The following is a 56492-nucleotide window of genomic DNA, read 5'->3' on the forward strand; positions in this document are numbered from 1 at the left end:
GCTCAATGTATGCGCTTACATCGCGCGGTGCAACACCGCGGTTGTTTCGCGGACCGGCACGGATCTACCGCTCGAACGACGGCGGGCAGCTCTCGCGCAGCAGCACCTCGACCGGCAGCCGGACGGCGCGCGGCGGCCCGTCCGGGCGCTCCAACCGATCCACGATCGCGAGCACCGCGGCACGACCGAGCGCCCCCATCGGCTGGTGCACGGTGGTGAGCCGCGGTACCGCGAACCGCCCCGCGTCGATGCCGTCGAACCCCGTCACGACGACGTCCTCGGGGACCCGGATGCCCCGCGCGGCGGCGGCCTCGAGCACCCCGAGCGCCGACTGGTCGTTCGAGCACAGGATCGCCCGCGGCACGTCGTCCGCCAGCAGCGAGGCCGCGAGCTCCCGCGCCCGCGCCCGTCCGAAGTCACCGTGCACGATCCGCACCGACGACACCGGCACACCGTGGTCGTCGAGCGCCGCCCGGAACCCCGCCGAGCGCTCCATGTCGTCGGGCGAGTCGATCGGGCCGGCGAGGTACGCCAGCGACCGGATGCCGAGCCGCCCGATCACGTGCGACGCCAGCGTGCGCATCCCGGCGGCGTTGTCGACGCTCACCGAGTCGAACCCGTGTGACCGACGGTCGTCGGCGAGCACCACCACGGGGATGCGGCGCGCGACGTGTTCGAGCAGGTCGTCCGGCACGGTCTGCGCCAGCACCGCGAGGCCGTCCACCCGACCGGCGACGTCGTTGACGATGACGTCGCGCGACGAACCGCGCCCCGCGGCGACCATCAGGGCGAGGCCGCGCTGCCACGCCTCGGTCTCGGCGCCGCGCAGGACCTCGTCGAAGTACAGGTTCGACGAGAACGGCTGCGTCATGTGCCGCCGGTCGTCGACCACGCGGACGCCCCCGTCGGTGACGAGGTCGGGGCGCTCGTCCGGCACCACGTCGAACCCCGGCAGCAGCAGGCCGACCACACCGGTGCGCTTGCCGGCGAGGCCCCGGGCGTTGCCGGAGGGCACGTAGCCGAGACTCCGGATCGCCGCCTGCACGCGGTCGCGGGTGCCCTCGCGGACGGCGTCCGGCGTGCGGAGCACGCGCGACACGGTGGCGATGGAGACGCCCGCCGCAGAGGCGACGTCGTAGACCGTGGGAGGTGCGGTGCGCTGGTCGGCCAAGCCGTGCCTCCCGTCCGACGTCCGCTGGAACCGCGCCTCGACCGCGCGGCCGGACCATCCTAGTTCTCCACAGGTCGGCGGAGACGCTTGCGGCAGGGCAGCGGTGGCGTGACACTGGTGCGACCTCAGTACGTCCCGTGAGGAAGCGCACCAGCGGGCCGTGTGCCCGCACCGACCAGGTTGCCCACACACAGGGGAAGGACACCGACATGTCACAGTCGACACGATCCGGGAGCAAGCTCGCCAACCGCGCGAGCCACGACGAGGCCGAGGTGCGCGACGCGCTGCTCGACCACACGGAGGGCGCTACCTTCGACGACCTCGACGGCGCAGGGGAACCCGCCGAGCGGCCGTAACCGGCGGTCGCGCGGGCCTCCGGCGGTCTGCCGGGAGGCCCGTGCCCCGCACCGCGCCCGGGTCCCCACCGCAGGTGGTCGCGTCGGCTCTGCGCGGGTCGCGTCGCTGCCGTCGGGCGGGTGGCGTCCGTGTGTCGGGGCGCCGTGGGCGGTGCCGCGTGCGCGTCCGCGGCGGTGGCCGCGTCAGCGCTCGGTGGCACCGACGATCGTCATGCCCGCTCCCCGCAGGCGGCGTCGCTCCTGGGCGATCCAGCCGAGCAGCCGGTCGTTCGTGCCGGCGACGTGGGCCGCCACGAGGTCCGCTGCCCGGTCGGCGTCGCCGTCGCGCACGGCGTCGATGATGGCACTGTGCTCCTGCCAGGCGGCGTCGCGCGCCTCGGGGGTGCGCACCTCGATCCACCGGGTGCGTTCCAGGCGCGTCAGCGCGTCGGCGATGGCGTCGGTGACGAACCGGTTGCCGCCGAGGGCCGCGAGGTCGAGGTGGAACGTCGAGCCCATCCGGATGCCGGCCTGCTGGTCCGGGGTCGGACGGAGGGCGTCGAGGTGTCCGCGGACCTCGGCGAGCTGCTCGGCGCTGGCCCGCTCGACGGCGAGCCGGACGGCCGCCGGCTCGAGGATCCCGCGGAGCTCGGCGAGCGAGGCGATCTCGTCGAGGTCGATCGGCGTGACCGTCCACGAGCGCCCCTCGTGCAGGATGAGCCCCTCGCGCTCGAGCCGGGACAGCGCGGCGCGGACCGGGGTGCGAGAGGCGTGGAACCGTGCCTCGAGACCGCGCTCCGAGATCCGCTCACCCGGCGCGATGTCGAGCGTGAGGATGGCCGCGCGGAGGTTGTCGTAGAGCTGGGCCGTCTGCGACACGGGGGCGGCGTCGGTCGTGTCGGTCACGGCGGACAAGCCTAGCGGCGTCGTGCCCACAATGGTATACCGTTGTGGTATACCAACTGGTTCCACGACGGGACGACAGCATGCCCACGACAGAGGCCCGGCGACGGACCACCGCCGCGACGACGCCCGTACCGGCCCGCGCCTGGACGATGCTGGCCCTCGGGGTCGCGGCGCAGGCAGCCGGGACGCTCGTCGTGTCCGCCCCGGCCCTGCTCATCCCGTACCTACACGCGCACGGCACGTCGCTCCCGGTGGCGGGGTTGCTCGCGTCCGCGCCGACCTTCGGCATGGTGCTGACGCTCATCGCCTGGGGAGCGGTCACGGACCGCTTCGGCGAGCGCATCGTCATCGCGGGCGGCCTCGTGCTCACGACGGCGGCGGTCGTCGGCGCGTGGCTCGCGGCGGGCGATCCGGTGTTGCTCGGCCTGGCGTTCCTGGCCGGCGGCATGACGAGCGCGTCGACGAACGCCGCGAGCGGACGCGTCGTCGTCGGGTGGTTCCCGAAGGAGCGACGCGGACTGGCGATGGGGATCCGGCAGATGTCACAGCCGCTCGGGGTGACGCTGGCGGCCGTCACGGTCCCGCAGCTCGCCGAGGGCTCGGGGATCCGCGCCGCCCTGGTGCTGCCGATCGTGCTCTGCGCGGTGCTGGCGGCCGGCTGCGCGATCGGCATCAAGGACCCGCCGAGGCCCACCCGGTCCGCGGTCGCCGCGGCGGTCACGGCGAACCCCTACCGGTCGAGCGGGTTCCTGTGGCGGGTGCACGCGGTGTCGGTCCTGCTCGTGGTGCCGCAGTTCACGCTGTCGACCTACGGACTGGTGTGGCTCGTCGGCCTCGGCTGGTCCACGCCGGCCGCCGGGCTCCTGGTCGGCGCGTCGCAGTTCGTCGGTGCCGTCGGGCGGATCCTGGTCGGCGGCTGGAGCGACCGTGCGGGCTCCCGGGTCGGGCCGCTGCGGATCGTCGCGGTGGGCGCCGCCGTCGTGATGGCGGTGCTGGCGGTCGTCGACGCGACGCACCTGGCCGGCGCGGCGGTCTTCCTGGTGCTCGCGACGAGCGTCACCGTCGCCGACAACGGGTTGGCGTACACGTCGGTGGCCGAGGCAGCCGGGCCGTTCTGGTCCGGCCGGGCGCTCGGCGCGCAGAACACCGGGCAGTTCGTCGCGGCGAGCGCCGTCGGCCCCGGGGTCGGCGCGCTCGTCACGGCGTTCGGGTTCGCGGCGTCGTTCGGCCTGGTCGCCGTGCTGCCGCTGCTGGCGCTGCCGCTGGTGCCGCGCGCCGACCGCTCGCACGACTGAGGCGGCCAGGCCGTCGGGGAGTCCCCCGTCGGAACGTCCCATCGCGCGTGCAGTGGGAAGCTGTTCCGCGCGTAGGAGGCAGGAACTTCGGGCCTCCTACGCGCAGTTCACCTCACCACGCGCGATTCAGCTCACCACGCGCGGAACAGCACCCCAGCACCCAGCACCCCGGCCCACCCGGCACGGGTCAGGCGGGGACGGCGGGGCCGACGGGCCAGCGGAGGAGTGCGGCGGCCGGTGCGCCACCAGGCAGGGACGCGGCGTTCACGAGCACGAGCTCGGCGTCGGTCAGGACCGCGGCACGGACGAGCGCGCACACCGCCGGGACCGCCCCGATCACCGCGGTGCCCGCGGCCTGCTCCGGCGCCGTCGCGACCCAGGGGGCACCGGCCAGGGCCAGGAGCGTCCGGTCCCCGATCGCGACCGCGTCGAGCGCGACCGTCGACCCCTGCGCCTGCTGCAGCGCCTCGACGACGGAGCCGATGCCGGTGACGACCTGGTTGTCCCCGCGCCCGGCGTGCGTGCGGAGGCGGTCCTCGAGGTCGTGCCGGTGCGTCGCCACGGCCCGGGCCAGCGCGGTCTCGACGTGCTCGACGAAGGCCTGCTCCGCACCGGCGTCGGCGCGCGGGTCGCCGGGGAACACCGAGGTCAGGGCGCGCGTCTCGGCGGACAGGGCCTTCACGAGCAGCTCCCGTGCGGTGACGTCCCCGGCCACCACCACGAGTCCGGGCCGGAGGGTGCGGACGGTCTCGTCGACGGCCGCGGCGGTCTCGGCGGAGTTCTGCCGCCAGATCTCCTCGGTGTGCTGCTGCCAGTGCGGCTGCTTCCACCCGGTCCCGGCCTTGGCGTAGTGCAGGGTGTCGTTCCGCCCCTGCACCTGCTGCTCCGACTCGGCAGCCGCGACCGGTGCGTGGCCGAGCCGGTAGGTGCGGAAGGCGCCGCCCTCCTTGCTCGCGTGCACGACGAGGAACGGCAGGTCGACCGGTCGGTGCGCGACGAGCGGGACCAGGTCCGGTACGGCTCCCACGCCGACGGACCCCGCGCCGTGCAGACGCCCGGGCAGGACGTCGCTGACCACCACCGACCCGTCGTGGACGAGCACGTACCGGCTGACGGGCGACGGGACGCCGGCCTCCTGCTCGAACTCGGCGGCCACGGTGTCGACGACGTCGTCGGTCGCGCCCTGGGCACGGAGGGCCTCCTCGACGGCGCGGAGCCGCAGCGCCGCCTGCCGTCGGGGGTCCTCCACGTTGCCGGAGGCGTCCGCGTAGGCCCAGGCCCACGTCCCTCCGTGTTCCAGTCGCTCCCCCAGGATCCGGTGCAGTTCGCTCGTCGCGTTCGTCGACGTCATGGCAGCTCCTCTCGGACGGTTGCCGGAGCCGATGAGCCCCGGCGCTCTCACGTGCCGCCACACTCCCCCCTCGCGGTGACGCCCGCCCGGAGTGGACGGCGAACACCCAGGCGCGAAAGCACACTGACGCTCGGTTTTGTGGTTTGCTGAGGCGCAACCCCGATCCGACGACGAACCGGAGTGCACCGCGATGACGCAGCGCCCACCATCCCTCTCCAGACGACAACTGTTGGGCTTCGGCCTCGGTACCGCGGCGGCCGGACTGCTCGCCGGGTGCGCGGTCCCCGGCTCGACCAACGTGAACCGGGCGGCGCTCGTCCCCACCGCCGCGTCCGGCGAGACCGTCCAGCTCACCTACTGGGCGTGGCTCAAGGACCTGCAGAAGGTCTGCGACGTCTGGAACGCGCAGAACCCGCGCATCCAGGTCACCGCGAACTGGATCCCCGGCGGCAACACCGGCGGCTACCAGAAGATGTACTCCGCGCTCGCGGCCGGCGGCGGCCCGGACATCGGGCAGGTCGAGCTCCGGCAGATCCCCGAGTTCATGCTCGCGAACGGCCTGGTCGACCTCGCCCGCTACGGCGCGAAGGACCACCAGGCGAAGTACGACGACGCCGCCTGGGCGCAGGTCTCGTTCCTCGACGGCGTGTACGGCATCCCGCAGGACACCGGCCCGATGGGCTTCTACTACCAGACCGCCCTGCTCGAGCAGGCCGGCGGCGAGCCCCCGGCGACCTGGGACGCGTGGCGCGACCTCGCCGACAAGGTCCGCTCGACGGGCAGGCGGAACTACCTCGAGGTGTTCCCGGTCGCGGACGCGTCGCCCTTCGCGGCGTACGTGCAGCAGGCCGGTGCGCGGTGGTTCCGGACCGACGGCGACGAGTGGGTCGTCGACATGACGGACGACACGACGATGATGGTCGCCGAGTTCTTCGACGGCGTCATCGACGACGACCTCGTCGACACGAGCGCCGGCGCGTTCACCCCCGGCTGGTACGCGTCCGCCGCGAGCGGCGGGGTCGCCGCCGTGACGAGCGCGAGCTGGGCCGACGCCCTGATCCAGTCCGTGCAGGGCGGCGAGGGCAAGTGGCAGGTCGCCCCGATGCAGACCTGGGGCGACACCGGCTCCGGCTCGAGTGCGATCGGCGGTTCGACGGCCGCGGTCCTCGCCAACGCGCAGCACCCGGCGGAGGCACTCGAGTTCATCACCTGGATGACCACGTCGAAGGAGGGCATCGACGCGATGATCGAGTACTGCGGCATCGGCTGGTCGCCCGCGAAGGACTACATCGGCCAGGCCCGTGAGGAGCCGTCCGAGTGGTTCTCGGGCCAGCGGTACAACGAGGAGGTCTTCGTCCCCGCGGCGCAGGAACAGAACATCGACTGGTCATGGTCACCGGTGACGCAGTCGGCGTTCACGAGCCTGCAGAACCAGTTCCGGCGCAAGCTCACCGGCGGGCTGAAGCTCCCCGACGCGGTGGAGCTCGCCCAGCGGGAGATCGTCCAGTCCTTCCGGGACAAGGGCCTCGGCGTCAGGACGGCACGATGAGCGCGACGCAGCCGAGGAACGGCTTCCGCACGAGCACGAAGGCCACGAGCGCGCAGAAGCGCGCGCCGTGGATCCTGCTCGGCCCCTTCCTCGCCCTGTTCCTGCTGACGTTCGTCATCCCGATCATCAGCGCGGTCTTCCAGTCGTTCACGACCGTCGACCGCGAGGGCCTCTTCGGCGAGGACGGCGTCTCCGGACGCTTCGCCGGGTTGGACAACTACGTGATCGCCCTGCAGGACAGCGGGTTCGTCGCCTCGATCGGCCGGATGCTGCTGTTCGGCATCGTGCAGGTCCCGGTGATGATCATCGCCTGCACGGTCCTCGCGCTGCTGCTCGAGTCGGCGAGCGCCCGGTGGCCCGCCTTCTTCCGTGCGATCTACTTCATGCCGTACGGCGTCCCCGGGGTCATCGCGACGATCCTGTGGTCGTTCCTGTACGTGCCCGGCCTGTCGCCGATCGTGTCCCTGCTGCAGTCCGTGGGCCTGCAGCCGGACTTCCTCGGTGCGGACAGCGTGCTCTGGTCGATCGCGAACATCGTCACGTGGACGTACACCGGCTACAACATGCTCATCATCGTGGCGCAGCTGAAGTCCATCCCCGGCGAGGTCTACGAGGCCGCGAAGATGGACGGCGCCGGCCCGTTCCAGGTCGCGTTCCGGATCCAGATCCCGCTCATCGCGCCGGCCCTGGTGCTCACCACGGTGTTCTCGATCATCGGGACGCTGCAGCTCTTCGCGGAGCCGCAGATCCTGTCGACCGTCGCACCCGCCATCGACACCGAGTACACGCCGAACTACGCCGCCTACACGAACGCGTTCGCGTTCAACGAGTACGGCGTCGCGAGCGCGCAGGCGGTCATCATCGCGCTGGCTGCCTTCGTGCTGTCGTTCACGTTCCTCGCGCTGACGAACCGCGCGCCGAAGGACGAGCGCGACCGCCGCAAGCGTGCGAAGCGGGACGGCCAGGAGGCCCGGCGCGCGCTCCAGACGCGCGCTGCGGACGACCGCAGGGTCACCACCCAGGCCGAACCGGGCCTCCAGAACGGAACGAACGTCACGAAGGGGGCGGACGCATGACCAGCGAAGCCATCGAAGCGCCGGCCACCGCCAGGACGGCGGTGCCCGTCGACACCACGGCCATCTCGGCGCACCAGCGCCGCAAGCTCGACCGCTCCCCCGGATCGCAGATCGTCGTGACGGGCATCCTCGTCGTCGTCGCGCTGTACTTCCTGGTGCCCCTGTACTGGGTCGTCATCGCCGCGACGAAGACGACCGGCGCGCTCTTCTCGACGAACGGGTTCTGGTTCGGCGGCGAGTTCGCGCTCTGGAGCAACCTGCAGCAGGTGTTCTCGTACGACGGCGGCATCTTCGTCCGCTGGATCGCGAACAGCATCCTGTACTCCGGCGTCGGCGCCGTGCTGGCGACCTACTTCGCCGCAGCCGGCGGCTACGCCCTGGCGAAGTACGAGTTCCGCGGTCGGCAGCTCGTGTTCGGCACGATCCTCGGCGGGGTGCTCGTGCCGGGGACCGCGACCGCGCTGCCCCTGTTCCTGCTGTTCTCGACGCTCGGGCTGACGGACACGTACTGGAGCGTGCTCATCCCGAGCCTCGTCTCGCCGTTCGGGCTGTTCCTGTGCCGCGTGTACGCCCAGGCCTCGGTGGACACCGCGCTGCTCGAGCAGGCCCGGATCGACGGCGCCGGCGAGCTCCGGATCTTCCACACCGTGGTGCTCCGGCAGATGACGCCGGCGCTCGTCACGGTGTTCCTGTTCCAGGTCGTCGGCATCTGGAACAACTTCTTCCTGCCGCTCATCATGCTGGCGGACCAGAAGCTGTACCCGATCACGCTGGGGCTCAACAACTGGCGGGCCCAGGTCGATCGTCTGCCAGAGTTCTACCAGCTCACCACCGGCGGCGTGCTCGTCTCGGTCATCCCGCTCGTGGTCGCCATCATCGTCCTGCAGCGCTTCTGGCGCGGGGGCCTCACGGAAGGATCGGTCAAGGGTTGACCTCCACCGCACTCGCATCCACCGCACCCGGGTCCGACACCCGGGCGGCACCGCGCGCCTGGCTGCACACCGACGCCCCCACCCTGTCGCTGAACGGGGAGTGGGACTTCCGCTGGTCGCCGGTCGCCGACGTCCCGCTGCCGGGCCCCGACGACACCTGGGGCACGATCCCCGTGCCGGCGCACTGGGTGCTGCACGGCCACGGCGCCCCGAGCTACACGAACCTGGAGTACCCGTTCCCGATCGACCCGCCGCACCCGCCCGAGGAGAACCCGACGGGCGACCACCGCCGCACGTTCTCGTTGCCGGGCACCTTCGACGGCGCGGCCCGCGTGCTGCTCCGCTTCGACGGTGTGGAGTCGCACTTCCGGGTGTGGGTGAACGACGCGCTCGTGGGGTGGAGCACGGGTTCGCGGCTCGCGACGGAGTTCGACGTCACGTCCGTGCTGCGGCCCGGCACGAACGAGGTCCGGGTGCGGGTGCACCAGTGGTCGGCGGCCTCGTACCTGGAGGACCAGGACCAGTGGTGGCTGCCGGGCATCTTCCGCGACGTCACGCTGCTCGCCCGACCGGCCGCGCCGATCGACGACGTGTTCGTCCGCGCCGGCTGGACCGCTGCGCTCGGGAGCGCGGCGAGCGCGGGGACGGCGGCGTCCGGCCGCCCCTCGACCGGGACCGGCACGATCACGTTCCCGACGCTCGACGCGGCGTTCCCGGTGCGGTTCGCCGTGCCCGACCTGGGCGTCGACGTGACCTGGGCGACAGCCGACGACGTCGCACCGATCGAGGTCGAGGGCGTCGAGCCGTGGAGCGCCGAGCTGCCGCGGCTGTACGACGCCAGCCTGTCGTCCGAGGGCGAGACCGTCTCGCTCCGGCTCGGCTTCCGCACGGTGGCGATCGTCGGCGACCGGTTCCTGGTGAACGGCGAGCGCGTGGTGTTCCACGGCGTGAACCGGCACGAGACGCACCCGGAGCGCGGTCGGGTGTTCGACGAGGAGCACGCCCGGGCCGACATGGCCCTGATGAAGCGCAACAACGTCAACGCGATCCGCACCTCGCACTACCCGCCGCACCCCCGCGTCCTCGACCTCGCCGACGAGCTCGGCTTCTGGGTGGTGCTGGAGTGCGACCTCGAGACGCACGGGTTCCTGTTCACGGACTGGGTCGGCAACCCCTCGGACGACCCGGCGTGGCGCGAGGCCTACCTCGACCGCATCGCCCGAACCGTCGAACGCGACAAGAACCACGCGTCGATCGTCATGTGGTCGCTCGGCAACGAGTCCGGCACCGGCCGCAACCTCGCCGCGATGGCGCAGTGGGTGCACGACCGCGACGACGAGCGCCCCGTCCACTACGAGGGCGACTACACGGGCGAGTACACCGACGTCTACTCGCGGATGTACCCGACGCTGCAGGAGACCGAGTCGATCGGCGGCGGCCCGGCGACACCGCTGCTCGGGTGCGGCCCGGCCGAGGCGGCACGGCAGCGCTCGAAGCCGTTCATCCACTGCGAGTACGTGCACGCCATGGGAAACGGCCCCGGCCAGATCGCCGAGTACGAGGCGCTGGTCGACACCTACCCGCGCCTGCACGGCGGGTTCGTCTGGGAGTGGCGGGACCACGGGCTGCGGGCTCGCACCGCCGACGGGCAGGACTACTACGCCTACGGCGGGGACTTCGGCGAGGTCGTGCACGACGGCAACTTCGTGATGGACGGCCTGGTGCTGCCCGACGACACCCCGACCCCCGGTCTGGCGGAGTTCGCGGCCGTGGTCGCGCCGGTCCGCCTGTCGTCGTCCGACACGACGCTGCTGATCGAGAACCGGTACCACTCGGCCTCCACCGCAGGGCTGCGGTTCTGCTGGACGCTGTCGCGGAACGGCGTCGTCGAGGCCTCCGGGCGACTCGCGCCCGGCGTCGTCGCGGCGCGGGAGTCGGCCACGGTGCCGGTGCCCGACGAGGTCCGCGCAGCGGCGGCCGGGGACCTCGCTCCCGGTGACGAGCTGTGGTTCGACGTCACGGTCGAACTGGCGGGGCCGACCGCGTGGGCGGACACCGGCCACGTCGTCGCTCGCACCCAGCGGCTCGTCGCGAGCCGTGTGGCGGACGCACCACGGGCCTCCCGGCAGACCTGGGACGGCGACCGCCTCGGCGAGGGGACCTTCAGCGCCCGGGGCGACCTGGTGTCCTGGAAGGGCCACGAGGTCGCCGGCCCCCGGCTCGAGCTCTGGCGCGCACCGACCGACAACGACAGCCTGGCGTCGCAGGGCGGCTACGAGACCGCCGACCCGGTGCTCACCCACGGCGTCGGCGACCCGGAGGCGCCGGCGTCGGCGGTCCGCTGGCGCGCCCGCGGGCTGGACCGGCTCACCCACCGACTCGTGTCGGTGGCCCGGACCGGTTCCGGTCTCGAGCAGCACGTGCGCGTGGCGGCGGCGAACAGCGGCTGGGGACTCGACGTCACCCACCGCTGGACCCTGACGGTCGACGGCCTCGTGCTGCAGACCGACGCCGTGCCGTTCGGCGCCTGGGACGTCACCTGGCCGCGGATCGGCGTGCGCTTCGACCTGCCCGCCTCGCTGGCGGACGAGGACGCGACGTGGTTCGGCACCGGACCGCTCGAGTCGTACGCCGACTCGTCGCACGCGGCGCGCGTCGGCCGGTTCACCGCCCCGGTGCGGTCGCTCGGCGTGGAGTACTCGCGGCCGCAGGAGACCGGGCACCGGCCGTCGTTGCGGTCGCTCTCGGTCGGGCCGTTCACGGTGTCGACGGTGGGCTCGCACCGTGCCGGCTTCACCCTGTCGCCGTGGACCGCGCAGCAGGTCGACCGTGCGGAGCACCCGTACGAGCTGCCGACGTCCGACCACCTGTACCTGTACCTCGACGCCGCGCAGCACGGGCTCGGCAGCCGTGCGTGCGGCCTCGACGTGCTGCCCGAGCACCAGCTCTGGCCGCAGGCGTTCAGCTGGAGCGTGTTGCTGGCATAGCGGCGGCGGTCGGGTTCTCCGGAACCAGGTTCCGGACACAGCACCGCGCATCGGCGTGGTTCCGTGTCCGGAACCTGGTTTCGTCGTTTCGCGGCGGCTTCGGCACGGGCGGAGGGCGGCGCGGCACGGGCGCGCCCCGCTGTCGTCGTTGCGCCCCGTCTCCCCGGGGCGCGCCACGCGCGGGTCTGCGCGCCGCGCACAACCAAAGTGCTCCCAAACCACGTATCGCCGTGGTTCGGGAGCACTTCGGTTGTGCGGAGCGCACTCGCGGCGCCCGCGCTGCGCGGCTACGCGTCGGCGTCGAGGGCGCGCAGCGCCTCGGGGTCGCTCGCGTTGAGGAAGTCGGTGAGGCGCTCGGGCTCGCCGGGCTCCTCGATCGCCAGGGCCGCACGGCGCAGGGCGAACAGGGCGCGGAGCACGCCGCGGTTCGGCTCGTGCGACCACGGCACGGGGCCGGCGCCGCGCCACCCGGCCTTCCGCAGGGCGTCGAGCCCGCGGTGGTACCCGACGCGGGCGTACGCGTAGGACTCGAGGGTGGCGCCGCGGGCCCAGGCCTCGTCGGCGAGCAGGGCCCACGCCAGGCTCGACGACGGGTACGACACGACGACGCTGGCGACGGGGGCGTCGGCCTCGAGCGCCGCGGTCACCTCGGGTTCGGCGGGCAGCAGGGTCGACGGGTTCGTCGAGGGGTTCGGCAACAGGTTCTCCGGCATGCCCCCAGCCTGTCATCCCTTGCGGGTGCCCGCGTCACGGGATTACCGTGGAGGCCACCTCGTCGTCATCGCGGGGCCGCCGGGGCGGGAGACCGACCGGCGGGACGGATGGCGGACACGGGGGTCCCCCGACGGAAGCAGACGATTGCTGTCGATCACCGGTACCGCTCAGCCAACGCGCTGACACCGTGATCGCGCGCCCCGTCGGGCGCTCCACCGCACCGCGGTGGCCTCGGTGTCGTGCGCCCAGCACCGACACCGGGAGACACCCCCATGCCCACCAGTCCGTCTGTCGTCCTGCACGACGTCACCTTCGCCTGGCCCGACGGCACCGTCGCGCTCGACCACCTGTCCGCCGCCTTCGGTCGTGGACGCACCGGCCTGGTCGGGAGGAACGGGGCCGGCAAGTCCACGCTCGTCCGGCTCGCGACCGGCCGGCTCCACCCCACGTCGGGCAGCATCACGACGTCGGGTCCCGTCGACCACCTGCCGCAACGCCTCGCGACGGGGAACGACGACACCGTCGCCGACCTGCTCGGCATCCGGTCCACACTCACCGCGCTCCGGACCGTCCTGGCCGGCGACGCCACGGCAGCACAGCTCGAGGCAGTCGGCGACGACTGGGACCTCGAGGAACGGGCCGCCGCCGTGCTCGACCGGGTCGGGCTCGACGGCACCGACCTCGAGCGGCCGGTGTCGACGCTGTCCGGCGGGCAGTCCGTGCTCGTCGCCGTCGCGGGCGTCCGGCTGCGCGGCCGACCGATCGCGTTCCTCGACGAGCCGACGAACAACCTGGACCGCCGGGCCCGCGGGGTGCTGCTCGACCTGGTCGACGACTGGCGTGGCACCCTGGTGCTCGTCAGCCACGACCGGGAACTCCTGGAGCACGTCGACGAGACCGTCGAGCTCCGCGCCGGGTCGGTGACCGTGTTCGGTGGGACGTTCAGCGCGTTCGAGGAGCACCTGGCCGTGCAGCAGGCGGCCGTCGAGCGCGAGGTCCGCGTCGCCGAGCAGCGGCACCGCACCGAGAAGCGGCAGCGCATCGAGGCCGATACGAAGATCGCGCGTCGTGCCAGGGCCGGTGAGAAGGCGGGCCGCTCGATGCCGAAGATCCTGGCGAACGAGCAGCGGAAGAAGGCGCAGGAGACCGCCGGCCGACTGCGCGTCGGGTACGCGGACGACGAAGCCGCCGCACTCGCCACCAAGCGCGAGGCCGAGCTCCGCCTGCGCGACGACGAGTCGATCCACGTCACCCTGCCCGACCCAGGCGTCCCGGCGTCGCGTCGGATCGCCACCGTGACCGTGCGCGGGCGGGACGTGATCGTGCAGGGGCCGGAGCGGATCGCGGTCACCGGGGACAACGGCGTCGGGAAGTCCACCCTGCTCGAACAGCTCGTCGGCGCCCCCGCAGCCCGGGAGCACCCGCTGCCCGAGACCGGGGCCGTCGCCCACGTCGACCGGATCGCGTACCTGCCGCAACGGAAGGACGGCCTCGACGACACCGCCACGGTGCTCGAGAACGTCCGCCGGGACGCCCCGCACGTCCCCGTCGCCGAGGTGCGGAACCGGCTCGCGGGGTTCCTGGTGCGTGGCGACACCGTCGACCGCCCGGCAGGCGCCCTGTCGGGCGGGGAGCGGTTCCGGGTGGCGTTGGCGGCCCTGGTGCTCGCCGACCCGCCACCGCAGCTGCTCGTGCTCGACGAGCCGACGAACGACCTCGACCTGACGAGCGTCGATCAGCTCGTCGACGCGCTGCGGGCCCACCACGGAGCCCTCGTCGTGGTGAGCCACGACGAGACGTTCCTGGAGCGGCTGGAGCTCGACGCGCGCATCGAGCTGTCGTAGCCCGCGGTCAGCGCCGTCGGGTCGGTCGGATCGCGAGCGACTCGACGGTGCCGCGCTCCGGCAGGTCGACGACGGTGCGGACCGCGGCGGCCACGTCCTCCGGCGCCAGGTAGTACGCGGTGTCGTAGTCCTCGCCGAGCTTCTCGGTCAGTGCCCGTTGCATGTCCGAGTCGGTCCGGCCCGGGTGCACGCTCGACACCCGCACGCCGTTCGCACGCTCCTCTTCACGCAGGGCGTCGGCGAAGGCCCGCAGCGCGAACTTCGACGCCGCGTAGACGCCACCGCCGGGACCGGCGAGGAACCCGGAACCGCTGTTGATCGGCACGACGATGCCCCGCGCCGCCCGGAGCGCCGGGAGCGCCGCCCGGGTGAGCTCGGCGACCGCGAACACGTTCGTGGCGAAGACCTGCTCCCACACGGCACGCGGGGTCTCGGCGACGGTGGTGCCCTGCTCGACGCCGGCGGAGTGCACGAGCACGTCGAGCCGCTCGGGCAGCGCCGGCAGGTCGCCCGCGCCGAGGTCGCCGACGAACGGCGCAGCACTCGGCAGTTCGGCGACGAACGCGTCGACGGCGTCGGCCGACCGGCCGCCGACGAGCACGTGGTGGGTGCGGCCGAGGTCGGCGGCGATCGCGCGGCCGATGCCACGGGTGGCTCCGGTCACCAGGGCGACCGGACGGTTCTGGAGCGGTTCTGTCGTCACGTGGGCCAGCCTACGGAAGCCGGGCCGGGCCTCCTGTGCGGTGGCGACGTCTGTGGAGGACCGTCAGCGCGACGGCGGCGGCGACCACCAGTCCCCCGATCGCCGCGATGCCCCACGGCGAGCCGGCGAGCGCCGCCACCACGGCCCAGAACACCGCGAACCCGACGGTCGCGTACAGCAGCGCCCACGCGACGCAGCCCGGCACCATCGCGACCGTGTACCGCCACCAGGCGACCCGGGCGAGTCCCGCGGCCGCGTTCATCACCGTCTGCAGCCCGACCACGACGAAGCTCGCCGTGACGACCGGCAGCCCCCAGCGTTCGAGCAGGGCCGACCCGCGGCGGACGGCGGGCGACCGCAGCCACCCGCCCCACCGCGACCGAGACGCCCCCGTCACCGCAAGCCGCGCGACCCAGTACGTGGCCTGCGCACGGCAGAACACGACCAGGAAGAGCGCGAGGAGGAGCCACCGGAACGGCAGGCCCTCGAGGAAGGACGGCACGCTCGCACGGTAGCGCCCCGACCCGGGGAGCGACCGTCAGTCGTTGTCGACGCCCTGGCGGATGCGGATGCCCTCGAGGACGTCCTGCGCGCGCTTCTCGTCCTGCTTCTCGATCTGGCGGGTGTCGCGCTCGGGGAGCTGGATGTCCTCCTCCGCGCGGATGCCGGCCTGCAGCTCGCGGCCTCGCTCGATCTCGGCGTCGAACTCGGCGCCGAACAGCAGCGCGTTGTTCGTGATCCAGATCCACAGCAGGAAGACGATGACACCACCGAGCGAGCCGTACGTGGCGTTGTAGTTCGAGAAGTTCCCGACGTAGAAGCCGAAGCCGACGCTCGCGACGATCCAGATGAGGATCGCGAGGATCGACCCGCCGCTCACCCACCGGAACTTCGGCTGCTTGACGTTCGGCGACCAGTAGTACAGCACCGCCACGACGAGGATCGCGATGACGAGCATGATCGGCCACTGCACGACGAGCAGCACCGTGGCGGCGACGTCACCGAGGCCGATGAGGTCGCCGAAGCTGCGGGCGAGGGGTCCGCTCACGAGTGCGAGCAGACCGAGCACGAGCAGGACGACGGTGGTCACGGTGACGCCGAGCATGGTCGGGCGGAGCTTCCAGATCGGCCGGCCCTCGCGGACGTTGTAGATCCGGTTCATCGAACGGCCGAAGGCGCCGACGTAGCCGGAGGCCGACCAGAGCGCGCCGAGCAGACCGACGATGAACGTGACGGGTGCGGCGGGCGAGCGGACGAGGCCCTCCACCGGCTCCCGCAGCAGCTCGGCGACGTCCTTCGAGCCGACGTTGCCGATGATCGTCAACAGGGAGTCGACCGTGTCCTTCGGGTTCGACACCAGGCCGAGGATCGACACGACGGCCAGCAACCCGGGGAACAGCGCGAGCACCGAGTAGTACGTCAGGCTCGCGGCGAGGTCGGTGCACTGGTCGCTCGAGAACTCGCGGAGCGTCTTCTTCAACGTGTAGACGAGCGTCGGCTTCTTGAGGTCGGTGGGGCTGTCGGCCTTGCGGGGGTCGTCGGCTGGGGGCTTCTGCTGGTCGTCGCTCATCGTCTCAACCCTTCCGTGCGGCGAGGCGCTTCGCAGCCTGCTTCGACCGCTTCACCGCCGCCTTGCGGTTCTTGTCGGCCCGCCGCTGCACGGCGCTGATGCCGACCTGCTGCTTCACCCGTGCCTTGTGCGCCGGGTCCTGCTCGAGGGCTTCCTCGGCGGCCTTCCGCCGCGCCTTGCGGCCCTTCCGGCCGCCCTGCGCCTGCTCCTTCGCCGACGGGGCGTCGCCACGCGTGCCGAACGGCAGCAGCGCGGTGAACGCGGAGCTCGCGGGCGGGGTCGCCAGGTGCCCGGCGGGGCTGTTGCGCATCGAGATGCCGACGATGATCGCCGCGACCCCGGTGAGACCGGTGATGCCCATCGCCACGAGGGGCGTCGGGTCGCGGTGCCACCGCTGCTTGGTCTTCGCGACCGCGAGCCGGGTCCGGGCGGGCAGGTTCGCACGCCGCTTGAGTTCCGTCACGGTGTCCGTGATGCCCTCACGGGTGCGGACGTTGGCGAGTTCGAGCTCGGGCAGACTGTCCTTGGCCATTCACCATTTCCTACACGTCCGCAGCCGGGATCGTGCACAGCAGCACCTGGTTACCGTGCCGGTCATGCTCATCCGGGACGCCGCCGAGGGGATCCACCGCCTCGAGGTCGCACACACCAACACGTACCTCGTCGAGACCGGCGACCGACTGCTCGTCGTCGACGCCGGGCTGCCCGCCGCGTGGCCGCACCTGCAGCTCGCGGTGCACGACCTCGGGTACACGCCCGACCGCGTCGAGGGGCTCCTGCTCACGCACGGCCACTTCGACCACGTCGGCACCGCGGCGCGGATGCACCGGGACTGGGGCACGCCCGTCCACGTGCACCCGGGCGACCGGGAGCTCGCCGCCCACCCGTACTCCTACCGCCCGCAGACGAACCGCCTCGGCTTCGTCGCACGGCACCCGGGCGGGTTGCGGCCGCTCGGGCGGATGCTGCTCGCCGGCGCCGCCACCGTGTCCGGCATCGACGACACCCTGCCCCTGGAGTCCCGCGCCGACGTCCCCGGCACCCCGTGGATCATCGAGACGCCGGGGCACACCGACGGGCACGTCGCGCTGCACTTCGCCGACCGCGACGCGGTGATCGCGGGCGACGCGCTCGTCACCCTCGACCCCTACACCGGCAGCATCGGGCCGCGCATCGTGGCGCCGGCGGCGACCTCGGACGTCGACACCGCCATCGCCTCGCTCGACCGGCTCGCGGACACCGAGGCGAAGCACGTGCTCCCCGGCCACGGCCCCGGCTGGTCGCTCGGCGCGCGTCGCGCCGTGGCGCAGGCCCGGCGAGCGGCCGGCGTGGCCTGACGCGTCCGCGGGGTGGACGGCCCCGCGACGCGGCGGACGGGAGGCACGGGCCGGGCCGGCACCGTGCCTCCCGTCCGGCACGTGGGAGCGACCGGACGCTGCCGGCGATCAGCAGGGGCCGGCTGCGGCTGCGCTCAGCTCGGGACGACGACGTCCTCGGGTCGGCCCGAGGCGGCGGAGCGGCCCGCCGCCTCCATGAGCGCGAGGCTCCGCAGGTTGTCGCGGCCGCTCGTCTCCGGCGCGGGACCGCCCTGCACCGAGCGCGCGAACGCCTGCAACCCGCCCTGGCGGTCGGTGTGCGCGAGGGTGGGCAGCTCGACCGGCTCGGCGTCGTCGTCCTGCGTGCGGCGGACCGTCACGCGGTCGCCCGCCACGGCGTTCGGGGCTCCGGAGCGGCTGGTGAACCAGAGTTCGCCGTCCTCGCCCTGGATGCTCCACTCCCCCGCCCAGGCGGTGCGCGGCGCGCGGCTCAGCCAGCTGCCGCGGTAGCTCACGACCAGTCCGTCGTCGAGCTCGATGACCATCGACGCGACGGCCTCGTCCTGGTACTTGCTGTACGACGGGTACGAAGACTTCGCGTAGACCCGTACCGCCTCGCGCCCGGTGACCATCCGGAGCAGGTCGAAGTGGTGGATCGCCATGTCGTTGATCATCGCGTGCGGGAACCGGTAGTGCGGGTGCTCCTCGAACGCCAGGTCGTTGTCCCACTGGCGGAAGTCGATCGTGATCGCGGAGAGCTCGCCGACGGCGTCCGCCTCGAGCATCTCCTGCACGACGCGGGGCGCCGGGTACCAGCGGTAGTTCTGGCTCACCTGGAGCACGAGGCCGAGCTCCTCGGCACGCCGGACCGCGGTGACGGCCTCGTCCGTGGTGTTCGCGAACGGCTTCTCGACCAGGACGTGCTTGCCGGCCTCGAGGGCCTCGAGCGCGAGCGGCACGTGCGTGACGGCCGGCGCGGTGATGACGACGGCATCGGCCTCGACCGCGGCGAGGGCCTCGGTGAGCGAGGCGAACGCGACCGACGCGGGCAGCCCGAGGTCCTGGCGGACGGCCTCGAGCGTCGGCGCCGTCGGGTCGACGATCCCGACCACCTCCACTTCGGAGACCTCTGGGATGGCGGTGCGGGCCCAGTTGCCGCCCCACCCTCCGAGACCGACGTGGATGATCCGGACCGTCATGCGCGCACTCCTTCGTGACTGCCGTCGTGGCTGGTGTCGCACCACGGACGCCGCGGTGCGTGCGACCAGTCTGTCAGGCGCCGGTGACGGGCGGGCGAGCGGCGGGGCGCGGGTGGGCGGGTCCGGGTGGGGCGGGCGTCGGGTGGGCGGGCCCGGGTCGCCGCGGTCCACCGGGACCGCGCCCCCGGACACGCGTCGCGCCCCGGTGAGCCGGGGCGCGACGACCGCTGCGGGGCGCGGACGGCGGCCGTCGCGCAACGGTCAGCCCGAACCTCGGGCGGGGCGCACGCCGCGGGGCCCGTCGCGCGACGGCCCGCCCGGCCGCCGCCGGCCTCAGTGCGTGAACGCGTACGCGATGAGCGCCATCGTGACGATGAACCCGGCCAGGTAGTTGATCCAGAGGAACCGCTTCCACCCGGCGTTCGCGGCCTCGGCACCGTCGTCCGTCACGTTCCACCACGGCAGCACGTTGAGCGCGTAGGGCACGACGACGACCGCGGCGATCGGCCCGGGGAACGCCGAGAACAGCAGCGCGACGCCGGCCACCACGTAGGCCACGAAGGCCAGGCGGACCGTGGCCCGCGCCCCGATCACGGTCGCGACGGAGCCGATCCCGCCGGCGCGGTCGGCCAGGACGTCCTGCACGGCGCCGAAGGCGTGCGAGGCGACGCCCCACAGGAAGAACGCGATGCACACGGCGACGAGCTGCCCGGTCCAGTGCGGGCCGGCGAGTGCCAGGCCGTAGACCGCCGGCGAGACGAAGTGGGTGGACGACGTCAGGGAGTCGAGGAACGGCTTCTCCTTGAACCGCAGCCCCGGTGCCGAGTACGCGATGACCGCGAACACGCTGATCGCCAGCACGAGCCACGACCACGGCCCGTTGCCGCTCACCGCGCCGAGCACCACGAGCGCGACGAGGAAGGGGACGTTCGTGACGACGACGGCCCACAGCGTCGTGCGGTGCACGCTCTTGTCGAGCAGCGCACCCTCGACGCCGCCCTTGCGCGGGTTGCGCAGGTCGGACTCGTAGTCGAAGACGTCGTTGATGCCGTACATCGCCAGGTTGTAGGGCACCAGGAAGTACACGACGCCGACCAGGAACGCGACGAGCGAGAACCCGCCACCGCCGTCGACCCCCACCCCGCTGCCGAGCAGGTACGCGGCGCCGAACGGGTAGGCGGTGTTCACCCAGCTGATCGGCCGCGACGACACGAACAGCGCACGCAGGGTCGACGGCCTGGAGGCGGTGCTGGCGTTCACGGGTGGTCCTCCGGTCGTGCGGTGGTCGGCTCGGGCGCGGGGCGCGCCGCGGTCGCGTCGGGCGGTCGGGTCGCGTCCCGTCCGCCGGAGCGGTCGAACAGCACCCAGAGGCTGGGCAGCAGCACGACCGCCGACATCGCGTAGGCGAGGTCCTCGACCGGGATCACCCCGATCTTCGCACCGCTGATGAGTCCGGCGTCGTAGTCGACGATGCCGAGCCCGACGATGACGTTGTCGAAGACGATCGTCATGACGAGCAGGGCGGCACCGGCGACGAGCGAGGTGGTCACCGCGACGCGGCGACCGTGACCCGGTCGGCGTCCGGCCGCCCGGGCACGACGTGCGGCGACGACCCCGGCGGCCACGGCCACGACGGCGGTGACGGCGAAGAAGGGCAGCGCGAGCAGCGCGTACGCGCCGGTGCCGGTCACGGACGCCGCCGTTCCGCAGCCCGGGCGACGACCGGCCGGACGAACCCGACCAGGTCCATCGTGGAGTAGCAGAGCAGCAGCAGGAAGAAGAGCTCCTCGAGCGGGACCTCGGGCGCCAGGAGCACCCCGGTGAGCAGGTCCTGCGGTCCGATGAAGAAGATGCCGACCGCGACCCCGGCGACGTCCCACACCATGAAGAACGCGACGCCGACGGCCATCACGGCAGCCGCCCGCCAGTGTGCCCGCCAGAAGAACAGCCGGAAGCGGGCGTCGAGCACGGTCATGCCGACCAGGGACACCACGAGGCCGGCGAGGTACACCCCCGGCATCAGGCGGCGCCGGTCCGGTCCCTCGGCGCCCGGAGCGGTGTCGGCAGCGGTTCGGTGCTCGTGTCCCCGTGGATGCGCTTGAGCAGCACCTCGGCGCTGATCAGGCACATCGGCAGGCCGATGCCCGGGATCGTCGAGGCGCCGACGTAGTAGAGCCCCTGCACCTTCGTCGAGGCGTTCTTCTCGCGGAAGAACGCGCTCTGCTTGAGGGTGTGCGCCGGGCCGAGCATCGAGCCGTTCCAGGCGTTCAGGTCGTCGGCGAAGTCGCGCGGACCGATCGTCCGGCGCACCCGGATCCGGTCGCGCAGGTCCGGGACGCCGGCGCGTTCGGCCACGAGGTCGATCGCGCGGTCGGCGATCCGCTCGACCTCGAAGTCGCCGGCGCCGTCGACGCCGCCCTTGCCGATCGACAGGTCGGCCGGCAGCGGCACGAGGATGAACAGGTTGCTCGAGCCGCGGGGCGCGACGGACGGGTCCGTCTCCGAGGGGGCGCAGACGTAGATCGACGCCGGGTCCGGCACGTGCCGGTCCTTCCCGAAGATGGCGCCGAAGTTCGCCTTCCAGTCCTCGGTGAAGACGAGCGTGTGGTGCAGCAGCCCCGGCGTCGGCCCGTCGATGCCGAGGTACACGAGCACCGCGCTCGGCCCCGGGTCGCGGGTCTTCCAGTGCTCGGCGCCGTGGGTGCGGTGCTCTCGGTCGAGCAGCTGCATCTCGGTGTGCTGCAGGTCGGCGGCGCTCACCACGAGGTCCGCCGGGGCGGTGTGCTGCACGCCGTCGCGGTCGCGGTGCACGACCCCGGTGGCGACGCCGTCCTCGACCACGATCCGCTCGACCTTCGCGCCGGCGATGACCCGGGCGCCCTCGGCCCGGGCGACGCGCTCGACGGCGCCGATGACCTCGGTGATGCCGCCCTTCGGGTACAGCACCCCGTCGGCGAGGTCGAGGTGGCTCATCAGGTGGTACATGCTCGGTGCGGCGTACGGGCTGGTGCCCAGGAACACCGCGGGGTAGCCGAGGATCTGCCAGAGGCGCCGGTCCTTGACCGCCGAGGCGGCGCGGGACGACAACGGCTGCAGCAGGAGCCGGGCGAGCTTCGGCAGGCGACGGAGCACGTCGGGGGCCGCGAGCTTCGTGAGGTCCTGGAACGTCGTGTACAGGAACCGGCGGATCGCCATCGCGTAGGTGTCCTCGGCCGAGGCGAGGTACTTCCGGATCCGCGCGCCGGCGCCCGGCTCGACGGACTCGAAGAGCGCGATGTTCGCCTCGCGGTCCGACCGCAGGTCGATCGGCTCGTCGTGGCCCTCGGTGTAGACGCGGTAGCCCGGGTCGAGCTCCACCAGGTCGAGCTCGGCGTCGGCCGAGGTGCCGAGCAGCCGGAAGAAGTGGTCGAACACCTCGGGCATGAGGTACCACGACGGCCCGGTGTCGAACCGGAAGCCGTCGCGCTCCCACGACCCGGCGCGGCCGCCGAGCTGGGTGCGCTGTTCGAGCACCGTGACGGCGAAGCCGTCACGGGCGAGCAGGGCAGCGGCCGCCAGGCCGCTGATGCCGCCGCCGATCACGACGGCGCGGCGGGCGGGCACCTTGCGCCGGGTCGGGGACGCGGCCGTGTCCGGACTGGAGGCGCGGGGCGGGGTCACGCCGTGCCTCCCGTCCGACGGCTGGACGCCTTCGACCGCACGGGCGCACGTCCGGCGAGCACCTGCGCGGCCAGGCGGGCCTTCACCGGGTTCGGGACGCGTACGCGCGTCGTCACCAGGCGGTGCGCCGGCGTTCGTGCGATGCGGTCGTTGAGCTCCTGGAACAGGGCGTGCGCGAGACCGACCGCGTTCCGGGCGTCGGCCGGCAGCAGCCGGATGGTCCGGGCGGCGTGGTCGAGGTCGTCCTGGACGTCGGCCACCAGACGCTCCTTCGTGGTCTCGTCGAACGAGCGGATGTCGACCCCCGGGAAGTAGGAGCGACCGAGCACCTCGAAGTCGGCGTGCAGGTCGCGCAGGAAGTTCACCTTCTGGAACGCCGCCCCGAGGGCACGGGCCCCGGCGACGAGCTCGGCCTGGTCGAAGGTCGGTCGCCCGGCGCGGTACACGAAGGCGCGCAGGCACATGAGCCCGACGACCTCGGCCGAGCCGTACACGTAGGCGTCGAACGAGGCGTCGTCGTGCTCGGTGCGCTCGAGGTCCATCCGCATCGACGCGAAGAACGGCTTCGTGAGCTCCGCGCCGAACCCGGTGACCCGGGCGGTGCGGGCGAACGCGTGCACGACCGGGTTCACCGAGAAGCCGAGGGCGATCGCCCGCTCGGTGTCGGTCTCGAGCTCGTCGAGCACCGTGCGGGCGAGGTCGCGGTCGAGACCGGCCTCGGTCGCCGGGCCGTCGACGACCTCGTCCGCGACGCGGACCAGGGCGTAGACGTTGCGGATGTGCTCCCGCGTGTCCTTCGCGAGCAGCCGGCTGGCCAGGCCGAACGACGTCGAGTACCGGTCGATGACGACGCCCGAGGCGGCCTCGGCCGTCGCGTCGTACAGGGGCAGGCGGCGCGACGGCGACGTGGTGGTCGTCACCGGGCGCGTTCCACGAGTTCGGTCACGAGGCCCTCCAGGCGGTCGGCGAGGTCGTACGGCAGCCCGGACAGCTCGGCACGCGCGAGTGCGACGTGCTCGGCGATCCGGGACTCCGCGGCGGATCGGGCGCCGCAGGTGACCAGGGTCGCACGGAGTTCGGCCGCGCGCTCCTCGGTCAGGTCCGGGTCGCCCAGGTACGGCGCCAGGTCCGGCCAGCAGTCGGTCGTCGCGGCGTAGGCGATGAGCATCGTGCGCTTGCCCTCGCGCAGGTCGCCGAGGACGCTCTTGCCGGTCGTCGTCTCGTCCCCGAAGACCCCGAGCAGGTCGTCCACGATCTGGTACGCGATGCCGATTTCGCGACCGAAGGCGCCGAGCGCGGCGACGACGGACTCGTCGGCCCCGGCGAGCACGGCGCCGGACTGCAGCGGGGCCTCGAACGAGTACACGCTCGTCTTCGCGCGCTCCATCTGCAGGACCTCGTCCACCGTCGGCATCACGCCGAGGGCGAGGTCGACGTCGGTCATCTCGCCGGCGGCACTGGCGAAGACGGCCTCGTCGAGGAGCTCGAGCAGGCGTGCGCGGCGGTGCCCCTCGGCGCCCGAGGCCTCGATGAAGCGGGGCGCGGCGGCGAGCGCGAGGTCGCCGGCGATGACCGCGGCGCTCATCCCCCGGTGCTCGGCGGTGGGCAGCGGCAGCCCACCCGTCGTGCCGGTGTCGCGGAAGGACCCGGCGACGTTCGGCTGCCCGCGGCGGGACCAGTCGCGGTCGATGACGTCGTCGTGCACGACGAGGGCGGTGTGCAGGAGTTCGTAGGCGGCGGCGACGTTCGCGGCGGCGGGCACGTCGGTGCCGCCCATGCCGGCGTACGCGGTGAGGACCATGCGCGGCCGGAAGCGCTTGCCGCCCATGCTCGCCTTGCGGAGCACGCGCCAGAGTTCCTCGGACGGTCGGCCGTAGCGCTCGGCGCGGGCCGACGACACAGCGAAGAAGCGCTCGAGGCAGTCGTCGACGAGCGCGAGGTCGATGTGTGCGACGGTGGTCGCTTCCTCGCTCATCGGTCTAATCTATCGGTGCAGATGAATGCTTTCCCGGAAACCGTGGTCCTGCTGGCCGACGACCGTACCCCGGTCGGCACGGCGGACAAGTTCACGGTGCACACAGACCACACGCCCCTCCACCTGGCCTTCTCGTGCCACGTGCGGAACACCGACGGGGACGTCCTGGTGACCCGGCGAGCCCTGTCGAAGAAGACGTGGCCGGGCGTGTGGACCAACACGTTCTGCGGCCACCCCGGACCCGACGAGTCGTTCGAGGACGCCATTGCCCGCCGTGCCTCGCGCGAGCTCGGCATCACCGTGCGCGACGTCGAGGTCGTGCTGCCGGACTTCCGGTACCGCGCGGTCGACGCGTCCGGCATCGTCGAGAACGAGGTCTGCCCCGTCTTCCGTGCCGTGACCGACGACACCCCGGCCCCCGCCGACGACGAGGTCGCCGAGTGGGCGTGGGTCTCCGAGGACTCCCTGCACGAGGCCGTCGCCGGCGCACCGTTCGCCTGGAGCCCGTGGCTCGGGTGGCAGCTCGCCGAGCTCCGGACGGCCGGTCTGCGCGTCACGCGCTGAGGCCGACCGGCTGCCGCCGGAGCCGGTCGGACGGACCGGCTTGTCCCGTGCACACGGCAGGCGTACGCTCGTCCGTCGGCAGCCCCTCCGGGCACGGCCGGACGAGACGAGAAGGGCAGGTGAGGCGCGATGTCGGGTGACCATCCTCGATCGGGCCGACCGCCCCTGGTGGTCGTCGCGCCCGTTCGCTGACCCGCCCTGCCCCGGTTCCGACCGGGGCACCACCGCGCCTGCCTGCTCCCGACCCGAGGAGCACGCACATGGCACTGATCGACAACGCGATCTACGTCCGGGGACGCCGCGTGGAGTCGCCGGCGTCGCCGTCGCGACCCGTCGGCGGCGACCTGACGTGGATCGGCCTGCTCCGTCCCGACGCGCGTGAGCTCGACGCCGTCGCCGCGGAGTTCGACCTGCACGAGAACGCCGTCGAGGACGCCGCGAAGGGACACCAGCGGGCGAAGCTCGAGCGCTACGGCGACACCCTGTTCGTCGTGCTCCGGCCCGCCTGGTACGAGCCGACCGCGGGTGCGGTCGCGTTCGGCGAGGTGCACCTGTTCGTCGGCGACCGGTTCGTGGTGAGCGTCCGGCATGCCGACCGGCCCGACCTGGGGGCGCTCCGGGCCCGCGTCGAGCAGGACCCCGACTTCCTCGCGCGGGGATCCGAGGCGGTCACCGCCGCGGTGCTCGACGAGGTCGTCGACGGCTACGCCCCCGTCGTCGAGGTGCTGCAGGACCAGATCGACACCATCGAGGACCAGCTGTTCGCCGGCCAGGTCGACCCGGGCGTCTCGAAGCGCATCTACCAGGTGCTCAGCGAGGTGCTGTCCTTCCAGCGCGCGACGAAGCCGGTGCCCTCGATGGTCCGCGGGCTGCTGCGCGGTGCCGACAAGTACGGCGTCGACGACGAGGTCCAGCACCGCCTGCGGAACGTGCTCGACCACGCGCTGCGCGTCTCCGAACGGATCGACTCGTTCCGCGCCCTGCTCGAGAACGCCCTGACCCTGCACGCCACGCTGGTGTCCCAGGAGCAGAACGAGGCGATGCGCCGGATGACGAGCGCGAGCCTGGCGCAGGGCGAGGAGAGCCGCCAGCTCGCCCGCGCCGCGCACCGGCAGGGCGAGGAGGTCAAGAAGATCTCGTCGTGGGCGGCGATCCTGTTCGCGCCCGGGCTGATCGCCGGTGTCTACGGCATGAACTTCGACCACATGCCGGAGCTGCACTGGCGGTACGGGTACCCGGTGGCGATCGTCGGCATGCTGGCGCTGATGGGCGTCCTCTGGCTGGTGTTCCGAAAGCGCAACTGGCTCTGACGAACCGGACACACCGCCCGGCCCGTGGTGAGCGTCATCGCCATGAGGCCCAGTCGGATCCGCGGCGTCGCCACACGCCGTCGGCCGCCGCGCCGTGCTGCCTGCACGCACCGGAAGCCGCGGCGGACGGCGTCCGGCTGGCGCGCAGGGCACGGGCGTGCATAATGATCTGGCTCGGAATGTGAACGTGCACATCGATGTGCCACGGCCCCGAGCGGAAACGAGCAGCAATGGCGTCATCGCGGACACAACAACCGCGTTCGCCCAGCATCCGTGACGTCGCACGGGTCGCGGGCGTCTCGCACCAGACCGTCTCGCGGGTGCTGAACAACTCGGACGCGATCCGGGCGGAGACCCGCGACAAGGTCGTCGCAGCGATGGAGCAGCTGCAGTACCGCCCGAACCGTGCGGCACGGGCCCTGGTGACGAGTCGCACCCACACGATCGGCGTCCTGACGGCACGGCGGGCCCACTACGGACCGGCCGTCGCCCTGCAGGCGATCGAGGACGCCGCGATGCTCCGTGGGTACTCCGTCACGACGGCCAACATCGCCGAGGCGACCGACGCCGCCGTGCGCGAGGGCCTCGGGCACCTGCTCGACCTGGACGTCGAGGGCATCGTGGTGATCGCCCCCCAGCAGCGCGTGTTCGACCTCATCGCGGAGCTCGGCATCCGCACCCCGTACGTCACCATGCGCGCCAGCGTCGGCGAGGACCCGACGGCGCTCTGGGTCGACCAGATGGAGGGCGCCCGGCTCGCGACCGCGCACCTGCTCGACCTCGGGCACGAGTACGTCCGGCACATCGCGGGGCCGCAGGACTGGATCGAGGCGGACGCACGGATGCAGGGGTTCCTGCGCGAGATGTCCGACCGGGACATGGCGGTCGCCCCGCCGATCCTGGGCGACTGGACCGCCGACTTCGGCTACCACGCAGGCCGGGAGCTGCTGCGGTGGCGGGACTGCACGGCGATCTTCTGCTCGAACGACCAGATGGCACTCGGGGTCATGCACGCGGCGCGGTCGTACGGGCTGGACGTGCCCGGCGACCTGTCTGTGGTGGGCTACGACGACATCCCCGAGGCGAAGCACTTCTGGCCACCGCTCACGACGGTGCAGGTCGACTTCGCCGAACTCGGGCGGCGGTGCGTGGACCTGCTCCTGCCGAGCGAGGGCGAGCTGCTCCGCCCGATCGACATCGTCCCGCAGCTCGTCGTGCGCGCGTCCACGGGGGCTCCGCGCAGCCGCTGACGCGCGGGCCCCTGGGTGCAGTTCCGCGCGTGGCAAGCAGGTTCGCGCGTGGGCAGCGGTTCCGCGCGTGGGCAGCAGGTTCGCGCGTGGGAGGCCAGAACTTCCGGCTGCCCACGCGCGGATCAGCCTCCGACGTGCGATCCGCCACCTTCCGCCGCACACCTACGGCAGGTTGCAGTTCCGCGCACGGAGAGCACTTCCGCGCGTAGGAGGCCAGAACTTCCGGCTGCCGACGCGCGGTTCGCCTCCCCACGTGCGGAACACCCTCCGACGCGCGGAACAGCACCCTCCACGCCCGAAGACCGCCACCACACCCCCAGCCCGGGGGACGCGCCCTCCGGATCACGCAGGCCGTTACAGAACTGCGACCAATCCGAATTGACAGCCGCACCGGGGCTGTGCGTAAATTGCCTCCGTCCTGCCGATGTGACCGTTCACATGAGCGTCACACCAGCCGGACACCGGACGCGACAACGAAGTCCACACAGGCCCCCTGTGCCGACTCGCTGCCGCAGCAGAACCACTCGAACAACTGCCGCGTCGAGGCGGCAGAAGGAGATGCACTGTGGCGTCAACCCCGATCGGTACCGGTCTCGAGACCCGGTCGATCACCGCACCCGAGACGATCCTCGAGATGCGATCCATCACCAAGGAGTTCCCTGGTGTCAAGGCACTCTCGGATGTCTCCCTCCAGGTCCGCGCCGGCGAGATCCACGCGATCTGCGGCGAGAACGGCGCCGGCAAGTCGACCCTGATGAAGGTCCTGTCGGGCGTCTACCCGTACGGCACCTACAGCGGCGAGATCGTCTACGAGGGCGAAGAGGTCCGCTTCGCGAACATCAAGCAGTCCGAGCAGGCCGGCATCGTCATCATCCACCAGGAGCTCGCGCTCGTGCCGGAGCTGTCGATCACCGAGAACCTGTTCCTCGGCAACGAGCCGAGCCGCGGCGGCGTCATCAACTGGACCGCCGCGCAGCTCCGCGCGCAGGACCTGCTCGCCCGCGTCGGCCTGAACGACGACCCGGACACCCAGATCAAGAACATCGGTGTCGGCAAGCAGCAGCTCGTCGAGATCGCGAAGGCCCTGCACAAGGACGTCAAGCTCCTCATCCTCGACGAGCCGACCGCCGCGCTCAACGAGAACGACTCGCAGCACCTGCTCGACCTGATCGTCGGCCTGAAGGCCAAGGGCATCGCGAGCATCATCATCAGCCACAAGCTGAACGAGATCGAGCAGATCGCCGACGAGATCACGATCATCCGCGACGGCAAGACCATCGAGACGCTCAACGTCAAGGCGGACGGCGTCAACGAGGACCGCATCATCCGCGGCATGGTCGGCCGTTCGCTCGAGTCACGCTTCCCCGACCGCACGCCGAAGATCGGCGAGACCTTCTTCGAGGTCCGCAACTGGACCGTGCAGCACCCGCTCGACTCGTCGCGCCTGGTCTGCAAGGCGTCGAACTTCCACGTCCGCCGCGGTGAGATCGTCGGCTTCGCCGGGCTCATGGGCGCCGGCCGCACCGAGCTCGCGATGAGCCTGTTCGGTCGCTCCTACGGCACCTGGCTCGACGGCCAGATCATCAAGGACGGCCGCGAGATCAAGGTCACGAACGTCCAGCAGGCGATCGAGAACGGCATCGGCTACGTCTCCGAGGACCGCAAGGCGCTCGGCCTCAACCTGCTCGACACCGTGAAGCGCTCGACGGTCGCCGCCGACCTGCAGAAGATCTCGAAGGTCGGCGTCGTCGACTCGCTCGAGGAGTACTCGGTCGCCGAGAAGTACCGCAAGATGCTCCGCACCAAGGTGCCGAGCGTCGAGGACAACGTCGGCAAGCTCTCCGGCGGCAACCAGCAGAAGGTCGTCCTGTCGAAGTGGATGTTCACCGACCCGGACATCCTCATCCTCGACGAGCCGACCCGCGGCATCGACGTCGGCGCCAAGTTCGAGATCTACGGGATCATCCAGCAGCTCGCGGCCGAGGGGAAGGGCATCATCCTCATCTCCTCCGAGCTCCCCGAGCTGCTCGGACTGTCCGACCGGATCTACACCATCTTCGAGGGTCAGATCACCGCTGACCTGCCGGCCGACCAGGCCGATCCCGAATCGCTCATGCGCAGCATGACCTCCGCGCGGAAGGGCGCCAACGCCTCATGAACAACCTGAAACTGCTCTTCGGCAAGGGCAACAGCATCGGCCAGTACGGCATGGTCATCGCGCTCATCGCGATCGTGATCTTCTTCTCGATCACGACGAAGGGGCTCATCCTCGAGCCCACGAACGTGATCAACCTGTTCCTGCAGTACTCGTACATCCTGATCCTGGCGCTCGGCATGGTCATGGTGATCATCGCCGGCCACATCGACCTGTCGGTCGGTTCGGTCGCCGCCGTGGTCGGCATCGTCGTGGCGCAGTCCATGGCCGTGTGGGACTTCCCGGTGTGGGCCGCGATCATCCTGGGCCTGGTCTGCGGCGCCCTGATCGGTGCGTGGCAGGGCTTCTGGGTCGCGTTCGTGAAGGTCCCCGCCTTCATCGTGACCCTGGCCGGCCAGCTCATCTTCCGCGGTGTCAACCAGATCATCGGTGGCTCGACCTCGGTCCCCGTGCCGGACGCGTACACGCCGATCGGCGCCGGCTTCCTCGGTGACTTCGGTCCGGACTTCGGCTACAGCAACGGCACGCTGCTCATCGGGCTCGTCACGATCCTCGCGCTCATCATCATCGAGGCGCGCGGCCGTGCCCGCCGCAAGAAGATGCAGGCCGAGGTCCCGCCGCTGTGGGTCTCGATCGTCCGCACCGGCATCCTGGTCGCCGTCACCCTCGTCGCCACGTACCTGTTCGGCGCCGGCCCGGTCGGCACCTCGGTCCCGATCGTCGCGATCATCCTCGGCGTCCTGACGATCGTCTACGGCTTCGTCACGAAGAACACGATCTTCGGTCGCCAGGTCTACGCCGTCGGTGGCAACGCGAACGCCGCCGTCCTGTCCGGTGTCTCGGCGCGGAAGGTCAACTTCTTCGTCATGATGAACATGTCCGTCCTCGCCGCCGTCGCCGGCATGGTCTTCGTCGCCTACTCGGGTGCCTCCGGCCCCGCGGACGGCACCGGCTGGGAGCTCGACGCGATCGCCGCCGTGTTCGTCGGTGGTGCCGCCGTCGCCGGTGGCGTCGGTACGATCTCCGGGTCGATCATCGGTGGTCTCGTCATGGCGCTGCTGTCGAACGGTCTGCAGCTCATGGGCCTCGAGTCGAACAAGGTGCAGATCATCCGCGGTCTCGTCCTGCTCGTCGCCGTCGCCTTCGACGTCTACTCGAAGTCGCAGGGTCGACCGTCGCTCATCGGCGGGATGATGCGCCAGTTCCAGCGCAAGGACACCGAGCAGAACACGGTGGCCGCCCAGCAGCCGCGGTCCATCGAGGACCAGCCGGACAAGGTCACCCTCCCCTAAAACCCTCACTCCCACAGCGGGGCCCCGGCCCCACACCTCCTCAACGAAGAGAAAGCAATCCACATGCGCAAGAAGATCGTCGCCGGCCTCAGCCTGGCGCTCATCGCGGGCCTCGCCCTCAGCGGCTGCTCGGCCCGTGGCACCTCTGGTGACACCGGCAGCGATGGTGGCAGCTCCATCAAGAAGGGCGACCTGATCGGCGTGGCCCTGCCCGCCAAGACCTCGCAGAACTGGGTGCTCGCGGGCGCCGCGTTCAAGAAGTCGATCGAGGACGCCGGCTTCAAGGCCGACATCCAGTACGCCAACGCCGGCAACCCGGTCCCGGACCAGCAGTCGCAGATCTCCGGCATGATCACCAAGGGCGCCAAGGCCGTCATCATCGGTGCTGCCGATGGTTCGCAGCTCACCGCGCAGGTCAAGTCGGCCAAGGACCGTGGCGCCACCGTCATCGCCTGGGACCGCAACATCCTGAACACGAAGAACGTCGACTACTACGTGGCGTTCAACAACTTCAAGGTCGGCCAGCTCCAGGCCGAGGCGCTGCTCAAGGGCCTCGAGGAGAAGAAGGGCGACAAGCCGTACAACGTCGAGCTCTTCGCCGGTTCGCCGGACGACGCCAACGCCACCGTGTTCTTCAACGGTGCGATGGACGTCCTGCAGCCGAAGATCGACGACGGCACCATCAAGGTCGTCTCCGGCCAGACCACCTTCCAGAAGGTCGTCACGCAGGGCTGGCTCGCGCAGAAGGCGCAGTCGCGCATGACCGACCTGCTCGCGCAGTACTACACGGGTGACACCGAGCTCGACGGCGTCCTGTCGCCGAACGACACCCTCGCCCGTGCGATCCTCACCGCGACCAAGGCCGCCGGCAAGGACAACCCCGTCGTGACGGGCCAGGACTCGGAGACCGCTTCGATCCCGCTCATCATGAAGGGCACGCAGTACTCGACGATCTACAAGGACACGTCGAAGGAGGCCCAGGCCGCCATCGACCTCGTCTCGACGCTCTCGAAGGGTGACAAGCCCGACACGAAGATCGACAAGACGAACAACTACAACGGCGTGAAGACGGTCCCCGCGATCGAGCTCACCCCGGTCCTCGTCACGAAGGACAACGCGGTCGAGGCCTACAAGGGCAACGACACCCTCGAGGCGCTCGCCGAGAAGGGCTGATCACCTCAGCGCACCACGGACGGCCCCGTCTCGCCTCGGCGAGACGGGGCCGTCCCGCGTTCCACGGGGGCCGCCACGGGGCGGACGGGAGGCCCGGGGCACGTCGTGCGCCGAGCCTCCCGTCCGCCCCGTGCGTGCCCACACGACGTGGGCCGGGTCAGCGGAGGCGGGCACGCAGGCGACGTGCCGCCTCGGCGAGGTGCGGCACGTCCGTGCGTGCCGTGCCGGACACCACGGCGCGGGTGGTGTCGAAGTAGCGGCGGGTCAGCCGTTCGCCGAGGTCGGCGACCCGCGCCCAGGGGATGCTCGGCTCCCCCGCGGTGAGGCTGCTCGGCAGGACCCGGACCGCCTCGCCGATCTCGACCAGGCGCATCCGGACGGCGTCGTGCACGAGGTCCTCGGGCAACTGGTCGTCGTCGACGTAGCGTCCGATCGCCTCGCACGCACCGATGACGTCGTCGAGGCGGTCGCGGACGTCGCGCTGGGTCACGGACCCGGGGCTCACAGCGGGACCGCTCGGCGCACGATCTGGGCGCTCATGCCCGCCGCGTCGACGACGTCGACCCGCACGCCGAGGATGCGCTCGGCCTCGTCCTGGATCCGCATGAGCGCGAAGATGCCGAGCCCGGGGTCGACGTCGATCATCAGGTCGACGTCGCTGCCGGGGCCGTCCTCACCGCGGGCGACGCTGCCGAACAAACGGGGGTTGTGGCCGCCGAAGCGCTCGACCACGGCGATGAGGTCCTGCCGGGCCGCGGTGACGCGCTCGCGCAGGGGCGGCGGCTCCTCGACCGGGTGCAGGTCGATCGTCGTCGTGAAGCCCGCCGCGCGCAGCATCCGCTGCAGTGCGGCGAGCGACGGCTCCCGGCGACCGTTCTCGTACGTGCTGATGACGCTCTGCGTGACCCCGGCGCGGCGGGCGAGCTGGACCTGCGTGAGTTCGGCTCGGTCGCGGGCGTCGCGGATGAGCGCGGCCGCGGACACCACGGGCTCCGGTCGAGAGGGGATTGCGGACATGCTGCAACGATACACAGCATGCGACATTTCGTACCGCTTGTGACGGAAGCTGCTCCGGTGGTGCCGTGGGGGCGCTGGGTGCGTCGTTGGGGATGGGTGTCCGGGCGGCCGTGCCGACGTGGGGCGACGAGGTCGATGTCGTGCGACAGCGACGTTGTCGCGCCCGCGGCCGGTTGAGTCCGCCTGCGTCTGTCTGGGTCTGCCTGCGTCGGCCACGACAAGGTCGACGTCGTACGACGACGATGACGTCGCGTCCGCGGCCGGCTGAGTCCGCCTGCGTCTGCCTGGGTCGGCCACGACAAGGTCGACGTCGTACGACGACGATGTTGTCGTGCCCGGGCCGCGTCCGTTCACCGCGACAAGGTGGACGTCGTGCGACAGCGATATTGTCGCGCCCGCGGCCGCGTCGGCCGACCGCGACGAGGTGGTCGTCGTGCGACAGCGATGTTGTCGCGCCCGGACCGGCGGGTCGCCCGGCCCCCGGGTCAGTCGCGGACCGACACGTCCGCCCGGTGGAAGTTCAGCGCGGAGCGCGACGGGGTCGGCCCGCGCTGCCCCTGGTAGCGCGACTGGTACTCGGCCGAGCCGTAGGGCTTGTCGGCCGGGCTCGACAGCTGGAAGAAGCAGAGCTGCCCGATCTTCATCCCCGGCCACAGCTTGATCGGCAGCGTCGCCACGTTCGACAGCTCGAGGGTCACGTGCCCGGAGAACCCGGGGTCGATGAAGCCAGCGGTCGAGTGTGTCAGCAGCCCGAGGCGCCCGAGCGAGCTCTTGCCCTCGAGCCGCGCCGCGATGTCGTCCGGCAGCGTGACGACCTCGAAGGTCGAGCCGAGGACGAACTCGCCGGGGTGGAGCACGAAGGCCTCGTCCGGGTCGGTCTCGACCAGACGGGTCAGGTCGGGCTGGTCGACCGCGGGGTCGATGTGCGGGTACTTGTGGTTGTCGAACAGCCGGAAGTACTTGTCGAGCCGGACGTCGATGCTCGAGGGCTGGACGAGCGAGGCGTCGTGGGGGTCGAGGCCGATCCGGCCCTCGGCGAGCTGGGCGGTGATGTCGCGGTCGGAGAGCAGCACGCGCAGCAGCCTAGCGGGACCAGCAAACGCACGGCCTCGTTCGCAGGCCGAACGCCTACCATTGGACGGTCATGACCGTCACGTCACCCGAAACCCAGCCCGCCGGTCGGACGCCGGACTCCGCGCCGACCACCGCGCGGTCGTCCACCGTCGCGACGGTCCTCGTCGTCGCCGTTCCGCTCGCCGCCGCGTGCGCCGTGCTCGGCATGACGCTGACCGGCGCGTTCTCGGCCGGACAGCAGCTGGTGTCCGCCGGTGACCTCGTCGAGTACGGCCTGCCGATCGCCCGCGTCGTGCACGACACGATGGCGGCGCTCACCGTCGGGCTGCTCATCGTCGCAGCGTTCGCGCTGCCGGCCCAGAAGCAGGACCACGGAGCGGTGTCGAGCGTCCAGCACCGTGCTGCACGCTGGGCGGCGGTGACCGGTGCCGTCTGGTTCCTGGCAGCCATTGTGGGCCTCGTGTTCACCGGTGCGAACACGCTGGGCGTGCCGCTGACGAGTCCGGTCTTCGCCCGCAACTTCATGCTCTTCGCGTTCCAGGTCGAGATCGGTCAGGCGCTCGTCGTGTCGGCCGCCGCGATCCTCGCCGCCACCGTGCTCGCTGCGGCGGCGACCCGGGTCACGACGCTCGCCTTCGCGACGGTCGCCGGGCTGTTCGCCCTGCTGCCCCTGGCCCTCTCCGGGCACGCCGCCGGGTCGCTCGAGCACGCGAACGCCGTCAACTCGCTCGCCGTGCACCTCATCGCGGTGTGCGTCTGGGCGGGCGGGCTCGTCGCGGTGGTCGCGCTCCGCACCCGCACGAAGGGGGCGACCGGCCGCGTCGTCGCCCGTTACTCGACCCTGGCCGGCTGGGCGTTCGGCGCCGTCGCGTTCTCCGGCATCGTGAACGCCTCGCTGCGTCTGACCGGTCCGCTCGACCTCGTCACCACGACGTACGGCTGGCTCATCACGGTCAAGGCCGCGATCCTCGTGCTCCTCGGCGTCGCCGGGGTCATCCAGCGCCGACGGCTCGTGCCCGGGCTGCTCCGCGCGCCGCTCGACCGTGCGGCGTTCACCCGCTTCGCCCTCGCCGAGATCGTCTTCATGGCCGTCGCGATCGGTGTCTCCGTCGCGGTGTCGCGCTCGCAGCCGCCGATCCCGCAGACCCCGGAGACCGGCGAGGACACCCGCTCCGGCCTCATCGGGTTCCCGTTCCCGCCGGCGCAGACGGTGCACACGTACCTGACCCAGTGGCACATCGACTGGATGTGGCTCGGCCTCGCCGTCGTCGGGGCGGTCTGGTACCTGCTCGCGGTGCGGAAGCTCCGGCAGCGCGGCGACGCCTGGCCGGTCGGGCGCACCATCGCCTGGGTGATCGGGTGTGCGCTGTTCGCCTGGACCACGTCGGCCGGCCCCGCGGTCTACGGCATGATCCACTTCTCGTCGCACATGCTCCAGCACATGCTGCTGATGATGTTCGTCCCCTTGCCGCTCGTGCTCGGGGGTCCGGTGCTGCTCGCCATGCGCACGCTGCCGGTGCGGAACGACGGGTCCCGCGGCACCCGCGAGTGGCTGATGGCCTTCGTGCACTCGCGGTGGATGCAGTTCCTGGCGCAGCCCGCCGTCGCGGGGGTCATCTTCGCCGGCTCCCTCGTCGTGTTCTACTTCACGCCGGCGTACCAGGCCGCGATGCAGTCCCATGAGTGGCACGTCGCGATGATCGTGCACTTCGTGCTGAGCGGGTACCTGTTCTTCTGGGTCTTCGTCGGCGTCGACCCGGGTCCGAAGCGCCCGCCCTACCCGATCCTCATCATCGCGCTGCTCGCGACCCTGGCGTTCCACGCGTTCTTCGGCGTCGCGGTCATGACGTCGCAGTCGGTGTTCGCCGTGGACTGGTTCCACGCGCTCGGCCAGACGAACGACGCCGCGCTGCTCGACGACCAGCACACCGGCGGTGGCATCGCCTGGGGCGCGTCCGAGCTGCCGATGGTGTTCGTCGCCCTGCTCGTGGTCAAGAACTGGATCCGCACGGACGGCCGCGAGGCGAAGCGCCTCGACCGCAAGGCCGACCGGGACGGCGACGCCGACCTCAAGGCGTACAACGAGCGGCTCGCCGCGATGCGCGACCGCGACTGACGGCCCGCGACGACGGTCGCGTCAGTCGCCGTGCACGATGCACACCGCGTCGAGGTCCAGCGCGGCCTCGAGCGCGGCGGAGATGCCGGACTCACCGTCCGGGCCCGCCGGGGTCACCGTGTCCACCCACCACAGCGGGGTGGCGATCGGTGGGGCGTCCGGCAGGATCCGTTCGACCTCGTCCGGGGCGTCGACGCGGCGCACCCCGAGCACCGTGATGACCGGGTGCCCGGCGTCACGGCACACCTGCATCATCGGACCGTCGTCGAGGGCGCGCACGCCCCACGTCTCGTCGTGCAGCAGGAGCGCCTCGGCGACCTCGCGCGTCTCCACCGGCTGTCGGCAGAGGATCGTGACGTCACGCGGCACCGCGACCGCCCGCCACCCGGGACTCGCGGACGTGGCCGTCGAGGGCGCCCTCGTCGTGTGCGGGGTCGAGCGGCGCTCCGCCGACGAGCCGCAGGAAGCGGTCCTCGTCGATGCGGTCGAGGAACGACTCGAGGGCTTCCCAGCCGTCCTCGAACCGGATGATCATGCCGCCGTCGTCGGTGCCCGCGCCGGTCCGCGTCCCGAAGGACGCGATCGTCGTGCGCGGCGGGGGCCAGGTGCCGTCGCGGTCGAGGAAGGCGACGGCCTCCGGACCGACGACCACGGCGAGCGGCGTCGGTTCACCGTGCGAGACCGCCCGCACCAGGTGGTCGGCGTCTCCGCGACGCTGCATGACGACGCCGAAGACCGGGACGACCTGGTCGGCGACCTGCTGCACGGCGGTGAACAGCCGGTCCGCCAGGTCGGGGTCGGCGTCCGCCTCGGGGACCGTGAGGGCAGCCGACATCGTCTCGACGACCACGCCGTCCACCAGGTGGGCGGTCATCGTCGCCGAGAACCCCTCGCCCACCGCGTACGACGTGGAGACCCCGGGGGCCTCGTGCTTCGCGTACTGCGTCACGACCCAGCGGTCCCACGGCACCGCGAGCGGCTCCGCCGTGCCCCAGCGCGTCGGGCAGGTGCCGACCGTGTGGCACAGGGCCTCGATCGCGGAGCCCATGTCCACCGCGCGTTCCGGGTGGTGGCGCAGGGTCAGGTCGATGCTGATCTGGCGGACCGAGCCGTCGGACACGGGGTGCTCCGGTGCGGGCGCACCCACGAGCTCCGGGGCGACGTGCACGAAGTCCTCGACGCCGGAGGCGGCGACCCCCGTCCGCCCGTCCCGCAGGCGTCCGTCCGGGCCGGCCACGACCCACGCGGCGCCGTACGCGCCCAACGCGTGCCGCAGGGCGGGGGTGATGGCTGCCTCCTGGCCGGTGCGGAGCACGACCGTGCGTCCGGCGTCCGCAGCGCGGCGGAGCAGCGAGGCGAACGCCTCGGTCAGCCACACGACGGGCGAAGCGGAGTCGACCACGAGGGCGGTGCCCACCACGTCGTCGATGAGGGGATGCCTGACCATCCGGGTCCTCCTCGGTCTGCTGGCGCTCGGACTCCCTGGACGGTACACACGACGACGACACGTGTCCGTCGGACCGGCGGGCTCACAGCGGAGACACGGGAGGCCCGGATCGCCTCGGCAGGACGGCGCACGGTGCGCGCTCGGCTGGCTTCCAGCGGAGAATCCGCTAGGCTTGCCACGTCCCGCTCGGCGGGGTGCGCGAGTGTAGTTCAATGGTAGAACTCCAGCTTCCCAAGCTGGTAGCGCGGGTTCGATTCCCGTCACTCGCTCTGGATCGAAGGGCCGCCCGGTGGGCGGCCCTTCTGCGTTGCCGGGTCGTGCTGCCGGTCCCCTCGGCGCAGTGCGGCCGGACCGCGTCGATCGCCTTCGACGGGAGCGCTCCTCGTCGCCGCTCCGCCGGCGCTCCGGCTGTCTCGGTGACCGATCGCTCACCGGTCCCGCAGGGGTGCCGTTCGTCGTGGCTCACTTCTTCTCGTACGTGCTCCAGTAGCGGGCGAGCGCCGCTCGGCTCGGTCGCGCCGTGGTGGACACGACGAGAGCGAACCCGATGAAGACGACGAGGAACGCCGCCAGACGGTCGAGCCTGCCGCCCGAGTGGGCCATCACGACGAAGCCGACGACGATGACCAGTGCACCCAGTGTCACGAGCACGACGCGTCGAGGGGTCATGCGTGCGAACCCACCGTCACCGTGGTGCGGCTGCCCCCGACCCTCCCCGACGGGCGATGGCAGCTGCAGCACCATCTGGCGGTGGCGGGCTCCTCGACGACCACGGTCGGCGGCGACCGGTACCAGGGACCCGTGACGAACGTGTCCGCGGTCCTGGTCCTGCTGGTGACGGCTCGGTGCCGGCTCGGTGACGGCCGCCGGGCCGGGCGCTGCCGTCCCCTCGGCGCAGTACGGTCGGACCATGTCGACCGATTTCCCCGCCTCTGCGACCACGCTGACCGACGACGACCACGCGCTCATCGAGGTCGCCCGCTCGACCATCGACGCCACGACGGACGCCGGCCCCGACGAGGACGGCGTGCACACCATGGGCGCGGCCGTGCGCAGCGCCGACGGGCGGGTCTTCGCCGGCGTGAACGTGCACCACTTCACCGGGGGTCCCTGCGCCGAGCTCGTCGCCATCGGTGCCGCACGGGCCGGTGGCGCGACCGAGCTCACCGCGATCGTCGCGGTCGGCAACCACGGTCGGGGTGTGACGAGCCCCTGCGGTCGCGATCGCCAGGTCCTCGTCGACCTCCACCCGGACATCCGCGTGGTCCTGCCCGGGCCGGACGGGCTGGTGAGCGTCGCCGCACGCGACCTGCTGCCGCTGGCGTACGACCACCGCGCCGAACAGGTCTGACGGCACCCGGAGCGGAAACGGCCGTTCTGCCTGAGGGGTCTTGCAGCATCGGCCGAGCGCGGCGCACACTGTGACGGCGGAGGAGAGGCTCGATCGAGTGCCGATCTGACACTCCTCGCCCCGCCCCGTCATCCAGTAGTTCCGCATCGAAGCGACTCAGGAGACCACGATGAACCATGTATTCGTCGTCGGGAACACGATGACCTCGGGAACGCCGAGCGGCCCGACCCGCCGGCCGAGGAAAGACGGGCGGCTGCGACCGCCCGTCGACGACCACCACGGACCCGGCAGTGCCGCGGCCGGGCAGAACGCGACCGGAGGCCCCCGGTGAGGGCGGCATCGGCCGGAGCCGTGGCGCTGGCCGTCGCGAGCGGAGCGGCGGTCCTCGTCGAGCGGCACCGGTTCCGGTCGGCGTCCCGAGCGGGTGGACCGTCGGGGCACGGGTCCGAGTCCCGGTGGTACGCGGTCACGGTCAACCGTGCACGCCACGAGGTCTGGCCGGACGGCGAGGTCCCCGCGCCGCTCCGCTCTGCGGGACCGGACGTCGAGATCGAGCTGCGTGCCGCACCCGGTGACAAGGGGACCGAGGTCCGAGCGCGCTTCCGCGACCCCCGCGGCTCCGACGGGACGACCCGCGGGCGGGCGGCTGCGACCGAACGCGTGCGACGGCTGCGGCGAGCGCTCCGCGAGGCGAAGCAACTCGTCGAGGTCGGCGAGGTCCTGCGCGTCGACCCGGTGCCCCACGGGGAACGGAAGCGCACACCGTTCGGAGCGGCCGTCGAGTGGGCGACCGACCGAGGGCCAGAGGAGGGGTTGCTGTGAAGGCGTTGTGCTGGGAGGGCGTGAACGAGGTCGGCGTCGAGACGGTCGACGACCCACGCATCCTCAACGACCGGGACGTGATCGTCAAGGTGCGACTGAGCACCACGTGCGGCTCGGACCTGCACCTGCTCGGCGGCTACATCCCGACCATGCGGTCGGGGGACGTCCTCGGGCACGAGTTCATGGGCGAGGTCGTCGAGGTCGGTTCCGCTGTGCGGAAGCACCGCGTGGGCGACCGGGTGGTGGTCTGCTCGTTCATCGCGTGCGGGCAGTGCTGGTACTGCGAGCACGAGCTGTTCTCGCTCTGCGACAACGGCAACCCGAACCCGGCGATCACGGAGACGCTCTGGGGCTCGTCGATCGGCGGGTGCTTCGCGTACAGCCACGCACTGGGCGGGTACGCCGGCAGCCACGCCGAGTACATCCGCGTGCCCTACGCCGACCAGGGAGCGTTCAGCGTCCCGGACGGTGTGTCGGACACGGCAGCGCTGTTCGCGTCCGATGCCGCTCCGACCGGCTGGACGGGAGCGGACCTCGCCGGCATCACGCCGGGTGACACGGTCGCGGTGTGGGGAGCGGGCGGGGTCGGGCAGATGGCTGCGCGGGCCGCGATGCTGCTGGGCGCCGAGCAGGTCGTCGTGATCGACAGCCTGCCCGAACGTCTCGAGCAGGTCCGTCGGTACATCGGCGCGGAGACGCTCGACTCCTCGGAGGGCGAGGTCCTCGTGGACCTGCGGGAGCGCACGGGGGGCCGCGGCCCCGACGTGTGCATCGAAGCCGTCGGCATGGAGGCGCACGGGACCGGACCGCTGGCCCTGTACGACCAGGTCAAGCAGCAGCTCCGTCTCGAGTCCGACCGACCCACGGCCCTGCGTGAGGCGATCTACGCCTGCCGCAAGGGCGGCAGCCTGTTCGCGCTCGGTGTCTTCGGGGGCCTGGTGGACAAGTTCCCGTTCGGAGCGGTCATGAACAAGGGCCTGACCGTCCGCGGCGCCCAGCAGCACGGACACCGCTACATCCCGACGATCCTCGAGCGCATCGCGGCCGGGGACATCGAGACCGAACACCTCGCGACGCACCTCTTGACGCTCGACGACGGTCCGAAGGGCTACGAGATGTTCAAGAACAAGGAAGACGGCTGCGTCCGCGCCGTCTTCCAGCCCGGCGCATGAGCCCGGACTCCTCGAAGCAGTGACACTGAGAGTGAGGAAGCACCATGAAGGCAGTCGTGTACGACGGTCCACGGACCGTGGAGGTCCGGGACGTCCCTGACGCCCGGATCGAACGCCCCACCGATGTCCTGGTCAGGATCACGACCACGAACATCTGCGGCTCCGACCTGCACATGTACGAGGGCAGGACCGACTTCGAGACCGGACGCTGGTTCGGTCACGAGAACATGGGGCAGGTCGTCGAGGTCGGTGACGCGGTCGACAAGGTGAGGATCGGCGACTACGTCGTCATCCCGTTCAACGTCGCCTGCGGGCACTGCAAGAACTGCGAGCGGGGGCTGACCAACTACTGTCTCACCGCGCAGCCCGAGCCCGCGTGGGCCGGTGCCGCGTACGGCTTCGCCGACATGGGCCCGTGGGCGGGTGGCCAGGCCGAGCTGCTCCGGGTCCCCTGGGGCGACTTCAACTGCCTGCGGCTCGGTGAGGACGCGGAGGAGAAGCAGACCGACTACGTGATGCTCTCCGACATCTTCCCGACCGGGTACCACGCGACCGAGATGGCCGGTGTGCGTCCGGGCGACCAGACGGTCATCTACGGCGCGGGGCCGGTGGGCTGCATGGCCGCCTACTCCGCCATCCTCAAGGGAGCGAGCAAGGTGATGGTCGTCGACCGCCACCCGGACCGACTGCGGAAGATCGAGGAGATCGGTGCGGTGCCGATCGACGACTCCGCGGTCGACCCGGTGGAGGCCGTGAACGAGCTGACGATGGGCCTCGGAGCCGACAACGGGTGCGAGTGCGTGGGCTACCAGGCGCACGATCCGGACGGGACGGAACACCCGGACGCGACCCTGAACCGCCTCGTGCAGTCCGTGCGCTTCACGGGCCGCATCGGGGTGGTCGGGGTGTTCGTGCCACAGGACCCGGGCGGGCCGGACGAGCTGGCGAAGTCCGGCCGGGTCGCGTTCGACTTCGGGCAGTTCTGGTTCCGCGGTCAGACGATGGGCACGGGGCAGTGCCCGGTCAAGCGGTACAACCGGCCCCTCCGCGACCTCATCGCGGCGGGGAAGGCCACGCCGTCGTGGATCGTGAGCCACGAGCTCTCCCTCGACGAGGCACCCGACGCGTACGAGCACTTCGACAGCCGCGAAGCAGGCTGGACGAAGGTCGTCCTGCACCCCTGAGGCCTGTCGTGTCCGATCGGATCCTCTCCGCCCGGCGCGCAGGCGCGTGCGTCGCGGTCGGCGTGGTGGCCGGCGTCCTCGTGGGTGTCACCGCGTCGCCCGCGCTCACGCCACTCGTGGCGTGGTGCGCGGCCGGCACCACCGCCCTCGTGGGGGTCTGGGCGCAGTGCTGGCGGCAGGACGCCGCCGGCACGCGACGACTGGCAGAGGAGGAGTCCTCGTCGCGGGTCACCGACGACGCCATCGTCATCGCCTGCCTCGTGAGCATCGTCGCCGTCGTCATCGCGCTCCTGCGGTCCCGCGACCAGAGCGGCCAGCCGGAGTCGGTCGCCCTGGTGGTGCTCGGTGTCCTCGGCACGATGGTGGCGTGGGCACTCGTGAACACGGTCTACGCCCTGAAGTACGCCCGCATGTACTACCTGGACCACGACCACGACGGGTTCGACGTCCGACAGGAGGCACCTCCGACGTACAGCGACTTCGCGTACTTCGCCTTCACGGTCGGCATGTCGTACACGGGACCCGAGATCGAGGCGACGGCCACCGCGGTCCGCCGCAAGGTGCTCCCGCACGCGCTCCTGTCGTACTTCTTCGGCACCGTCCTCATCGCGGTCGCGATCAACCTCGTCACGAACCTCGGACAGGGCTGACCGCGACCGTGGCACGGGTCCCGAGGGTCCGACCGGGCCCTCGGGACCCGTGCGCTCAGACCGCGATCCGCCCGCCGTCGACCGGCAGGACCGCGCCGTGCACGAACGACGCCGCGTCGGTGGTCAGGAACACGACGGCCTGGGCGACCTCGTCGGCGGTGCCGGGGCGTCCGGCGGGGCCGGCCGCGGCGAGCTGGTCGAGGGCTTCACCCATGGCTGCGGTGCCCTCGGTCCGGGTCGGGCCGGGGCTCACGGCGTTGACCCGCACGCCGGCGGGCCCGAACTCGGCGGCCCACGACTTCGTCAGCAGCACGAGTGCGGCCTTCGTCGAACCGTAGAGGCCCATGCCGGCGGCGCCGAACTCGGCGACCATCGTGGTGACGTTCACGATCGCACCCGTGCCGCGCTCGGCCATGCCCGGGGCGAGCGCGGCGACGAGGAAGTACGGCGCCTTGACGTTGGTCGCGTAGACCTCGTCGAACCCCTCCGGCGTCGTCTCGGCGGTCGGTCCGAAGGGGAAGATCCCGGCGCTGTTCACGAGGACGTCGATCGTGCCACCGCCGATCTCGAGGGCCGCGGCGGCGAGGGCCTGCGCGCCGGCGGCGTCGCGCAGGTCGGCCTGGACGAAGTCGGCCTGCCCGCCGGCGGCACGGATCGAGCGGACGACCTCGTCGCCCCGTTCGGCGCTGCGTCCGGAGACGACGACGTGCACCCCCTGGGCGGCGAGGAGGTCGGCGGTGGCGCGGCCGATGCCGCTGGTGGCGCCGGTGACGAGAGCTGTGGTGGTCATGAGCGGTCCTGTCTGAACAGATCGGTTCGGTTACGTGGTGCTGGAAACTGTACAGATCGGTGCAGTAAAGTCAAACCATGACCGACTCGACGGCACCGCGCACCCGACGACGTCCCGCGTACGAACGTGCCGTCGCCACCGCGGACCGGCTCTTCTACGAGCAGGGCATCCAGGCCGTGGGGGTCGACCAGGTCGCCGCCGCGGCGAACATCTCGAAGGCGAGCCTGTACACGCACTTCCGCACGAAGGACGACCTGGTGCTCGGGTACCTGCGCGGCCGCAGCGCCTCGTGGCAGGCGCACGTGGCCGAGGAACTCCCGCGGCGCGGCGCGACCGCGGCGGAGCGGGTCCTCGCCGTGTTCGACCTGCTCGGCGAGTGGTTCGACGAGCCCGGCTACCGCGGTTGCCCGTTCATCAACGTCGAGGCGGAGTACGGCACCGACCGCCCGACGCACGCGGTGACGCTCGAGCACCGCGACTGGGTGCGCGACCTCTTCACCACACTGCTGACCGACGCCGGGCACGACGACCCCGCGACGACGGCCCTGCAGCTCTGCCTGCTCTACGACGGGGCCATGGCGAGCGCACAGGCCGATCCGTCCCGCCCCTGGGCCGCCGCGGCGCGCCGGGCCGCCGAGGGGATGCTGCGCTCCGAGCGGTGACCTCCGAGCGGTGACCTCCGAGCGGTGACCTCCGACCTGCTGCGCAGGTGCGTGCGCCAGGGTGCGGACATGCGCCTCCACCTGCCCCGCGTGCTCGTCGGGACGATCGCCGCCCTCGCCCTGACCGGGTGCACGGGCGGCGGCACCCCGGCCGCGAGCGGTCCCGCGACCCCGACCACCTCCCAGCCGACCACGTCCGTGCCCACGGCGAGCGCCGCACCCGTCGACCAGGACCGGGTGGACCGGGCGCTCGCCGCCCTCGAGCAGCGGTACGACGCCACGGTCGGCGTCGTCGCGACCGACACCGGCACGGGTGCGACCGTGTCGTACCGGGCGGACCGGCGGTTCGGCTACGCGTCGACGATCAAGGTCCTGGCGGCAGCGGCGTTCCTGCGGTCGGTCCCCGTCGCCGAGCGCTCCGCGGTCGTGCACTGGACCGCGGCGGACGTCGCCGCTGCCGGGTACTCCCCGGTGACCGAGCAGCACGTGGCCGACGGGCTACCGTCGGACGAGGTCGCCGAGGCAGCCGTCCGGATGAGCGACAACACCGCGCTGAACGTGCTGCTCGACCGCATCGGCGGCCCGGCTGCCCTGGACGCCGCACTCGCCGACCTCGGCGACACGACGACCGAGGTGGTGCACGGCGAACCCGACCTCAACACGATCGAGCCCGGCAGCACCGAGGACACGACGACCCCGGCGGCGTTCGCGGCGGTCCTGGCTCGGGTGCTCGACGGTCGCACCCTCGGCCGGGCGGACACGGCCCTGCTCACCGACTGGATGAGCGGGAACGCCACGGGTGACGCGCTCGTCCGTGCCGGTGCCCCGGACGGCAGGGTCGTCGCCGACAAGTCCGGTGGCGCCGGTCCGATCCGGAACGACGTCGCCCGGGTGACCCGGCCCGACGGCGACCCGGTCGTCATCGCGGTGCTGACCACCCGGAACGACCCGGACGAGCCGTACGACGACGCACTCGTGGCCGAGTCCGCGCGCGTCGCGCTCGCCGCCCTCGACCACTGACGTCGGCGGGACCGGCAACTACGCTCGGTGCATGCCCCACGAAGACGGAACCCACGGCGACGGCGGCCACGTGGTCGTCGGCGGTGGCGTGCTCGGCGCCGCGACCGCGTACGCCCTGACCGCCCGGGGCGAGCGGGTGCTCCTGCTCGAGCAGCACGGACGTGGTCACGAGCACGGGTCCTCGCACGGGGCGACCCGGATCTTCCGACAGGGCTACGCGGACGCCGAGTACGTCGCGCTGACCACACGGGCCCTGGAGCGGTGGGAGGCGCTCGAGGCCGCCGCGGGACAGGAGCTCGTCGTGCGCACGGGCGCGGTCGACCACGGCCGCCCCGAGGTCGTCGACGCCATCGCCGCGGCGCTGGCGGACGCGGGCATCCCGCACGAGCGGCTCTCCCCCGAGGCCGCGGCGGCGCGCTGGCCGGGCATCGCGTTCGAGGGGCACGTGCTCGCCCACGCCACCGCCGGTCGGATCCGGTCGGCCGCGGCGATCGAGGCCCTGCTCACCCTGGCCGAGCGGACCGGCCTCGCCGAGCTGCGCTTCGGGACACGGGTCACCGACGTCGAGGACCACGGTGACACCGTCTCGGTGACGCTGTCCGACGGCTCCGCCCACCGCACCCGGTCCCTGGTGGCCGCGGTGGGCTCGTGGGCCCCCGCGCTGGTGGGCGACCTGCTCGCGGCTCGCGGGGCGGGCCTCCCGGCCATCCGCGTCACCCAGGAGCAGCCGGCGCACTTCCCCAGCCACCTGCCGGACGCGGCGTGGCCGAGCTTCGTGCACTGGGCCGACGGCGACGACGTGTACGGGCTGCTCACCCCGGGCGAGGGCGTCAAGGTCGGTTTCCACGGCACCGGCCCCGTCGTCGACCCCGACCACCGGGACACCACCCCGGTCGCGGCGGAGGCGGAGCGACTGCAGGCGTACGTCGCACGGTTCGTCCCGGGCGTCGACGCGACGAAGCCGACCTTCATCAGCTGCCTGTACGACAACTCCCCCGACGAGGACTTCGTCATCGACCGGCGGGGGCCGGTCACGGTGGCGACCGGGTCGTCCGGGCACGGCTTCAAGTTCGCGCCGCTGCTCGGCGAGGTGCTCGCCGACCTCGCGACCGGTGGGGCGACGCACCCGCGGTTCGCGCTGCCCGTCAGCTGACGCCCGGCAGCACGCCGACCGCCGCTACGGTGGAGGTCGTGCGCATCATCGTGGCTCCGGACTCGTTCAAGGGCACCGCGTCCGCGGCGTCCGTCGCAGCGGCGGTCGCCGACGGGTGGCGGACCGAGCGCCCGGAGGACGACCTCGTGCTCGCGCCGATGGCCGACGGCGGCGAGGGCACGCTCGACGCCTTCGCCACCGCGTTCCCCGGAGCGGTCCGGGTGCCCGTCACGGTCACCGGTCCGGCGGGCACCCCCGTCGACACGACCTGGCTGCGGCTGCCCGACGGCCGCGCGGTCGTCGAACTCGCGGCGACGAGCGGCCTGCCCCTGTTGACGGAACCGCTGCCGGACACCGCGACGAGCCGGGGCTTCGGCGAGGCCATCGCCGCCGCGCTCGACGCCGGGGCGACCGGCCTGGTGCTCGGCATCGGCGGCAGCGCCTCGACGGACGGCGGCGCCGACGCGCTGGTCGCGCTCGGGGCGATCGTCCACCGCGAGCCCGCGGTCGGTTCGCCGCGGCGGCTGCGACAGGGTGCGGAGCTCCTCGACGACGTCACCGCCGTCGACACGACCCACCTGCACCGTCTCCCGGAGGGCGGTGCCGTCGTGCTCACCGACGTCACGTCGCCCCTGCTCGGACCGGACGGCGCGGCGGCGGTGTTCGGCCCGCAGAAGGGCATCACGCCCGACCGGGTCCCCGTGTTCGCGACCCGGTTGGCCGACTGGGCACGGTGCTTCCCCGACGTCGACCCGACGACCCCCGGAGCGGGCGCGGCCGGCGGTGTCGGCTTCGCGCTGCTCGCCTGGGGTGCGACGCCGTCGTCCGGGGCCGAGGGCATCGCCGAGGTGCTCGGGCTGCCGGCGCTCCTCGACGGCGCGGACGTGGTGGTCACGGGCGAGGGCCGGTACGACGCACAGTCCGCCGCCGGCAAGGTGCCGAGCGTGGTGCGCGCGCTCGCGACCACCCACGCGCCGGAGGCCCGGGTGCTGCTCGTCGCCGGGGACATCGACGCCCCGCTCGACGACTTCGACGCCGCGGCCTCGCTCACCGTGCTGGCGACGCAGACCACCGGCGAGCCGGACGACGCCCTCGCCGACCCGCTGCGCTTCGCCCGGATCGCCGGTCAGCGGCTGGCCCGACTGGCCTGACCCCGGCCGCCGGTCAGCGGCTGGCCCGGCTGGCCTGACCCCGGATCGCCGGTCAGCGGCTGGCCCGGCTGGCCTGACGCCGGTCACCGACGCGCCCGACCGCGGCACGAGGGGTGCCCCACCTGGGCCTCCCTCCGGATGGCGCGCTCCACCAGACTGGAGACGGGCCGCACCCGGTCCGCTCCCCCTTCCCCCACGAGGAGACCCATGCGCACCGTCAACGCGTACGCGGCACCGTCCGCCACCGAGCCGCTCGTCAAGACCACCATCACCCGTCGTGACGTCGGACCGAACGACGTCGAGATCGACATCGCCTACGCCGGCATCTGCCACTCGGACATCCACACCGTCCGCGGCGAGTGGGGCGAGATCCAGTACCCGCAGGTCGTCGGCCACGAGATCGTCGGCCACGTCTCGGCCGTCGGCGACGCCGTCACGAAGCACAAGGTCGGCGACCGTGTCGGCGTCGGCTGCATGGTGAACTCCTGCGGCGAGTGCGAGCAGTGCCTCGCCGGCCAGGAGCAGTACTGCCTCAAGGGCAACATCGGCACCTACACGAGCGTCGACCCCGCCGACGGCTCGATCACCCAGGGCGGCTACTCGCAGGCGATCGTCGTGGACCAGGACTTCGTCCTCCGCGTCCCAGAGTCGCTCGACATCGAGAAGGTCGCGCCGCTGCTCTGCGCCGGCATCACCACCTACTCGCCGCTGCACCACTGGAAGGCCGGCCCCGGGACGAAGGTCGCCGTCGTCGGCATGGGCGGCCTCGGCCACATGGCCGTCAAGATCGCCGTCGCGCTCGGCGCCGAGGTCACCGTCCTGTCGCAGACCACCTCGAAGCAGGAGGACTCGCTCCGCTACGGCGCGAAGGCCCACTACGCGACGAAGGACCCGGAGACGTTCGAGAAGCTCGCGAACTCGTTCGAGCTCATCATCAACACCGTCTCGGCGAAGATCCCGATGGGCGCGTACCTCGGCCTGCTCAAGGTCGACGGCACGCTCGTCAACGTCGGCGCCCCGTCCGAGCCGCTCGAGGTCCCGGCGTTCGCCCTCATCCCGCGTCGGCTCAGCTGGGCCGGTTCGGCGATCGGCGGCATCCGCGAGACCCAGCAGATGCTCGACTTCTGCGCCGAGCACGACATCCTGCCGGAGACCGAGCTCATCAGCGCCGACCAGATCAACGAGGCCTACGAGCGCGTCCTCAGCTCGGACGTCCGCTACCGCTTCGTCATCGACGCGGCCACGCTGGCCTAGTCGGTACCACCTGACGGACAGGAGGCCCGGTACCAGCTGGTACCGGGCCTCCTGTCCGTCGTCTCCGCGTCGGACCGTCAGCTGATCTCGTCACCGGACGGCAGCGCGCCGCACCAGTCCACCGATGCGGCGTCGATGCTCGCCTCGAGCGCACCGGAGGTCGCGTCGACGATGCTCACCAGCTCGTCGCTCGCCGACTTCGTCGCGACCGCGACGAACTGTCCGTTCGGCGACGGGCAGACCGCCGTGACGCTCGCGTCCTCGGGCAGGGTGACGGCCAGCCGGGAGGCCCGTGTCCCGTCCACGCGCACGATCCGTGGCGAGATGGTCCCGTCCGACCGCACGTCCCCCAGCACGCGCAGGTACGTGTCGTCCGTCAGTTGGGCGATCCGTCCGAGGTAGGGCGCGTCGGTGCTCGCGGCCGGCGCCTGCAGCGCCGACTCCGCCCCGTCGGTCAGGTCGAGCCGGACGATGCCGGTGCCGGTCTCGACCACGGCCGTGGTGCCGGTGCCGACGAACCCGTGCAGGTAGGTGGCGCTGCCGAGCCGCACCGGGTCGGCACGCCCGCTCATGTCGACGAGCACGAGGTCGTCGGAACCGGTCCGGACGAGCGCGCTCTCGGTGCGCGGCACGTAGGCCCACTGCCCCACGGTCATCGGCACTGCGCCGGTCGTCGGCTTGCCGTCCTCGGCGATCGCCGTCGGCATGTGCGTGCCGGTCATGTCGACGACGTAGAGCCCGGTGTTGCGCGACTGCCCCGTCGAGGTGTCCGCGTACTCGAACCCGAACGAGGCCCCGTCGTCGGCGACGTGCAGCGCGGTGACCCGGCCCCGGGCGGTCGGCAGGGTGATGTGCTCGATCTCCGACGACGCGTCCTGCACCCCGCCGCGCAGCGGGACGACGTCGACGGAGGAACTCGCGTCGCTCCCGCTGACGACCACCAGCGAGCGGCCGAGCCGTGCGTACTCGGTGATGTCCGCCGCCTGGTGCACGGTGGTCACGCCACCGGCGTCGAGCGACCGCCGGACGATGCGGTCCGGGGTGCCGTCACCTCCGGGCACCAGGGCGAGCACGTCGGTGCTGCCGGTCCGGATCGACGCGGTCAGGTCCGCCGTGGCACGCTGCCCCGGCGCCCGCACCCCGGCCACCGTCACCGTGTAGTCCCGGTCGTAGGCCAGCGGTCCGGTGAACTCGACGGCGATCGTGTTGCCGCTCGAGGTCACGGTGTGCGCCGCCGACGGACGCACCCGGACGTCGTCGGCGCTCACCCGCTCGAGCGCCTGGTTCGCCGTCAGGATCACGCGCTGCGCCGGTCGGGACACCAGGCCGGAGGCGTCGTAGGACACGTCGCGCAGCCGTGGGCCCTGCTGCGCCCCGACGACGGCGGCGAGCGCGGCGACGACGGCGAGGACGAGCACCACCGCCGTGTACCGCCGGTGGAACCGGTGCGCGACCGGGCGGCGGTCGCGCCGCTCAGTACTCATACGGGTCCTCCGGCTGCGCGATCGCCGTGACGTCCGCGGCGCGGATGACGATGCGGGCGTCGGCGGACTGGTCCGGGTTCGCCGCGAGCGCCCCGGTCACCCGCACCCACTGCCCCTGCTCGGGTGCGGTCCCGCCGCCGGCCTCGGCGGGGACCACCCCGAGGCCGACCGGTTGCGCGTCCACGGCGCAGCAGCTGATGACGAAGCGCGTGAGCGTGAAGGAGCCGCCGTCGCCGGGCACCACGAACCCGGTCAACCGGACCTGCTTGCCGACGAGGGCCGTGGTGTCAGTGGTCTGCCGGATGAGCGCCGCCCAGTCCTTGACGCCGTACGCCGAGGTGTCGACGCCCTCGCTGCCGAGGAGCGAGACCGCGGCCTCGGACCCGGTCGCGTTCGACAGGGTCGCCGAGTCCACGCTCCGCTGCTGCGCGGTGCGGGCGGACAGCGTCGTCGGGGGCAGGACCAGCATCGACACGGTGACCCCGATCGTGACGACCGCCGCGGCCGTCCCGAGCACGATGCGGACCGCGCGGCCGCGGCCTCCGCGCCGACCACCGTGCTCGTGGTCGTGGTGGTCGTCGTCGCCGTCGGCGTGGTCGTCGTCGCCGTGCGTGTGCCCGTCGCCGCGGGCCGTGACGACGAGGCCGGCGACCGCCGCGGGCACGGCGACCGCGGCGAGCACGATCGTGAAGACCGCGTAGCGCGGGTTGATGTACAGGTCGAGGTGCCCGACCAGGGCGAGCCACAGCGTGCAGACGGCGACCGCCAGCACGGACCCGAGGCCCAGGTACGCGTGCGCTCGGCGCCCGGTGTCAGACGAGGACATTCATCACCAACCCGACGGTTCCGGCGAACAGGACGCACACGACGGCGAGCAGCACCAGGAAGCGGACCCGGAACGTCGTGCGGAGGAGCGCGATCATCTTCACGTCGATGATCGGCCCGATGATGAGGAAGGCCGTGATCGACCCGGGCAGGAACGTCGACGCGAACGACAGCGCGAAGAACGCGTCGACGTTCGAGCAGAGCGAGACCGTCATCGCGAGCAGCATCATCGCCGCGACGGACAGCACCGGGTTCGCCCCGATCGCGACCAGGGTGGACCGCGGCACGGCCACCTGGATCGCGGCCGCGAGCCCCGCGCCGACGAAGAGCGCCGGCATCATCGTGGCGGTCTCGCCGCCGAACTGCGCGGCGCTCTCCCGCCAGCGGTTGCGCGCCCAGGGCGCCCCGACCGTGGCACGGCAGCGGGCCTCGAACGCTGGGAGCAGCAGGTCGGCCGGGCGGCGGTGCGCGGCGACGATCCAGCCGACCAGGTTCGCGACGACGAAGCCCCCGACGATCCGCACCGGCAGGATCCACCCGGACCACCCGAACGCCTGCGCCGTGCTGATGATGACGAGCGGGTTGAGGATCGGTGCGGCGACGAGGAACGTGACGGCCTCGGCCGGGGTGAACCCGCGCAGCATGAGGCCGCGGGCGAGCGGCACGTTCCCGCACTCGCACACCGGGAAGAGCATGCCGATGAGCGAGATCACGGCGCGGCGCCCGAAGGGGTTCTGTGGCAGGACCTTCTCGAGGGCGCCGGCCGGCACCCAGACCTCGACGACGATCGACAGCACGATGCCGAGCACCACGAACGGCAGCGACTCGACCACGACGCTGATCGCGAGCGTCAGGAAGTCCTGCACGACGTCCGGCAGCCCCGCGGTGCCGACGCTCGGCGCGGCGATCCGGATCCCGAGCAGGACGACGACGGCGAGCAGCACGAGGCCGGGGCCGGTCAGGGTCCGGGAGCGCTGCGGCGGCGGCGTGGTCGTCGTCACCGGGACAGGATAGGCGACGCGCGTGGGTCGGCAGTTTCGCGCGTCGGAAGCAGAACCGCGCGTGGGGAGAAGAATCGCGCGTGGGCGGCAGGAAAAAAGGACCCCCTACGCGCGAAACGGCTTCCCATGCCAGGCGCGATGGGACGGAACGTCGGAGTCAGGCCGGGGTGAGTTCCGTGAGGTGCCGGTCGACCACGTCGATCGCCCAGACGCCGGACTCCCCCGGAGCGAGCCGAACCACCTGCATCGCGAGTCCGTCGAGGAGCGCGTGCAACCGGCACGCCTCGTACTCGTGGTCCCCCGGCGGGACGCCGAGCAACCCGAGGGCCTCCTCGCACCACGCCCGCACCTGACCGACGACGCCGTCGAGCGTGGGACGGAGAGCGGCGTCCGTGAGGGCGGCGTTGCCGAGGGCGAGGTAGACGTCGAGTTCGATGACGCGTTCGGCATCGAGGGGCAGCAGCTCGACGACGATCCGTCGCGCCCGCTCCGGTGCGGGGAGGTCGGCGGGCAGCGCCTCGATGCGCTCGCACATCCGGTCGAAGACGAGGGTGATGGTGTGCTCGCGCATGCTCGCCTGCGTCGGGAAGACGTAGCGCACGGTGCTCGGCGGCAGGCCCGCCGCTGCCGACACGTTCCGGACGCTCAGGGCGCCGAGGCCGTCCTCGGCGAGCACCCGGCAAGCGGCCTCGGAGACCACCCGGCGCCGGTCCTCGATGTCGATGCTCCTGGCCACACCTCATACTCGCACGATCGTACGACTTCGTGCTACCGTGGGCGCCGATGTCGCACAGTCGTACGACATCCACAGATCGAGCACGGAAGGGGATCTGTCATGGCATGGGTCGTCCTCGTCCTCTCGGGCGTCCTCGAGGCGGTGTGGGCCACCGCGCTGAGCGCCTCGAACGGCTTCAAGAAGGTCGTCCCGACGATCGTGTTCGTCGCCGGCATGGTCGCGAGCATGGTCGGCCTGGCGTTCGCGATGCGGTCGATCCCGGTCGGCACCGCGTACGCCGTCTGGGTCGGCATCGGTGCGTCACTGACCGTGGTCGTCGCCGTCCTCCGGCGACAGGAGGCCGCCTCCCTCGCCCGCATCGGCCTCGTGCTGGGCCTGGTCGCCTGCGTCGTCGGCCTCAAGGTGGTGAGCTGAGTGGCCTGGGTCGTCCTGTTCGTCAGCGCGGTGCTCGAGACCGTCTGGGCGACCGCGCTCGGCCGCAGCGACGGCTTCACCCAGCCGGGCCCGACCCTGGTCTTCGCGGTCACCATCGTCGTGAGCCTCGTCGCGTTCGGGTACGTGCTGCGCCACATCCCGATCAGCACGGCGTACGCGGTGTGGACCGGCACCGGCGCCGCCCTCACCGTCATCTGGGGCATGGCCACCGGCGCCGAACCCGTGACCGCCCTGCGCGTGCTCTTCATCGCCGGCATCGTCGGCTGCGTCGTCGGTCTGAAGCTCGTCCCCGCCCGCCCCGCTCCCCCGCGCGGCCCTGCGCCGGGGGAGCAGCAGAACCGCGCGTAGGCAGCAGTTCCGCGCGTGGGTAGCAGTTCCGCACCCGGTGAGGTGATCCGCGCGTAGGAAGCCAGGCGTTCCCGCCACCTACGCGCGGGAAGCCTTCCCACGACAGCCGCGATGGGTGAGAACGTCCGCGCACGCCGGACGGGAGGCCCGGCACGGGACGTGCGCCGAGCCTCCCGGCCGTCACCGGTCACGACCACCGCCAACGGCGAGCAGTTTCGCGCATGGTGAGGTGATCCGCGCGTCGGAAGCCAGGCGCTCCCACCTCCCACGCGCGAAACAGCCTCCCATGTCGGCCGCGATGGGTGAGAACGTCCGCACGCGCCGGACGGGAGGCCCGGCACGGGACGTGCACCGCGCCTCCCGCCCGTCGCCGGTCGCGGCCACCGCGCACGGGCAGTAGTTCCGCGCATGGTGAGGCGTTCCGCGCGTAGGAAGCCAGGCGTTCCCGCCACCTACGCGCGAAACGGCAACCCATGTCAGGCGCGATGGGATGGAACACCTGCGACTCCCCCGCACCCGCACACCCGCACACCCCCACCCCCGCACGCAACAACGGCCGGGCCACCCGAGGTGACCCGACCGTTGCTGCTCAGCAGGAGGACGTCAGACGGACGCGCCCGTCCACTCGTCCTCGGCGGCGACGTGGTCGCTGCCGACCGTGCCGGCGGCGAGCGCCGCGGCGGCACGCGAGGCGTGCGACGGCGGGTCGGAGGGCACGTCTGCCGGGCGCCCCTCGTCGTTCAGCTGTCGGAGCTGCGGCACGATGTCCTCGGCGAGGATGTCGATCTGCTCGAGCACGGTCTTGAGCGGCAGGCCGGCGTGGTCGATGAGGAACAGCTGGCGCTGGTAGTGCCCGACGTGGTCCTTCATCGCGGCGTAGCGGTCGACGACCTGCTGCGGGGAGCCGACGGTGAGTGGGGTCTGGGCGGTGAAGTCCTCCAACGAGGGGCCGTGGCCGTAGACCGGGGCGTTGTCGAAGTAGGGCCGGAACTCGCTCCAGGCGTCCTGCGAGTTCTTGCGCGCGAAGAACTGCCCTCCGAGCCCGACGATGGCCTGGTCGGCGCGGCCGTGACCGTAGTGCTCGAAGCGCTGGCGGTACAGGCCGACCATCTGCTCGGTGTGCTGGATGGGCCAGAAGATGTTGTTGTGGAAGAAGCCGTCGCCGTAGTACGCGGCCTGCTCGGCGATCTCCGGCGTGCGGATCGAGCCGTGCCAGACGAACGGCGGGACGCCGTCGAGCGGGCGCGGGGTCGAGGTGAAGCCCTGCAGCGGCGTGCGGAACTTGCCCTGCCAGTTGACGACGTCGTTCTCCCACAGCTGGCGGACGAGCGCGTAGTTCTCGATGGCCAGGTTGACGCCCTGGCGGATGTCCTGTCCGAACCACGGGTAGACGGGGCCGGTGTTGCCGCGGCCCATCATGAGGTCCATGCGACCGTCGGAGATCACCTGGAGCATCGCGTACTCCTCGGCGATGCGCACCGGGTCGTTCGTGGTGATGAGGGTCGTCGACGTGGACAGCGTGATGTCCTTCGTCTTCGCCGCGAGGTAGGCGAGCAGGGTCGTCGGCGACGAGGCCACGAACGGCGGGTTGTGGTGCTCGCCGGTCGCGAAGACGTCGAGGCCGGCCTGGTCGGCGTGCTCCGCGATCGTCAGGATGTCCCGGACGCGCTGGGTGTCGTCCGGCGTGGTGCCGGTCGTCGGGTCGGTCGTGACGTCGCTGACCGTGAAGATGCCGAACTGCATGGTGTACCGCCTTCCGCGATATCGATGCGTTTGCATCGACTTGCTGGGTACAACGTACCGCACGCCTCGGCATTCCCGCCAGGCTCGCATCCGTCGCGGCCCGGCCGGTCGGCGCGGTCGTCCGGACAGGAGGCCCGGCCCGGCTCCCCGGGTCAGCGTGCGGTCGGCAACGTGTCCGGGTCGGTACGCGCGGCGTGGTGCATCCCGTCGAGGAACCACACCACCGTGACCACGGCCAGCACGCTCGCACTCGAGGCCATCCGCCCCGCCACCAGGATCGCCTCGTGGTCGTACGCCCCGCCCCCGGTCACGCCGACGACGAGCGCCGCGACCCCGACCGCCAGGGTCACCCCGGTGGCGGCGAGCAGCAGGACGCTCACGACCCGGCGCGGACCCCGACGGCCGTCACGGTCACCTCGTTCGCCGCGGTCGACCCGCGGCCCGAGTGCCCGCACGAGTCCGAGCCAGCAGAGCGCGACCGCGCACGCGCCGACGATGTCGCTCACCCGGTGCCAGCCGTAGACGACGGTCTGGTTCGCCACGAAGACCGCGTACGCGGCGCCGACCACCGTGACGACCGGACGGAAGCGCCGCGGGGTGACCAGGAGCACCGCGAACAACGCCGCCAGGGCGACGGTGGCGTGCCCGGACGGGTACGAGTTCGGGGTCGTCGACTGAGCGATCTCCGGGCGCACGGCGATACGCTTGACGAGCGTTGAGGTGGCCGCCG

55 protein-coding genes and 1 tRNA gene (1 of these 56 only partly in view) are annotated in these 56492 nt (G+C 72.1%); 28 read left to right on the top strand and 28 right to left on the bottom strand.

Features of this window, described 5'->3' with window-relative positions:
* Nucleotides 1–64: 64 nt before the first annotated feature.
* Nucleotides 65–1171 (bottom strand): LacI family DNA-binding transcriptional regulator, encoded by a 1107-nt coding sequence (locus BIU94_RS00235; protein WP_071253035.1) that lies wholly within the window; start codon nt 1169–1171, stop codon nt 65–67.
* 209 nt (nt 1172–1380) lie between these two features.
* Here BIU94_RS00235 and BIU94_RS17570 point away from each other — a divergent pair, with 209 nt between their 5' ends.
* Nucleotides 1381–1527: a hypothetical protein gene (locus BIU94_RS17570; RefSeq protein ID WP_175472176.1), complete on the top strand. Its 147-nt coding sequence runs from the start codon at nt 1381–1383 to the stop codon at nt 1525–1527.
* A 183-nt stretch (nt 1528–1710) separates the two neighbouring features.
* On the opposite strand, the gene BIU94_RS00240 is transcribed toward BIU94_RS17570, so the two are convergent.
* Entirely contained in the window at nt 1711–2412 is a 702-nt protein-coding gene (locus tag BIU94_RS00240; RefSeq protein WP_254782813.1) for a GntR family transcriptional regulator, read from the bottom strand.
* Between the two features lie 80 nt (nt 2413–2492).
* On the opposite strand from BIU94_RS00240, the gene BIU94_RS00245 reads away from it, so the two are divergent.
* Complete coding sequence (locus tag BIU94_RS00245) at nt 2493–3707, top strand: MFS transporter (protein WP_071253038.1); 1215 nt, start codon at nt 2493–2495, stop codon at nt 3705–3707.
* 187 nt (nt 3708–3894) lie between these two features.
* On the opposite strand, the gene BIU94_RS00250 is transcribed toward BIU94_RS00245, so the two are convergent.
* Nucleotides 3895–5058, bottom strand: a complete 1164-nt coding sequence (locus tag BIU94_RS00250; protein WP_071253039.1) for a Vms1/Ankzf1 family peptidyl-tRNA hydrolase — start codon at nt 5056–5058, stop codon at nt 3895–3897.
* 190 nt (nt 5059–5248) lie between these two features.
* On the opposite strand from BIU94_RS00250, the gene BIU94_RS00255 reads away from it, so the two are divergent.
* From BIU94_RS00255 to BIU94_RS00270, 4 genes are read left to right on the top strand one after another with little or no spacing between them, the layout of a single operon-like run.
* Nucleotides 5249–6607 carry an ABC transporter substrate-binding protein gene (locus BIU94_RS00255; RefSeq protein WP_071253041.1) on the top strand — a complete coding sequence of 453 codons (1359 nt, stop codon included), beginning with the start codon at nt 5249–5251 and terminating at the stop codon, nt 6605–6607.
* Nucleotides 6604–7683 carry a carbohydrate ABC transporter permease gene (locus tag BIU94_RS00260; protein WP_071253042.1) on the top strand — a complete coding sequence of 360 codons (1080 nt, stop codon included), beginning with the start codon at nt 6604–6606 and terminating at the stop codon, nt 7681–7683. Before BIU94_RS00255 ends, BIU94_RS00260 begins: the two co-directional genes overlap by 4 nt.
* The gene (locus BIU94_RS00265) at nt 7680–8615 is read left to right on the top strand and encodes a carbohydrate ABC transporter permease (protein WP_139195833.1); all 936 of its coding nucleotides are present in this window, start codon (nt 7680–7682) and stop codon (nt 8613–8615) included. The genes BIU94_RS00260 and BIU94_RS00265 overlap by 4 nt, the downstream gene beginning before the upstream one ends.
* Complete coding sequence (locus BIU94_RS00270; RefSeq protein WP_071253045.1) at nt 8612–11602, top strand: glycoside hydrolase family 2 TIM barrel-domain containing protein; 2991 nt, start codon at nt 8612–8614, stop codon at nt 11600–11602. The genes BIU94_RS00265 and BIU94_RS00270 overlap by 4 nt, the downstream gene beginning before the upstream one ends.
* Before the next feature lie 287 nt (nt 11603–11889).
* Here BIU94_RS00270 and BIU94_RS00275 read toward each other — a convergent pair whose 3' ends face one another.
* Nucleotides 11890–12315 carry a DUF3151 domain-containing protein gene (locus tag BIU94_RS00275; protein WP_071253047.1) on the bottom strand — a complete coding sequence of 142 codons (426 nt, stop codon included), beginning with the start codon at nt 12313–12315 and terminating at the stop codon, nt 11890–11892.
* Nucleotides 12316–12588: 273 nt separating this feature from the next.
* Between BIU94_RS00275 and BIU94_RS00280 the strand changes: the two genes are divergently transcribed.
* Nucleotides 12589–14160, top strand: coding sequence for an ABC-F family ATP-binding cassette domain-containing protein (locus BIU94_RS00280; RefSeq protein WP_071253049.1), 1572 nt, complete (start codon nt 12589–12591; stop codon nt 14158–14160).
* 7 nt (nt 14161–14167) lie between these two features.
* Here BIU94_RS00280 and BIU94_RS00285 read toward each other — a convergent pair whose 3' ends face one another.
* The 4 genes from BIU94_RS00285 to BIU94_RS00300 are packed head-to-tail and all read right to left on the bottom strand — an operon-like array spanning nt 14168 to nt 16965.
* Complete coding sequence (locus tag BIU94_RS00285; RefSeq protein WP_071253050.1) at nt 14168–14863, bottom strand: SDR family oxidoreductase; 696 nt, start codon at nt 14861–14863, stop codon at nt 14168–14170.
* Between the two features lie 10 nt (nt 14864–14873).
* Nucleotides 14874–15365, bottom strand: coding sequence for a DedA family protein (locus BIU94_RS00290; RefSeq protein ID WP_071253052.1), 492 nt, complete (start codon nt 15363–15365; stop codon nt 14874–14876).
* 36 nt (nt 15366–15401) lie between these two features.
* Nucleotides 15402–16433 carry a YihY/virulence factor BrkB family protein gene (locus tag BIU94_RS00295; protein ID WP_071253054.1) on the bottom strand — a complete coding sequence of 344 codons (1032 nt, stop codon included), beginning with the start codon at nt 16431–16433 and terminating at the stop codon, nt 15402–15404.
* Between the two features lie 4 nt (nt 16434–16437).
* The gene (locus BIU94_RS00300) at nt 16438–16965 is read right to left on the bottom strand and encodes a hypothetical protein (RefSeq protein WP_071253056.1); all 528 of its coding nucleotides are present in this window, start codon (nt 16963–16965) and stop codon (nt 16438–16440) included.
* A 64-nt stretch (nt 16966–17029) separates the two neighbouring features.
* Here BIU94_RS00300 and BIU94_RS00305 point away from each other — a divergent pair, with 64 nt between their 5' ends.
* Complete coding sequence (locus tag BIU94_RS00305) at nt 17030–17770, top strand: MBL fold metallo-hydrolase (protein WP_071253191.1); 741 nt, start codon at nt 17030–17032, stop codon at nt 17768–17770.
* A gap of 134 nt (nt 17771–17904) precedes the next feature.
* Here the strand turns inward: BIU94_RS00305 and BIU94_RS00310 are convergent, their stop codons facing one another.
* The 7 genes from BIU94_RS00310 to BIU94_RS00340 all read right to left on the bottom strand — a co-directional run bounded on the left by BIU94_RS00310 (nt 17905) and on the right by BIU94_RS00340 (nt 24583).
* The gene (locus BIU94_RS00310; RefSeq protein ID WP_071253060.1) at nt 17905–18948 is read right to left on the bottom strand and encodes a Gfo/Idh/MocA family protein; all 1044 of its coding nucleotides are present in this window, start codon (nt 18946–18948) and stop codon (nt 17905–17907) included.
* Nucleotides 18949–19281: 333 nt separating this feature from the next.
* Entirely contained in the window at nt 19282–20208 is a 927-nt protein-coding gene (locus BIU94_RS00315; protein WP_071253063.1) for a prenyltransferase, read from the bottom strand.
* Nucleotides 20205–20639 (bottom strand): lycopene cyclase domain-containing protein, encoded by a 435-nt coding sequence (locus BIU94_RS00320; RefSeq protein WP_254784677.1) that lies wholly within the window; start codon nt 20637–20639, stop codon nt 20205–20207. Before BIU94_RS00320 ends, BIU94_RS00315 begins: the two co-directional genes overlap by 4 nt.
* A complete protein-coding gene (locus BIU94_RS00325) occupies nt 20636–20968 on the bottom strand; it encodes a lycopene cyclase domain-containing protein (RefSeq protein ID WP_071253064.1) in 333 nt (110 codons plus the stop codon). Before BIU94_RS00325 ends, BIU94_RS00320 begins: the two co-directional genes overlap by 4 nt.
* Nucleotides 20968–22608, bottom strand: coding sequence for a phytoene desaturase family protein (gene crtI / locus BIU94_RS00330; RefSeq protein ID WP_254784679.1), 1641 nt, complete (start codon nt 22606–22608; stop codon nt 20968–20970). The genes BIU94_RS00325 and crtI overlap by 1 nt, the downstream gene beginning before the upstream one ends.
* Nucleotides 22605–23528 (bottom strand): phytoene/squalene synthase family protein, encoded by a 924-nt coding sequence (locus tag BIU94_RS00335; protein WP_083404479.1) that lies wholly within the window; start codon nt 23526–23528, stop codon nt 22605–22607. The genes crtI and BIU94_RS00335 overlap by 4 nt, the downstream gene beginning before the upstream one ends.
* Nucleotides 23525–24583 carry a polyprenyl synthetase family protein gene (locus BIU94_RS00340; protein WP_071253065.1) on the bottom strand — a complete coding sequence of 353 codons (1059 nt, stop codon included), beginning with the start codon at nt 24581–24583 and terminating at the stop codon, nt 23525–23527. The genes BIU94_RS00335 and BIU94_RS00340 overlap by 4 nt, the downstream gene beginning before the upstream one ends.
* Before the next feature lie 21 nt (nt 24584–24604).
* Between BIU94_RS00340 and idi the strand changes: the two genes are divergently transcribed.
* The 6 genes from idi (at nt 24605) to BIU94_RS00370 (ending at nt 32327) form a co-directional block, all read left to right on the top strand.
* Nucleotides 24605–25147: an isopentenyl-diphosphate Delta-isomerase gene (gene idi, locus BIU94_RS00345; protein WP_071253070.1), complete on the top strand. Its 543-nt coding sequence runs from the start codon at nt 24605–24607 to the stop codon at nt 25145–25147.
* Nucleotides 25148–25407: 260 nt separating this feature from the next.
* The gene (locus BIU94_RS00350) at nt 25408–26457 is read left to right on the top strand and encodes a magnesium and cobalt transport protein CorA (protein ID WP_071253072.1); all 1050 of its coding nucleotides are present in this window, start codon (nt 25408–25410) and stop codon (nt 26455–26457) included.
* A 230-nt stretch (nt 26458–26687) separates the two neighbouring features.
* Nucleotides 26688–27707: a LacI family DNA-binding transcriptional regulator gene (locus BIU94_RS00355; protein WP_071253074.1), complete on the top strand. Its 1020-nt coding sequence runs from the start codon at nt 26688–26690 to the stop codon at nt 27705–27707.
* A gap of 634 nt (nt 27708–28341) precedes the next feature.
* A complete protein-coding gene (mmsA, locus tag BIU94_RS00360; RefSeq protein ID WP_071253197.1) occupies nt 28342–29865 on the top strand; it encodes a multiple monosaccharide ABC transporter ATP-binding protein in 1524 nt (507 codons plus the stop codon).
* Nucleotides 29862–31154 carry a multiple monosaccharide ABC transporter permease gene (gene mmsB / locus BIU94_RS00365; RefSeq protein ID WP_071253076.1) on the top strand — a complete coding sequence of 431 codons (1293 nt, stop codon included), beginning with the start codon at nt 29862–29864 and terminating at the stop codon, nt 31152–31154. The genes mmsA and mmsB overlap by 4 nt, the downstream gene beginning before the upstream one ends.
* Nucleotides 31155–31217: 63 nt before the next feature.
* The gene (locus tag BIU94_RS00370) at nt 31218–32327 is read left to right on the top strand and encodes a sugar-binding protein (protein ID WP_071253078.1); all 1110 of its coding nucleotides are present in this window, start codon (nt 31218–31220) and stop codon (nt 32325–32327) included.
* A gap of 157 nt (nt 32328–32484) precedes the next feature.
* Here BIU94_RS00370 and BIU94_RS00375 read toward each other — a convergent pair whose 3' ends face one another.
* The 3 genes from BIU94_RS00375 to dcd all read right to left on the bottom strand — a co-directional run bounded on the left by BIU94_RS00375 (nt 32485) and on the right by dcd (nt 34417).
* Entirely contained in the window at nt 32485–32817 is a 333-nt protein-coding gene (locus BIU94_RS00375) for a DUF86 domain-containing protein (protein WP_071253199.1), read from the bottom strand.
* An 11-nt stretch (nt 32818–32828) separates the two neighbouring features.
* On the bottom strand, nt 32829–33344 hold the full coding sequence (locus BIU94_RS00380) for a helix-turn-helix domain-containing protein (RefSeq protein WP_071253079.1): 516 nt from the start codon (nt 33342–33344) through the stop codon (nt 32829–32831).
* Nucleotides 33345–33829: 485 nt separating this feature from the next.
* Nucleotides 33830–34417 (bottom strand): dCTP deaminase, encoded by a 588-nt coding sequence (gene dcd, locus BIU94_RS00385; protein ID WP_071253081.1) that lies wholly within the window; start codon nt 34415–34417, stop codon nt 33830–33832.
* Between the two features lie 71 nt (nt 34418–34488).
* Between dcd and BIU94_RS00390 the strand changes: the two genes are divergently transcribed.
* Nucleotides 34489–36534 carry a cytochrome c oxidase assembly protein gene (locus BIU94_RS00390; protein ID WP_071253083.1) on the top strand — a complete coding sequence of 682 codons (2046 nt, stop codon included), beginning with the start codon at nt 34489–34491 and terminating at the stop codon, nt 36532–36534.
* Between the two features lie 21 nt (nt 36535–36555).
* Here BIU94_RS00390 and BIU94_RS00395 read toward each other — a convergent pair whose 3' ends face one another.
* Nucleotides 36556–36903, bottom strand: a complete 348-nt coding sequence (locus BIU94_RS00395) for a hypothetical protein (RefSeq protein ID WP_071253085.1) — start codon at nt 36901–36903, stop codon at nt 36556–36558.
* Nucleotides 36893–37981, bottom strand: a complete 1089-nt coding sequence (locus BIU94_RS00400) for a DUF6177 family protein (protein WP_071253086.1) — start codon at nt 37979–37981, stop codon at nt 36893–36895. The genes BIU94_RS00395 and BIU94_RS00400 overlap by 11 nt, the downstream gene beginning before the upstream one ends.
* 198 nt (nt 37982–38179) lie before the next feature.
* Here BIU94_RS00400 and BIU94_RS00405 point away from each other — a divergent pair.
* Nucleotides 38180–38250 (top strand) — tRNA-Gly (locus BIU94_RS00405).
* Between the two features lie 193 nt (nt 38251–38443).
* Here the strand turns inward: BIU94_RS00405 and BIU94_RS00410 are convergent.
* Nucleotides 38444–38650, bottom strand: coding sequence for a hypothetical protein (locus BIU94_RS00410; protein WP_139195831.1), 207 nt, complete (start codon nt 38648–38650; stop codon nt 38444–38446).
* A 241-nt stretch (nt 38651–38891) separates the two neighbouring features.
* On the opposite strand from BIU94_RS00410, the gene BIU94_RS00415 reads away from it, so the two are divergent.
* The 5 genes from BIU94_RS00415 to BIU94_RS00435 all read left to right on the top strand — a co-directional run bounded on the left by BIU94_RS00415 (nt 38892) and on the right by BIU94_RS00435 (nt 43160).
* Complete coding sequence (locus BIU94_RS00415) at nt 38892–39332, top strand: cytidine deaminase (RefSeq protein ID WP_071253201.1); 441 nt, start codon at nt 38892–38894, stop codon at nt 39330–39332.
* A gap of 327 nt (nt 39333–39659) precedes the next feature.
* Entirely contained in the window at nt 39660–40154 is a 495-nt protein-coding gene (locus BIU94_RS00420) for a hypothetical protein (protein WP_139195830.1), read from the top strand.
* The gene (locus tag BIU94_RS00425) at nt 40151–41326 is read left to right on the top strand and encodes a zinc-dependent alcohol dehydrogenase (RefSeq protein WP_071253093.1); all 1176 of its coding nucleotides are present in this window, start codon (nt 40151–40153) and stop codon (nt 41324–41326) included. The genes BIU94_RS00420 and BIU94_RS00425 overlap by 4 nt, the downstream gene beginning before the upstream one ends.
* A 44-nt stretch (nt 41327–41370) precedes the next feature.
* Nucleotides 41371–42510 (top strand): glutathione-independent formaldehyde dehydrogenase, encoded by a 1140-nt coding sequence (locus BIU94_RS00430; protein ID WP_071253095.1) that lies wholly within the window; start codon nt 41371–41373, stop codon nt 42508–42510.
* A gap of 8 nt (nt 42511–42518) precedes the next feature.
* Entirely contained in the window at nt 42519–43160 is a 642-nt protein-coding gene (locus tag BIU94_RS00435) for a DUF1345 domain-containing protein (protein ID WP_071253098.1), read from the top strand.
* A 55-nt stretch (nt 43161–43215) separates the two neighbouring features.
* Here the strand turns inward: BIU94_RS00435 and BIU94_RS00440 are convergent, their stop codons facing one another.
* Nucleotides 43216–43950: an SDR family NAD(P)-dependent oxidoreductase gene (locus BIU94_RS00440; protein WP_071253100.1), complete on the bottom strand. Its 735-nt coding sequence runs from the start codon at nt 43948–43950 to the stop codon at nt 43216–43218.
* 77 nt (nt 43951–44027) lie between these two features.
* Between BIU94_RS00440 and BIU94_RS00445 the strand changes: the two genes are divergently transcribed.
* The 5 genes from BIU94_RS00445 to BIU94_RS00465 all read left to right on the top strand — a co-directional run bounded on the left by BIU94_RS00445 (nt 44028) and on the right by BIU94_RS00465 (nt 49190).
* Nucleotides 44028–44612, top strand: coding sequence for a TetR/AcrR family transcriptional regulator (locus BIU94_RS00445; protein ID WP_071253102.1), 585 nt, complete (start codon nt 44028–44030; stop codon nt 44610–44612).
* 69 nt (nt 44613–44681) lie between these two features.
* On the top strand, nt 44682–45632 hold the full coding sequence (gene bla, locus BIU94_RS00450; protein ID WP_071253203.1) for a class A beta-lactamase: 951 nt from the start codon (nt 44682–44684) through the stop codon (nt 45630–45632).
* A gap of 31 nt (nt 45633–45663) precedes the next feature.
* Nucleotides 45664–46785, top strand: coding sequence for an FAD-dependent oxidoreductase (locus tag BIU94_RS00455; RefSeq protein WP_071253104.1), 1122 nt, complete (start codon nt 45664–45666; stop codon nt 46783–46785).
* A gap of 38 nt (nt 46786–46823) precedes the next feature.
* Nucleotides 46824–47936, top strand: coding sequence for a glycerate kinase (locus BIU94_RS00460; RefSeq protein WP_071253205.1), 1113 nt, complete (start codon nt 46824–46826; stop codon nt 47934–47936).
* Between the two features lie 207 nt (nt 47937–48143).
* On the top strand, nt 48144–49190 hold the full coding sequence (locus BIU94_RS00465; protein ID WP_071253106.1) for an NAD(P)-dependent alcohol dehydrogenase: 1047 nt from the start codon (nt 48144–48146) through the stop codon (nt 49188–49190).
* A 77-nt stretch (nt 49191–49267) separates the two neighbouring features.
* Here the strand turns inward: BIU94_RS00465 and BIU94_RS00470 are convergent, their stop codons facing one another.
* The 4 genes from BIU94_RS00470 to BIU94_RS00485 all read right to left on the bottom strand — a co-directional run bounded on the left by BIU94_RS00470 (nt 49268) and on the right by BIU94_RS00485 (nt 53236).
* Nucleotides 49268–50674, bottom strand: a complete 1407-nt coding sequence (locus BIU94_RS00470; protein ID WP_139196208.1) for a hypothetical protein — start codon at nt 50672–50674, stop codon at nt 49268–49270.
* A complete protein-coding gene (locus BIU94_RS00475; protein WP_083404481.1) occupies nt 50664–51500 on the bottom strand; it encodes a TIGR03943 family protein in 837 nt (278 codons plus the stop codon). Before BIU94_RS00475 ends, BIU94_RS00470 begins: the two co-directional genes overlap by 11 nt.
* Entirely contained in the window at nt 51487–52500 is a 1014-nt protein-coding gene (locus BIU94_RS00480; protein WP_071253110.1) for a permease, read from the bottom strand. Before BIU94_RS00480 ends, BIU94_RS00475 begins: the two co-directional genes overlap by 14 nt.
* A 157-nt stretch (nt 52501–52657) precedes the next feature.
* Nucleotides 52658–53236, bottom strand: a complete 579-nt coding sequence (locus BIU94_RS00485) for a TetR/AcrR family transcriptional regulator (protein WP_071253112.1) — start codon at nt 53234–53236, stop codon at nt 52658–52660.
* 99 nt (nt 53237–53335) lie between these two features.
* Here BIU94_RS00485 and BIU94_RS00490 point away from each other — a divergent pair, with 99 nt between their 5' ends.
* The gene (locus BIU94_RS00490; RefSeq protein WP_071253114.1) at nt 53336–53650 is read left to right on the top strand and encodes a multidrug efflux SMR transporter; all 315 of its coding nucleotides are present in this window, start codon (nt 53336–53338) and stop codon (nt 53648–53650) included.
* Nucleotides 53651–54019, top strand: a complete 369-nt coding sequence (locus tag BIU94_RS00495; protein WP_071253116.1) for a multidrug efflux SMR transporter — start codon at nt 53651–53653, stop codon at nt 54017–54019.
* Nucleotides 54020–54622: 603 nt separating this feature from the next.
* Here BIU94_RS00495 and BIU94_RS00500 read toward each other — a convergent pair.
* A complete protein-coding gene (locus BIU94_RS00500) occupies nt 54623–55762 on the bottom strand; it encodes a CE1758 family FMN-dependent luciferase-like monooxygenase (protein ID WP_071253118.1) in 1140 nt (379 codons plus the stop codon).
* A gap of 152 nt (nt 55763–55914) precedes the next feature.
* Nucleotides 55915–56492 carry the 3' portion of a phosphatase PAP2 family protein gene (locus BIU94_RS00505; RefSeq protein ID WP_071253120.1) on the bottom strand. 322 nt of this gene lie beyond the right edge of the window, so the window shows 578 of its 900 coding nt (coding positions 323–900); its start codon lies beyond the right edge, outside the window; its stop codon occupies nt 55915–55917.

The sequence above is a fragment of the Curtobacterium sp. MMLR14_006 genome (genome assembly GCF_001864985.1).
Classification (GTDB): domain Bacteria; phylum Actinomycetota; class Actinomycetes; order Actinomycetales; family Microbacteriaceae; genus Curtobacterium.

Excerpts from the sequence above, each read along its gene's own strand:
- BIU94_RS00300 (WP_071253056.1), bottom strand. The coding sequence starts at position 16,965 with ATGGCCAAGGACAGTCTGCCCGAGCTCGAACTCGCCAACGTCCGCACC.
- BIU94_RS00400 (WP_071253086.1), bottom strand. The coding sequence starts at position 37,981 with ATGGTCAGGCATCCCCTCATCGACGACGTGGTGGGCACCGCCCTCGTG.
- BIU94_RS00380 (WP_071253079.1), bottom strand. The coding sequence starts at position 33,344 with ATGTCCGCAATCCCCTCTCGACCGGAGCCCGTGGTGTCCGCGGCCGCG.
- BIU94_RS00305 (WP_071253191.1), top strand. The coding sequence starts at position 17,030 with ATGCTCATCCGGGACGCCGCCGAGGGGATCCACCGCCTCGAGGTCGCA.
- BIU94_RS00280 (WP_071253049.1), top strand. The coding sequence starts at position 12,589 with ATGCCCACCAGTCCGTCTGTCGTCCTGCACGACGTCACCTTCGCCTGG.
- BIU94_RS00245 (WP_071253038.1), top strand. The coding sequence starts at position 2,493 with ATGCCCACGACAGAGGCCCGGCGACGGACCACCGCCGCGACGACGCCC.
- BIU94_RS00260 (WP_071253042.1), top strand. The coding sequence starts at position 6,604 with ATGAGCGCGACGCAGCCGAGGAACGGCTTCCGCACGAGCACGAAGGCC.
- BIU94_RS00325 (WP_071253064.1), bottom strand. The coding sequence starts at position 20,968 with ATGCCGGGGGTGTACCTCGCCGGCCTCGTGGTGTCCCTGGTCGGCATG.
- BIU94_RS00250 (WP_071253039.1), bottom strand. The coding sequence starts at position 5,058 with ATGACGTCGACGAACGCGACGAGCGAACTGCACCGGATCCTGGGGGAG.
- BIU94_RS00370 (WP_071253078.1), top strand. The coding sequence starts at position 31,218 with ATGCGCAAGAAGATCGTCGCCGGCCTCAGCCTGGCGCTCATCGCGGGC.
- mmsB (WP_071253076.1), top strand. The coding sequence starts at position 29,862 with ATGAACAACCTGAAACTGCTCTTCGGCAAGGGCAACAGCATCGGCCAG.
- mmsA (WP_071253197.1), top strand. The coding sequence starts at position 28,342 with ATGCGATCCATCACCAAGGAGTTCCCTGGTGTCAAGGCACTCTCGGAT.
- BIU94_RS00275 (WP_071253047.1), bottom strand. The coding sequence starts at position 12,315 with ATGCCGGAGAACCTGTTGCCGAACCCCTCGACGAACCCGTCGACCCTG.
- BIU94_RS17570 (WP_175472176.1), top strand. The coding sequence starts at position 1,381 with ATGTCACAGTCGACACGATCCGGGAGCAAGCTCGCCAACCGCGCGAGC.
- BIU94_RS00295 (WP_071253054.1), bottom strand. The coding sequence starts at position 16,433 with ATGAGCGACGACCAGCAGAAGCCCCCAGCCGACGACCCCCGCAAGGCC.
- BIU94_RS00440 (WP_071253100.1), bottom strand. The coding sequence starts at position 43,950 with ATGACCACCACAGCTCTCGTCACCGGCGCCACCAGCGGCATCGGCCGC.
- BIU94_RS00430 (WP_071253095.1), top strand. The coding sequence starts at position 41,371 with ATGAAGGCAGTCGTGTACGACGGTCCACGGACCGTGGAGGTCCGGGAC.
- BIU94_RS00455 (WP_071253104.1), top strand. The coding sequence starts at position 45,664 with ATGCCCCACGAAGACGGAACCCACGGCGACGGCGGCCACGTGGTCGTC.
- BIU94_RS00255 (WP_071253041.1), top strand. The coding sequence starts at position 5,249 with ATGACGCAGCGCCCACCATCCCTCTCCAGACGACAACTGTTGGGCTTC.
- BIU94_RS00340 (WP_071253065.1), bottom strand. The coding sequence starts at position 24,583 with ATGAGCGAGGAAGCGACCACCGTCGCACACATCGACCTCGCGCTCGTC.
- BIU94_RS00310 (WP_071253060.1), bottom strand. The coding sequence starts at position 18,948 with ATGACGGTCCGGATCATCCACGTCGGTCTCGGAGGGTGGGGCGGCAAC.
- BIU94_RS00390 (WP_071253083.1), top strand. The coding sequence starts at position 34,489 with ATGACCGTCACGTCACCCGAAACCCAGCCCGCCGGTCGGACGCCGGAC.
- BIU94_RS00445 (WP_071253102.1), top strand. The coding sequence starts at position 44,028 with ATGACCGACTCGACGGCACCGCGCACCCGACGACGTCCCGCGTACGAA.
- BIU94_RS00410 (WP_139195831.1), bottom strand. The coding sequence starts at position 38,650 with ATGACCCCTCGACGCGTCGTGCTCGTGACACTGGGTGCACTGGTCATC.
- BIU94_RS00350 (WP_071253072.1), top strand. The coding sequence starts at position 25,408 with ATGGCACTGATCGACAACGCGATCTACGTCCGGGGACGCCGCGTGGAG.
- idi (WP_071253070.1), top strand. The coding sequence starts at position 24,605 with ATGAATGCTTTCCCGGAAACCGTGGTCCTGCTGGCCGACGACCGTACC.
- BIU94_RS00355 (WP_071253074.1), top strand. The coding sequence starts at position 26,688 with ATGGCGTCATCGCGGACACAACAACCGCGTTCGCCCAGCATCCGTGAC.
- BIU94_RS00415 (WP_071253201.1), top strand. The coding sequence starts at position 38,892 with ATGTCGACCGATTTCCCCGCCTCTGCGACCACGCTGACCGACGACGAC.
- BIU94_RS00500 (WP_071253118.1), bottom strand. The coding sequence starts at position 55,762 with ATGCAGTTCGGCATCTTCACGGTCAGCGACGTCACGACCGACCCGACG.
- BIU94_RS00465 (WP_071253106.1), top strand. The coding sequence starts at position 48,144 with ATGCGCACCGTCAACGCGTACGCGGCACCGTCCGCCACCGAGCCGCTC.
- bla (WP_071253203.1), top strand. The coding sequence starts at position 44,682 with ATGCGCCTCCACCTGCCCCGCGTGCTCGTCGGGACGATCGCCGCCCTC.
- BIU94_RS00475 (WP_083404481.1), bottom strand. The coding sequence starts at position 51,500 with ATGTCCTCGTCTGACACCGGGCGCCGAGCGCACGCGTACCTGGGCCTC.
- BIU94_RS00470 (WP_139196208.1), bottom strand. The coding sequence starts at position 50,674 with ATGAGTACTGAGCGGCGCGACCGCCGCCCGGTCGCGCACCGGTTCCAC.
- BIU94_RS00490 (WP_071253114.1), top strand. The coding sequence starts at position 53,336 with ATGGCATGGGTCGTCCTCGTCCTCTCGGGCGTCCTCGAGGCGGTGTGG.
- BIU94_RS00265 (WP_139195833.1), top strand. The coding sequence starts at position 7,680 with ATGACCAGCGAAGCCATCGAAGCGCCGGCCACCGCCAGGACGGCGGTG.